At 40.3% G+C, this 57,671-nt stretch carries 48 protein-coding genes and 1 tRNA gene (1 of these 49 running past the window's edge); 27 read left to right on the top strand and 22 right to left on the bottom strand.

Features of this window, described 5'->3' with window-relative positions; genetic code table 11:
* The 3 genes from CSC79_RS06155 to CSC79_RS06145 all read right to left on the bottom strand — a co-directional run.
* Positions 1-1,403: the 5' portion of a YjbH domain-containing protein gene (locus CSC79_RS06155; RefSeq protein WP_099294959.1), read on the bottom strand. It extends 718 nt beyond the left edge of the window; only the first 1,403 of its 2,121 coding nucleotides appear in the window; it begins with the start codon at positions 1,401-1,403; the stop codon falls past the left edge of the window.
* Positions 1,404-1,552: 149 nt separating this feature from the next.
* The gene (locus tag CSC79_RS06150) at positions 1,553-3,463 is read right to left on the bottom strand and encodes a hypothetical protein (protein ID WP_099294958.1); all 1,911 of its coding nucleotides are present in this window, start codon (positions 3,461-3,463) and stop codon (positions 1,553-1,555) included.
* A 383-nt stretch (positions 3,464-3,846) separates the two neighbouring features.
* A complete protein-coding gene (locus tag CSC79_RS06145) occupies positions 3,847-4,503 on the bottom strand; it encodes a cyclic nucleotide-binding domain-containing protein (RefSeq protein WP_099294957.1) in 657 nt (218 codons plus the stop codon).
* A 276-nt stretch (positions 4,504-4,779) separates the two neighbouring features.
* Here CSC79_RS06145 and CSC79_RS06140 point away from each other — a divergent pair, with 276 nt between their 5' ends.
* Entirely contained in the window at positions 4,780-5,010 is a 231-nt protein-coding gene (locus CSC79_RS06140; RefSeq protein WP_099294956.1) for a YgjV family protein, read from the top strand.
* 2 nt (positions 5,011-5,012) lie between these two features.
* On the opposite strand, the gene CSC79_RS06135 is transcribed toward CSC79_RS06140, so the two are convergent.
* From CSC79_RS06135 to CSC79_RS06115, 5 genes are all read right to left on the bottom strand, one after another.
* Positions 5,013-6,689, bottom strand: coding sequence for an amidohydrolase (locus tag CSC79_RS06135; RefSeq protein WP_099294955.1), 1,677 nt, complete (start codon positions 6,687-6,689; stop codon positions 5,013-5,015).
* A 140-nt stretch (positions 6,690-6,829) separates the two neighbouring features.
* Positions 6,830-7,066, bottom strand: a complete 237-nt coding sequence (locus CSC79_RS06130) for a calcium-binding protein (protein ID WP_099294954.1) — start codon at positions 7,064-7,066, stop codon at positions 6,830-6,832.
* A 3-nt stretch (positions 7,067-7,069) separates the two neighbouring features.
* Entirely contained in the window at positions 7,070-7,306 is a 237-nt protein-coding gene (locus tag CSC79_RS06125; protein WP_099294953.1) for a calcium dependent protein, read from the bottom strand.
* A gap of 111 nt (positions 7,307-7,417) precedes the next feature.
* Positions 7,418-7,645 carry a hypothetical protein gene (locus CSC79_RS06120; protein ID WP_099294952.1) on the bottom strand — a complete coding sequence of 76 codons (228 nt, stop codon included), beginning with the start codon at positions 7,643-7,645 and terminating at the stop codon, positions 7,418-7,420.
* A 19-nt stretch (positions 7,646-7,664) separates the two neighbouring features.
* Positions 7,665-7,892, bottom strand: coding sequence for a cag pathogenicity island protein Cag25 (locus CSC79_RS06115; RefSeq protein ID WP_099294951.1), 228 nt, complete (start codon positions 7,890-7,892; stop codon positions 7,665-7,667).
* Positions 7,893-8,462: 570 nt separating this feature from the next.
* Between CSC79_RS06115 and CSC79_RS06110 the strand changes: the two genes are divergently transcribed.
* The 4 genes from CSC79_RS06110 (at position 8,463) to CSC79_RS06095 (ending at position 12,287) form a co-directional block, all read left to right on the top strand.
* Positions 8,463-9,911 carry a HAMP domain-containing sensor histidine kinase gene (locus CSC79_RS06110; protein WP_237113975.1) on the top strand — a complete coding sequence of 483 codons (1,449 nt, stop codon included), beginning with the start codon at positions 8,463-8,465 and terminating at the stop codon, positions 9,909-9,911.
* Positions 9,912-9,981: 70 nt separating this feature from the next.
* On the top strand, positions 9,982-10,425 hold the full coding sequence (locus CSC79_RS06105; RefSeq protein ID WP_237113972.1) for a hypothetical protein: 444 nt from the start codon (positions 9,982-9,984) through the stop codon (positions 10,423-10,425).
* A gap of 3 nt (positions 10,426-10,428) precedes the next feature.
* A complete protein-coding gene (locus CSC79_RS06100; protein ID WP_099294949.1) occupies positions 10,429-11,778 on the top strand; it encodes a sigma 54-interacting transcriptional regulator in 1,350 nt (449 codons plus the stop codon).
* Between the two features lie 8 nt (positions 11,779-11,786).
* Positions 11,787-12,287 (top strand): DUF1543 domain-containing protein, encoded by a 501-nt coding sequence (locus CSC79_RS06095; RefSeq protein ID WP_099294948.1) that lies wholly within the window; start codon positions 11,787-11,789, stop codon positions 12,285-12,287.
* Between the two features lie 19 nt (positions 12,288-12,306).
* Here CSC79_RS06095 and CSC79_RS06090 read toward each other — a convergent pair whose 3' ends face one another.
* The 4 genes from CSC79_RS06090 to pdsR all read right to left on the bottom strand — a co-directional run bounded on the left by CSC79_RS06090 (position 12,307) and on the right by pdsR (position 15,826).
* On the bottom strand, positions 12,307-12,540 hold the full coding sequence (locus CSC79_RS06090) for a hypothetical protein (protein ID WP_099294947.1): 234 nt from the start codon (positions 12,538-12,540) through the stop codon (positions 12,307-12,309).
* Between the two features lie 39 nt (positions 12,541-12,579).
* A complete protein-coding gene (locus CSC79_RS20065) occupies positions 12,580-12,744 on the bottom strand; it encodes a hypothetical protein (RefSeq protein ID WP_167850778.1) in 165 nt (54 codons plus the stop codon).
* 263 nt (positions 12,745-13,007) lie between these two features.
* Positions 13,008-15,137 carry a proteobacterial dedicated sortase system histidine kinase gene (pdsS, locus tag CSC79_RS06085; protein ID WP_099294946.1) on the bottom strand — a complete coding sequence of 710 codons (2,130 nt, stop codon included), beginning with the start codon at positions 15,135-15,137 and terminating at the stop codon, positions 13,008-13,010.
* On the bottom strand, positions 15,137-15,826 hold the full coding sequence (gene pdsR, locus CSC79_RS06080; RefSeq protein WP_099294945.1) for a proteobacterial dedicated sortase system response regulator: 690 nt from the start codon (positions 15,824-15,826) through the stop codon (positions 15,137-15,139). The genes pdsS and pdsR overlap by 1 nt, the downstream gene beginning before the upstream one ends.
* A 227-nt stretch (positions 15,827-16,053) precedes the next feature.
* Here pdsR and pdsO point away from each other — a divergent pair, with 227 nt between their 5' ends.
* Genes pdsO through CSC79_RS06065 form a run of 3 tightly spaced genes read left to right on the top strand, consistent with a single transcriptional unit; the run spans position 16,054 to position 19,412 of the window.
* Positions 16,054-16,782, top strand: coding sequence for a sortase-associated OmpA-like protein PdsO (gene pdsO, locus CSC79_RS06075; protein WP_099294944.1), 729 nt, complete (start codon positions 16,054-16,056; stop codon positions 16,780-16,782).
* Between the two features lie 54 nt (positions 16,783-16,836).
* Positions 16,837-18,837: a marine proteobacterial sortase target protein gene (locus CSC79_RS06070; protein ID WP_099294943.1), complete on the top strand. Its 2,001-nt coding sequence runs from the start codon at positions 16,837-16,839 to the stop codon at positions 18,835-18,837.
* Positions 18,834-19,412, top strand: a complete 579-nt coding sequence (locus CSC79_RS06065; protein ID WP_099294942.1) for a class GN sortase — start codon at positions 18,834-18,836, stop codon at positions 19,410-19,412. Before CSC79_RS06070 ends, CSC79_RS06065 begins: the two co-directional genes overlap by 4 nt.
* Here the strand turns inward: CSC79_RS06065 and CSC79_RS06060 are convergent.
* Positions 19,319-20,266 (bottom strand): DMT family transporter, encoded by a 948-nt coding sequence (locus CSC79_RS06060; RefSeq protein WP_099294941.1) that lies wholly within the window; start codon positions 20,264-20,266, stop codon positions 19,319-19,321. The two genes, CSC79_RS06065 and CSC79_RS06060, sit on opposite strands and share 94 nt — an antisense overlap.
* 125 nt (positions 20,267-20,391) lie before the next feature.
* On the opposite strand from CSC79_RS06060, the gene proB reads away from it, so the two are divergent.
* The 4 genes from proB (at position 20,392) to gltX (ending at position 24,524) form a co-directional block, all read left to right on the top strand.
* Positions 20,392-21,495 (top strand): glutamate 5-kinase, encoded by a 1,104-nt coding sequence (proB, locus tag CSC79_RS06055; protein ID WP_099294940.1) that lies wholly within the window; start codon positions 20,392-20,394, stop codon positions 21,493-21,495.
* 76 nt (positions 21,496-21,571) lie between these two features.
* Entirely contained in the window at positions 21,572-22,534 is a 963-nt protein-coding gene (locus CSC79_RS06050; RefSeq protein WP_099294939.1) for a GGDEF domain-containing protein, read from the top strand.
* 63 nt (positions 22,535-22,597) lie between these two features.
* Complete coding sequence (locus CSC79_RS06045; RefSeq protein WP_099294938.1) at positions 22,598-22,957, top strand: glutaredoxin; 360 nt, start codon at positions 22,598-22,600, stop codon at positions 22,955-22,957.
* Between the two features lie 82 nt (positions 22,958-23,039).
* Positions 23,040-24,524 carry a glutamate--tRNA ligase gene (gene gltX / locus CSC79_RS06040; protein WP_099294937.1) on the top strand — a complete coding sequence of 495 codons (1,485 nt, stop codon included), beginning with the start codon at positions 23,040-23,042 and terminating at the stop codon, positions 24,522-24,524.
* 61 nt (positions 24,525-24,585) lie between these two features.
* Here gltX and CSC79_RS06035 read toward each other — a convergent pair whose 3' ends face one another.
* Positions 24,586-24,972 (bottom strand): hypothetical protein, encoded by a 387-nt coding sequence (locus tag CSC79_RS06035; RefSeq protein WP_099294936.1) that lies wholly within the window; start codon positions 24,970-24,972, stop codon positions 24,586-24,588.
* A gap of 539 nt (positions 24,973-25,511) precedes the next feature.
* On the opposite strand from CSC79_RS06035, the gene CSC79_RS20320 reads away from it, so the two are divergent.
* Both CSC79_RS20320 and CSC79_RS06025 read left to right on the top strand, forming a co-directional pair.
* Positions 25,512-31,370 (top strand): S8 family serine peptidase, encoded by a 5,859-nt coding sequence (locus tag CSC79_RS20320; RefSeq protein ID WP_180270395.1) that lies wholly within the window; start codon positions 25,512-25,514, stop codon positions 31,368-31,370.
* A 264-nt stretch (positions 31,371-31,634) separates the two neighbouring features.
* A complete protein-coding gene (locus tag CSC79_RS06025; RefSeq protein WP_099294934.1) occupies positions 31,635-32,480 on the top strand; it encodes a MipA/OmpV family protein in 846 nt (281 codons plus the stop codon).
* Here CSC79_RS06025 and CSC79_RS06020 read toward each other — a convergent pair.
* The 3 genes from CSC79_RS06020 to CSC79_RS06010 are packed head-to-tail and all read right to left on the bottom strand — an operon-like array spanning position 32,464 to position 34,762.
* Complete coding sequence (locus CSC79_RS06020; protein WP_099294933.1) at positions 32,464-33,651, bottom strand: ATP-binding protein; 1,188 nt, start codon at positions 33,649-33,651, stop codon at positions 32,464-32,466. The two genes, CSC79_RS06025 and CSC79_RS06020, sit on opposite strands and share 17 nt — an antisense overlap.
* Complete coding sequence (locus CSC79_RS06015; RefSeq protein ID WP_099294932.1) at positions 33,648-34,328, bottom strand: response regulator transcription factor; 681 nt, start codon at positions 34,326-34,328, stop codon at positions 33,648-33,650. Before CSC79_RS06015 ends, CSC79_RS06020 begins: the two co-directional genes overlap by 4 nt.
* A complete protein-coding gene (locus CSC79_RS06010) occupies positions 34,328-34,762 on the bottom strand; it encodes a DUF3019 domain-containing protein (protein WP_099294931.1) in 435 nt (144 codons plus the stop codon). The genes CSC79_RS06015 and CSC79_RS06010 overlap by 1 nt, the downstream gene beginning before the upstream one ends.
* 454 nt (positions 34,763-35,216) lie before the next feature.
* Here CSC79_RS06010 and CSC79_RS06005 point away from each other — a divergent pair, with 454 nt between their 5' ends.
* The 3 genes from CSC79_RS06005 (at position 35,217) to CSC79_RS05995 (ending at position 38,288) form a co-directional block, all read left to right on the top strand.
* Positions 35,217-35,921: a DUF3581 domain-containing protein gene (locus CSC79_RS06005; RefSeq protein WP_099294930.1), complete on the top strand. Its 705-nt coding sequence runs from the start codon at positions 35,217-35,219 to the stop codon at positions 35,919-35,921.
* A 104-nt stretch (positions 35,922-36,025) separates the two neighbouring features.
* A complete protein-coding gene (locus tag CSC79_RS06000) occupies positions 36,026-37,270 on the top strand; it encodes a DEAD/DEAH box helicase (protein WP_099294929.1) in 1,245 nt (414 codons plus the stop codon).
* A gap of 43 nt (positions 37,271-37,313) precedes the next feature.
* Positions 37,314-38,288, top strand: coding sequence for a sensor domain-containing diguanylate cyclase (locus tag CSC79_RS05995; protein WP_099294928.1), 975 nt, complete (start codon positions 37,314-37,316; stop codon positions 38,286-38,288).
* 331 nt (positions 38,289-38,619) lie between these two features.
* Here the strand turns inward: CSC79_RS05995 and CSC79_RS05990 are convergent, their stop codons facing one another.
* Positions 38,620-39,576, bottom strand: coding sequence for a hypothetical protein (locus CSC79_RS05990; RefSeq protein ID WP_099294927.1), 957 nt, complete (start codon positions 39,574-39,576; stop codon positions 38,620-38,622).
* A 259-nt stretch (positions 39,577-39,835) separates the two neighbouring features.
* On the opposite strand from CSC79_RS05990, the gene CSC79_RS05985 reads away from it, so the two are divergent.
* A complete protein-coding gene (locus CSC79_RS05985) occupies positions 39,836-42,721 on the top strand; it encodes a pitrilysin family protein (RefSeq protein ID WP_099294926.1) in 2,886 nt (961 codons plus the stop codon).
* 163 nt (positions 42,722-42,884) lie between these two features.
* Here the strand turns inward: CSC79_RS05985 and CSC79_RS05980 are convergent, their stop codons facing one another.
* Positions 42,885-43,205: a helix-turn-helix transcriptional regulator gene (locus CSC79_RS05980; RefSeq protein ID WP_099294925.1), complete on the bottom strand. Its 321-nt coding sequence runs from the start codon at positions 43,203-43,205 to the stop codon at positions 42,885-42,887.
* A gap of 1 nt (position 43,206) precedes the next feature.
* Positions 43,207-43,611: a hypothetical protein gene (locus CSC79_RS05975; protein ID WP_180270397.1), complete on the bottom strand. Its 405-nt coding sequence runs from the start codon at positions 43,609-43,611 to the stop codon at positions 43,207-43,209.
* Between the two features lie 328 nt (positions 43,612-43,939).
* Between CSC79_RS05975 and cysE the strand changes: the two genes are divergently transcribed.
* Entirely contained in the window at positions 43,940-44,755 is an 816-nt protein-coding gene (gene cysE / locus CSC79_RS05970) for a serine O-acetyltransferase (protein ID WP_099294923.1), read from the top strand.
* Between the two features lie 24 nt (positions 44,756-44,779).
* Positions 44,780-45,436 (top strand): hypothetical protein, encoded by a 657-nt coding sequence (locus tag CSC79_RS05965; protein ID WP_099294922.1) that lies wholly within the window; start codon positions 44,780-44,782, stop codon positions 45,434-45,436.
* 3 nt (positions 45,437-45,439) lie between these two features.
* Here the strand turns inward: CSC79_RS05965 and xseA are convergent, their stop codons facing one another.
* A complete protein-coding gene (xseA, locus tag CSC79_RS05960; protein WP_099294921.1) occupies positions 45,440-46,774 on the bottom strand; it encodes an exodeoxyribonuclease VII large subunit in 1,335 nt (444 codons plus the stop codon).
* 135 nt (positions 46,775-46,909) lie between these two features.
* Between xseA and guaB the strand changes: the two genes are divergently transcribed.
* The 5 genes from guaB to rimI all read left to right on the top strand — a co-directional run bounded on the left by guaB (position 46,910) and on the right by rimI (position 51,131).
* Entirely contained in the window at positions 46,910-48,379 is a 1,470-nt protein-coding gene (gene guaB / locus CSC79_RS05955) for an IMP dehydrogenase (RefSeq protein WP_099294920.1), read from the top strand.
* A gap of 100 nt (positions 48,380-48,479) precedes the next feature.
* The gene (gene guaA, locus CSC79_RS05950; RefSeq protein ID WP_099294919.1) at positions 48,480-50,057 is read left to right on the top strand and encodes a glutamine-hydrolyzing GMP synthase; all 1,578 of its coding nucleotides are present in this window, start codon (positions 48,480-48,482) and stop codon (positions 50,055-50,057) included.
* 145 nt (positions 50,058-50,202) lie between these two features.
* Positions 50,203-50,279: transfer RNA gene (locus tag CSC79_RS05945), tRNA-Trp, on the top strand.
* 65 nt (positions 50,280-50,344) lie between these two features.
* The gene (locus CSC79_RS05940; RefSeq protein ID WP_099294918.1) at positions 50,345-50,683 is read left to right on the top strand and encodes a hypothetical protein; all 339 of its coding nucleotides are present in this window, start codon (positions 50,345-50,347) and stop codon (positions 50,681-50,683) included.
* Positions 50,670-51,131 (top strand): ribosomal protein S18-alanine N-acetyltransferase, encoded by a 462-nt coding sequence (gene rimI, locus CSC79_RS05935; RefSeq protein ID WP_180270394.1) that lies wholly within the window; start codon positions 50,670-50,672, stop codon positions 51,129-51,131. Before CSC79_RS05940 ends, rimI begins: the two co-directional genes overlap by 14 nt.
* Here the strand turns inward: rimI and CSC79_RS05930 are convergent.
* Positions 51,102-53,795: a hybrid sensor histidine kinase/response regulator gene (locus CSC79_RS05930; protein WP_099294917.1), complete on the bottom strand. Its 2,694-nt coding sequence runs from the start codon at positions 53,793-53,795 to the stop codon at positions 51,102-51,104. The genes rimI and CSC79_RS05930 overlap by 30 nt on opposite strands.
* A 258-nt stretch (positions 53,796-54,053) precedes the next feature.
* On the opposite strand from CSC79_RS05930, the gene prfC reads away from it, so the two are divergent.
* Both prfC and argS read left to right on the top strand, forming a co-directional pair.
* Complete coding sequence (gene prfC / locus CSC79_RS05925; protein ID WP_099294916.1) at positions 54,054-55,637, top strand: peptide chain release factor 3; 1,584 nt, start codon at positions 54,054-54,056, stop codon at positions 55,635-55,637.
* Between the two features lie 54 nt (positions 55,638-55,691).
* Complete coding sequence (gene argS, locus CSC79_RS05920; protein ID WP_099294915.1) at positions 55,692-57,434, top strand: arginine--tRNA ligase; 1,743 nt, start codon at positions 55,692-55,694, stop codon at positions 57,432-57,434.
* The last annotated feature ends 237 nt before the right edge of the window (positions 57,435-57,671 follow it).

The following is a 57,671-nucleotide window of genomic DNA, read 5'->3' as shown; positions in this document are numbered from 1 at the left end:
CCAGCACCTTGCCAAATCGGAATATTTAAGTCAGCTTGAAGTGCTAATGAATAATCGAGTACGCCAAACTCTGTTGCATGCCTAGATGATAAAGAAGGTGAAAATGTAACCCTTGGAACAAAGTAAGGACTTGTCTTTGTTGTATTTCCAGCCCATTTAATAGATTTCGTATCTTGACTAGTAAATTGAGTTTTAACGAGTAAATCAGGCGTTATATTTTCACTAATAAAGCGTCGGTAATTTTCTAGTTGCCCACTTACTTGTAATATAGGTATGTCTAATTTTGATAAACGAACAATAAAGTCGTTATTTCCTTCAGGGAAATTTTCAGTAATACGGCCTAACACAAGGCCTAAAGCATCAATTTCGTTTCGGTTAAAAACTGAATTTTCAAATTCAACTATTATTAAATCACTATCAGATAAACCCACACGCAGATTTTCAAAGCCATCATTGCTCAATGCCGATTTTAAGCCATGTATGCTTTGATTGTTAACTTGGTTAGATTGCTCTACTTTTTTAGGCTTAGATACAGTTTGCATTGAGTTTGAGTTTGCTAAAGTGCTCACCTCAAATTGTGGTTTTCTATCTTTTTTTGCTACAGAAGCTGTTTGTGTATTATCAGGTGTGGGGGCTGCTTTAGGTTCAGTGTAGCTGCTTTGTGCTTGATCGCTTAGCGGCATACTGATATTTATTCCCCAATAAGTGTCTTCATCAGCAAGCTCAGTATTAGAGTAAAAGCGGCTGTTAATTGAAACTGTTGCAATGTCGTATAACCACTCTTTTGGAATAGTCACCTTTGCACCAAGGTTAAAAGCTTCTGAGTCATGCTCTGCAAGGATAGATAGCCAAGTGAAAGGTTGATATTCAACACCTGCAAAAGCGCCGTTAAGTTGGCCTATTTGCGCGTCAGAGCTCCCCATACCCGCACTAAAACGAAAGTCCCATAATTCTTTTGAAACTACAGCATAATAGGCTTCATAGTTATTAGCTGCACCACCTATGTCTTTTGCACCAAGAGCGATAGTAAACCAGTCTTTAGGAATAAATGGGATTTGATATTTAGCATTAAATGAGAGATCGCGAATTTGCCCGTCATTTTCGTAGCTATAAAGGTTATCATGCATCGACGACGAAGTAATTCGACCGCTTACCTCTAGGCCATCGAAAAGCCCCGCAGAAAATGTGAAATTATGACCGTCAGTGTATTTATCTCTTATTTCAAGCTGGTTGCTATAGCCTATATCTACATCACCTTTATTCATTACAGCCGCTGTCGGAGTATGAAAAATTCCAGTAAAACCATTAAATGCAATGCCATGATTTAAATCATTAGCAGCAAAAGCAGAAGAGCTGGCACCAATTGCACAAAGTGTCGCGAGAGTTTTTTTATAATAAGTCACGTGATTAACCAATTTAGATTTAAATGAGGTTTTAAATTTTAAAACCCAAAGTTACTTCTACCATAATATAAATGAAGCAATAACTTAATAGTAAGATAAACAAAAGCCGCGCAAATGCGCGGCTTTAGAAGGTAATGTTTTAGTACTAATTAAGAACCAGAACCAGAACCTGTAGCTTCAACTTCTTCAACTTCACATACAGTTGGGATATCGAATGCCACTGATGTCGTATTAACTTCTAAGGCTTCATTTAACCAAGCACTATTTGCGTAATCATAATAGTAAAGTGTGTAAATTGCACCTTCATCTAAAGAAAGATTAAATGTAGCACCTTCACCGTAAACGTAGTTACTGAATCTACCATTACGTTCTAAGTAAGCAAAGGTTGGTGTTGGAACCGGTGCCGCAGCTACTTCAAAGTCTTCTGTATTGCTACAAACAAGTTGAGTCGTAACTTGTTTTGAAATCTTGGTAGATGCAGTAGTCGTGAGCTGGAGTGTTTCGCCATTTAAATCACATAGGTTATTAACACTTAACTTAGATGCATTACCATCAACGTCCGTAGATAAGCCGTCAAGAATATTCTTACCATCCCTAAGAACCTTGATGTTTACAGGGAAGCTTGGTGGGTTGTTAATGTTACCTTGAGAATAATCACCATAGTAAGTTGTTAACTTTCTGCGGAAACCATTAGTTTCAAGTAGCACAGAAACCTGATCAGCATTTGCATTACCGTTAGCGTCAACCATGTCGAATGATACTTTAGAACATTGGTTGTTATTAAAGTAATCTAAGTTCCAATAAGAAAGGTGATCAACGTCTACAGAGACGTCAAATGTAGTATAAGTACCGTCAAGAGCATCGTTTGCATTAACAGTTACTTCACCATAGCTTTCAAATGACCATTTACCTTCATCTTCATCGTAACTCCAAACAGGGAAAATATCGCCTGCTGCAAGTTTACGTGGAGTTGGATTCGCAACAGTACAAACACCTTTGCTGAAGCCATTTTCTTCTGCGAAAGTTGCAATATCTGTGTCAGCAGGAAGTGTTACAGGGCAAGGGTTAGAAGTTTTCTTGTCAACTTCCATTGCAACAGTAATTGTGTTGCCTTCACCAAATGTACTTACTTTATTGCCTTCATCATCAACAAGTTCGATAGCAACAAAACCACCTGAAGTGAATGAACCATCAACCTGAGAATCAGTACCATCTGGGTTAGCAACTGAAAGTGCTAAGCCACCAGGAAATGCATCTAACGAAGAGCTTTCTTCAGCAACGTCATCAGTCTCATTATCGTTACGTGTTGCTTCATTGGCAAAGTATGCAACAGTCATTTGTGGAGCTGAAGTTAATGCTGCACCATCCTTATCTAAAAATTGGGTGCCACTTTTGATTTTTACTGTAGTACCACCAGTCGCTTTTGATGCTTTATCGGCAGGGATGCTTTGCTTAAGTTCAACTTCAGTCTTGTCACCAGTTACAGATAAACCAGAAGCAGGGTCGTATGCTACGGTTGTACCCTCATCAGCAAGGTCTGATAAACCTTTAGTTTCTGCAACGATTGCAACATCAGAGTCAGCAAGAGTTCTTGGTGTTAATCTGATTTCTTGAGCAGATATATTGTCATCAGCAGTAACGCTAAGACTGCCAGAGTTATTCAAAAAGCCTTCAGCAGATACAACGTAATTATATGTTACGCCATCAGCAGGGATTGAACCAATAGTGAAAGAAAAGTTACTAGCTGTTGTCGACTTATCTGCATCTGACAGGGCTTCACCCGCGGCAGTTAAAAGTCCGTCTTCAGACGAAGTAAATTTTATAGTCGCAGTTACTGTGTCAGCTAAACGTTGTCCAGTCGCGTCAACTAAGTTTACACTTATCGCACCAGCTTGAACTTCAACTGCCGCTGGCGGCACAGCTACTACAACCGTTTCAGGTGGCTTAACTGGTGGTTTTTCGTATTTGTTGTCATCGTTGTCGCTGAAACAAGCCGTTAGACTTGCTGTTAGGCCAAGAGCTAGCGCTAGCTTGGTTAGCTTGAAATTATTATTTCCCATAATCGTTACCTTTCTTTCCTTTCTCTTTAAGTAAACAGACTTAATTGCAGTTAAACTAGTATCATTGGAGGTCCCTTAAAGAGGTACTTTTGCTATGATACAATAATTTTGTTAATGAAGGATAAGCGCACATTATATATACGTCAAGTGAACATTATATATACTTTCTTTAAATTTATAAGAAATTTGTAATCAGTGTTGCAAGAGTACACAAGATGAGTACAAATAATGTATTTTCAGCGCTTAACCTAAAGTTTAGATGCTAATGTAACAAGCATACCATGTAAAACTTATTAGTGTAATTTAGCATCTTTTGTATTGCTAAATTATGTATGTTTTGTTTAATTTCACTAATAATAGCATTCGTTAAAAGGATAATATAGTTAGATTTGTGAAAAGCTATCCACGTAATCACTGAGCTTATCAAGGCTAACGGCCTTCAAACCATTGTTAGACCTTTCTACTAAGCCTTTCTCTACAAGCTCTGATACGACACGACGATAGGCTCTCTCGGTTGTTGCAAACCGCTCTGCTTCGGCGTTGACCGTTGGGTAAGCACGCAGTAACGTTGGGTTATTATTTTCTGCTCGTAATAAACAGTCTTTAGCAATGTTGTAACCAAGAGGGAGTAATAGCTTATCCAAGTTTATTTTTTGATTTTCTTGAAATTTTGCAGCAATAGTTTGTGCTGTATATAAGCTCAACTCGGGCTTGTCTAATAATAAGGCTCGCCAATGTTTCAATTCGATTAAGTTATAACTCACGTCACTAAAACAAGTTACAGTATAAATACACGGATTATTGTTTAGAGCTTCAATTTCGCCAATTAGTGTATTATTACAATCAAGCTGCCCAAGCAACAGACGTCTGCCGTTACCCACATCATAACTAAATGACACCGTGCCACTACGTACTAACACAAGCTTTGTTAAAGGCTGATCTTGGTGAATTAGTACTTCTTTTTTTGATTGCTGGTATCGACTACCAGCAAATGTGAGAAGTTGCTCAACTAGATAACTCGAAAAATGATATTGAAACATCAAATATGCTCTTCGGACAATTGTCCTATTTATTACATCTTAATGGCGATAGCATTAAAACTCTAAGAATTTACACTAACTTACTAGCTTGCTTAAGCGCCTCAGCACTTATACAAGTTTGACACCTTTATATCCCGTGTAACGATTATTTAAAAGTATGCATTTAGCTTACTTTAGGTTTTAAGTAAGTTAGTTTTTTATACAGTACTACATTGTGTCGCTATTGCACCTAAATCGCAATACCCATAGTGTTAATCTTAATAGTTAGGAAAACAAATGAGTTGGGAATATTTAGGTTACATAGCTTCTGCTTTACTTGTTGCTTCTTTAACGATGAGCGATGTAGTCAAACTGCGCTGGTTAAATTTTGCTGGGTGTATAGCATTTACACTCTATGGTGTTGCAATAAGTGCATGGCCAGTCGCAATAACAAATGGGTTACTGACCTTTGTTAACTTATATCACTTAATTAAACTTGAGCGTAAAAAGTCAAAAACTGCAGAATAATATTACTCTGCAGTATCCACTTTATTAACATTTGTCTTTTGGTATTTTAGTTCACCTGCTATCCAAGTTTGTTCAACGTTAATGTTATAAATGTCTTCTACTGGTACTTTGAAATAATCTTTATCAACTAAAATAAAGTCTGCCCACTTTCCTTGTTCTAAGCTGCCTAGTTTAAACTCTTGATGCGCAGCGTATGCTCCTCCAAGAGTAAAAGCTCGCAATGCGTCTTCTCGGCTTAACGCTTCATCTGCGCGCCAGCCATTTTTGGGAAGTAGTTGATGATCCATTCTTGTAATTGCTGAGAACAAACCATGAAAAGGGTTGGCCAGCTCTACAGGAAAATCGGAACCGGCGGCAACAACAGAGCCTTGATTTAAGAAAGTTTGCCAAGCATAAGCGCCAGTGAGTTGCTCTGGCGTTAAACGTTGCTCTGCCATATGCATATCAGAAGTCGCATGGACGGGCTGCATTGATGGAATAATTTTTAATGCTTTAAAACGAGGGATATCATTCGGGGCAACGATTTGTGCGTGCTCAATTCTGTTGCGAAGTAAAATCCCACCGGTTTGTTTAAATACGTTTTCATAAGCATTAAGCACCGTTTTGTTTGCTTGATCACCGATTGCATGTGTATTCGCGCTAAACCCGTTAGAAAAGCTCAAGGTAAATAATGCCTCTAATTTTTGCTGAGTTTCTAACATTAAACCTTTGTGATTTTTTCTGTCAGCATAATCCTCAATTAACGCGGCACCTCGGCTACCCAATGCGCCATCAGCGTAAATTTTAACGCTGCGAATAGACATATAATCATTAATATCCTTAAAACGACCAGCCTTGAGCATTGTTTCAAGTGATGAATCCGTCGCGTTAAGCATCGCAACAATCCGCAAGGGTAACGTTTCTTGTTCAGCGCGCTGTTTATAGGTTTGCCATGTTTGTTTATCGATACCTGCATCGTGAGTGGAAGTTATGCCGAGGCTTAATAGGTGGTTACCTGCTTTATCGAGCGCTTGATTGATATCAGCCTCAGAAGGTGAAGGAATAAAGTGGGTAATTAACCCCTCGGCTTTATCTATAAAAATACCACTGGGCGCGCCATTTGGGGTGCGAATAATTTCTCCACCAGTAGGGGCTTTAGTTGATGCGGTTATATTTGCCAAAGCCATTGCTTTACTATTAACCCAAATTGCATGACCGTCAACGCGAGAAAGTACGACTGGTATATCTTTTATAATTTTATCTAGGTCAGCAGCGGTTGGAAACTGCTTCGAAGGCCAAAGCTCTTGGTTCCAACCTCGGCCAATTATCCAGCCCGATTTGCCTTTCGCAAAATCAGCTAACTTGGCTTGAACACTTTTTACAGATTCAATGCCGCGTAAATCCAGTTGAGATAAGTTTTGACCTAAACCAATAACATGGCCATGGGCATCTATCAGCCCTGGTAAAAGTGTTCTTTGCTTTGCATCGAGTTTTTGAGCATCAGGAAAGCTGTTTTTTAGCTCATCAGAACCCACCTTAACCACTTTACCATCTTTTATCACAAGGGTTGAAAATTGTGTCAGCTCGCCTTTGTAGGTTGGGGTGTAACCATTTGCATTGTAAATAACCTTGGTATTAGCAACTGCTATTAAAGGAAGAAAGAGGGATAATGCGAGCAAGTTTTTCATTATGAGAGTCATCTAATTGTTGTTTTTATAAACATTAACAGAGAATATCAGTGCTGCAAAATATTTGTGTTACTTTTAAGGCTCCTTGTAAAAGCATATGCTTATGTATTAATTAGTAAAACACCAGTACATATACAAAACTTTAAATGTGCTCATTTATTGGCATATACGCTGAACTCTGCAAGAGATAAACGACTGTCTTTGTCGGTATCATAGCTATTAAAACGCGACCAAAGCGCAGGATCTCTCGCTGTTTCTGCACGTGTTAATAGGCCATCTTCATTTTTATCCAATGCTTTGAACGTATCTGCCTGTGTATTGGTCATAGCAAAACCACTGAAGCTAGTCAGTAATAGCAGGGGCAATACGATGATATTTTGTTTGTTCATATTTTAATACAAGCTATTCGTTAAATAGTGTTTAAATTCAAGTAAGGATATACGGTTGTCTCTGTCTTTATCCCAGCGCTGGTAATCATTAAGTAACTGCGGTTGGGGATCAAGTTCCGATTTTATTAAAAATCCATCTTTGTCCTTATCTAAGTGATCAAAGCGCTGCTTTACATCTAGTGCCGATGCACCAAAGCTTACACTGATCATTAATCCACAAATAAGTGCTGTGTTTTTCATTATTTATTCCTTTAATGAATGTTAAAGATAAAGTATTTGCCATAATTTAAATCCCAACATTAAATCCATTTACACAATCCCTCCGGGATTATGGCAAATACTTTAATTTGCTTAACGCTTTAGTTGTTCAAATTCGCGCTCAGAAAGCATTTCGTCACCGTTTTCGTCAAGATCGCTAAATTGTTTAAACAGGTTATCGCTCTTTTTAGCTTCTAAACGTGATATTTCGCCATCAGAATTAACGTCAAATTGCGCAAATTTAACATTGAGTTGAGAGGCTAAAACGGACGCACTAATGGCCAAAAACATTAATGCAAATGCACTTATTAATTGTTTCATCTTGTTTCCTTAACATTGATTACTGAATAAATAATTTAAATTCGGCATATGAAATTTGACCACTGTGGTCTTTATCTATTTGCTCAAAATTTTTATAAAGCATGGCATCCTCATATGCCTCTCCTTCGCTTAGCATCCCATTACCATCCTTATCTAACTCGGCGAAGATGGCCTTGCTGTCTAAAGCAGTTGCACTAAAGCTTAGTATTGCACTTAGGCAAAATAGTGTGATTACACGAGTGCTCATAAACATCCTTTTTAATGATATATGTTGTATTTAATTGATAGTGATAACAAGAATAGTGCCAATAATATTATTTCTTATAAATCAGATGGTTAAATTTTCATAAAGTGTAAGGTAAGAAAAAAATACTCAGTGGCGTGTCTTTTTTGCAACAAGGTAAGGGTGTAAATAAAAAACACCTTTTAAACTAATCACTTAGCGTGTTGCAAGTTAGCTACAGCAGGACTTTAAAATGCATCTAAAAGTGTTTTATTCAGCGAGTGTCTAAGTTAGCTGCCTGATAATATACTCAGGCCACCTAGAGGTGCGAGCGTCGTTGGAATGAAAAGCGATTTAAGCAAGGCATTGGTTGCAAATAATGGTTGTTCCCTTGTTAAAATCAATAACGCAGTATAAACCGCTTTTAAGCCAACCTGCTGGGCGTTTCGCAGGCAGTTACTCTCATTGTTGTTACTTTTAAAGGGACTGCCATTGTTGCATAGTAACGCCTTGATATTAAGCCCCTGTTAAACGCTGAATTCTGCACCATGAGGTGGTTTTGGCATACAAACGACTATTTAAAAAGGAAGGGTAATACAAGTGACAATAGGCAAAAAATACAAAACTATGCTTAGGTGGCGACCGAGTCTTATCGGGCAGTTTTTGATTAGTATTTTATTGTCTTTATTGCCCCTGTCTTTGGTGGTTATTATTTTTTTAAATGCGTTAAATAAACAGCTTGCCACCACTCAAATTATTGTGGATAGCAACTACAAGGTAACCAAATCATTTAATAGCCTTAAGCAAGACCTGAATAGTTTAGAGCGAGCAACAAGGCAAAACTGGGTATTAAAAAGTGAATCACTTGATGGACTTATTAAAGATAAGTGGACCGCATCATTTGAGACAATTGATGAACTAATAGTATTAAGTAATGAACAAGGTAAGCAAAAATGGCAATCATTGTTGACCGTGCTACATAATACAAAAAAACAGCTTATTGAGGAAAATGCACAAAATGCCAAGCTGTTTATTCCAATTAGTCAGCTTATTAATGAACAAACATTGTGGTTACGAGAGAAAAATGAACAAAAAATTGCTGAAAATCAACAGCAATTAAAGGCGTTACAGAGCTCCTTTATAAATTGGTTAGTTGCACTTCTGCCGTTAACTATGTTAGTAGGCGGGGGGTTTCTATGGCGTATTAGTGGCCGTTTAAAGGGATTAACTAACGTGATAGATAAATTAGGGCAAGGACATTGGCAACAAACGATATCAGTGCAAGGATCTGCGGAGCTTGTTGAGTTAGGTAATAAATTACAATGGGTGCAGGCTCAATTACATACCTTAGAGCAGCAAAAGGACACTTTTTTGCGCCATGTAACGCATGAGCTGAAAACGCCTTTAGCCTCTATGGTTGAAGGCACTGATTTGCTGACTGATGAAATCGTAGGGCCTATAAACAAAGAGCAGCAGGCAGTGCTGGTGTTAATCACTCAAAGTATGGAACGCTTACGTACTATGATAGAGAGCTTGCTTAGTTACAATGCAATTCGTACCAGTAAAGATAATTTAAATGAAGTTGAATTCAGTCATATAATAAAAAAAATAAATAACCATTTTGAGCACCGGTTGCAAGCTCGCGAGCAAACTTTGTGTTGGCATTCTAATTTACCCGATAAGCCTCTTCCTTTGGCTGGTGAGCTAATTGAAATGTCCCTTATTCAGCTCATTTCTAATGCATTAAAATACTCAGCCAATGAAAGCTCTGTCAAAGTTGAACTCGTACTGATTGAGAGTCAGTTAATAATAACAGTCAGTGATCATGGCATTGGGATTAAAGAGCATGAAAAATCCAAAATATTCAATGCTTTTTATCAAACAAAAGCAAGCCAAATAGAAAACTCCCAAGGCAGCGGCTTAGGATTAACAATCGTAAAAGAATCAATTGAACACCTTAAAGGTACAATTACTGTTGAGGAAAATAGTCCTCAAGGTTGCTGTTTCACTATTCAAATACCGATTCAACAAGGAGTGAATTAATATGACTTGTGATTTTAAGTCAGCTTTTTTGGCCTGTTTTATCCTAATAGGATTGACAGGGTGTGAGTTAATGAGTGATACAAGTACAAAAAACACCGATTCAATGAAAGCGGTCCACCCAAACCCAAAGCCTCGCCCCAAAACGGAACCGGCTTATCCATCGGCAAGTACAGTGATTGCTTGGCATGCCTCGTCTTGTGGCGGTTTTGTACTAGCTGCTGATAAGAAACAGTATGTGGGTAAGAGAGAAATTCAATCGTATTTTAACTTCAGTTGTAAAAATAATAGCTTAGCACCTGAAAAAGTGCTGACAATGCTTTTACAGCTCGATCAAGCATATTATTGGCCTGATGATATTAAACATTACTGGTGGCTACAAAAACAGCAAATCAAACAACAAATCAATGCTAAAAAACAGCAGCAGGCATTGAGTGATAAAATGCAAAAGACCTTATCGTCTCTAGCAACCATCGAGCAGCAACTGCTGTTACGCGAAGAAACCAAGGAGCAGTAATCTATGGCAACTCAATTAACCCAAAGTGCACGTGTTTTATTGGTAGATGATGATGCAAGTTTGCTTAAGTTACTTGCTATTCGCATTGAATCTAAGGGCTACCAAGTGACAACCTGCGAAAGTGGCATAGTCGCGTTACAATTACTAAAAAGCCACGTATTTGATGCAGTAATCACCGATTTACGTATGGATGAAATGGACGGTATGACACTTCATCGCCAGTTACAAAGTCGTTATCCGGCCTTGCCAGTGATAATGATGACGGCTCATGGTTCGATCCCCGATGCTGTCGAAGCAACCAAACAGGGAATTTTTGCATTTATTACCAAGCCCGTGGATAAAGATGAGTTATTTGACAGCCTCGCTAAAGCAATTGAAATTCATGGGTTGAATGCTGATGAACAAGCTTCAAGCAGCGCTATTGTAACTCGTAGCGGCGCAATGTTGCATTTACTTGAACAAGTAAAGCTTTTAGGTCCAACCCAAGTAAACGTGCTTATTTCTGGGGCAAGTGGTACTGGTAAAGAGTTACTTGCTAATGCTATTCACCAACATAGCCATGTAAGTGATGGGCCATTTGTAGCCATTAACTGTGGTGCAGTGCCTGGGGAGCTGCTTGAGTCGGAGTTGTTTGGCCATAAAAAAGGCGCGTTTACAGGTGCTGTTAAAGATCACCAAGGGTTATTTCAACAAGCTCAAGGCGGCACGTTATTTTTAGATGAAATAGGTGATATGCCATTAAACTTACAAGTTAAGTTATTACGTGTATTACAAGAAAAAACCATCCGCCCAGTTGGTTTTCAAGAAGAGATACCAATTGATGTGCGTATTGTTTCTGCAACCCATAAAAACTTACCCGACGCCATTGCTAATCAACAGTTTAGAGAAGATTTATACTATCGCTTAAATGTTGTAAATTTAAAGCTACCGGCGTTAAAAGAGCGTCGAGAGGATATTAGCTTACTAGCACAGCATTTTAGCTCAATGATTGCTAAACGAATGGGGCAAACACAAAAGCAATTTGCTACAGATGCTATGTACGCATTAGTTCGTTATGATTGGCCAGGTAATATTCGCCAATTGCAAAATGTGGTAGAGCAGGTTGTTGCATTGACGCCAAGTGAGGTAATATCGGTACAGTTAGTACTAAGTGCACTTAATAGTAATGAGAGTAATGTTGAGCCGTTATCTTTAAACGACGCGAAAAAAGAATTTGAACGTGATTACGTGATCAATACGTTAAAAATGGCGGGCGGAAATGTGGCAGAAGGGGCGAAGCTTGCAAAACGAAATCGCTCTGATTTTTATAAGCTAATAAAGAAACACAGCATTGACGTTGATAATATTTTGTAGGGGTAAAAATGCAGTTATTTATGGTGTACTTAGGTGGCAGAATACAGGGTTGTCATATAGAAATGCACGACATACGTTTTGTGGTAGGTGAAGCAATAGAGCAATGCTATACAAAACTTAAAAGCCAATGGGTTGGTGATAAAAACAGTGTGCATATGGACAGCTTTATGGCAATCAAGCACATTGATGGTTATCAAGTTGAGGTTGTAAATCAGCCTGTTGCGCAGCCAGAAAAACTGTTTTTTGTAAATCTAGGCGCATACCGCGCTGATAGCCTAGCTGAACAACATGATTTTGCTTTGTATGTGGCAAACGACGCTGAGCAAGCGAAACAACGGGCTAAGGAGCATTTGTTAGCGGGTCTAAGTCATTTGCACAAAGATGACTTACATGATGTAGATGATTGCTTTGCCATTGATTTACTTGATAGCCAATTACATATAAAACTAACGCCAAGTGGTCAATCTCAAGGCATTAAACCAGACTGGTTTGGCTATCATATTTTATAAGTAAAATTTTAGTAAGCGACTAATCGTTGTCGCTTTGCTCTTGGCGTTCCTTATCTTCACTTTTACTTGCAATTTTAAAAGCAATAATAACAAAGCCAAACATGGCAAAAGGCAGTGCTGCGAGCAAGTATTCAGTGAGGTTACTGTCAGCGAAACTCGCTTGTAATAGAAAATGTCCTGCCACACACAGTAAGATCACGATAAGCAGAATGGGTAATAAAATAAGTTCTTTTTTGGCTGAATGACTTTTCATGGTTAAACATGGCTTTTACAAGATGCGACATTGTAAAGATCAAACCGCTTTTAGGTCAAACATGTTATTTTTAAAAGTAACAACAGATTGCGCTGCATCATGTTTTTCCGTGATAGGCTCGTTTTTATCCTGCCTTGCATTATCACTATAAGAGTCTTGGTATAAGTCAAAAATAAAATCAATTTCTTCTTGTTTTAATATCATATATCTCCCCTTTTTATCCAAACTAGCCCTCGGGCGTTTTACATAGACTTACTCTCATCGTTATTCCTTCTTAAAGGGACTGCTATTTTTGTAAACAGCACCTTGATATTAAGTCCCTGTGAAACGCAGAATGCTGCACCTTGAGGTGGCTTGTGTCTATGTGGTTAATCAAACTGAATCTTACTGTACCTGAAATAGTCTGAATTATGAGTGAATCGAATCGACCTTAAGTAACTAATAAGAATGATGATCCAAAGATTAGCTTACATCGATATAGGGAGTCTTATGGTGAATATAACGCCGTCTTGCTGTGGTGTATTTTCTGCAATAACACTACCGTCGTGGTAATCACAGACTAAACGCACAATGTACAAACCTAACCCTAAATGTGGTTGTTGCTGAAGTTGCTGGCTGCGGATTGATACCATCGAATCAAAAATATGCTCTGAGATCCCTTCAGGTAATAAAGGCCCCTTATTTGTGACGGTGAGTACAGCCTCATTGTCGTGCTTAGCTAAACTGACACTGATGCAGCTGTCTATTAAGCTAAACTCTAGCGCATTGTTAATAAGCTTATCGAGTAGCTGCGCGATGAATTCAGGCGCACCCATCATAGGAATTGGGCTGTCACAAATTGTTAGCTTAAATGTGTGGTGTGGGTAAGTCAGCTGGTAACCTTGCATACATCCATTGATGATTTTTTGTAGTTCAAATGGCTCAGGCTCGTTGCTTTGTATACTTTGTTCAAGCCGAGTGGCTTCACTCATGGTTGTAATTATTTTGCCTAAGCGCTCAACCCCTTCACTGGCCCGATCTAAGTATTTTTGACTGAGCTCTGATTGTGGCTGCATTTGAAGATTTTCCAAAGAGCTACGCACTACAGCAACAGGGGTTCTTAACTCATGAGATAGTCGTGATGACATGGTTTCTAAATAGTTAGTGTAGCCGCCAAGGCGACTGACAATATTTGCAAAACTACGTGATAGGTCGCCAATTTCATCATTTGAATCTGAATAGTTAATTGTTCCAGTAACTCGCCCTTGCGCATCGATTGCTTGCTCAGCGGTATCACGTAAACGCCTGACTCGGTTTGATATACGTGAAGCGAAAAAGAATAAAGTAACAGTGCCAATTAGCATTACCGCTAAAATGACATTAAATAGCTTCTCAAGTGATTTATTTCTCAGGGTGCGAACACCATTCGTTGTTTCTTCAGCGATAACTGCACCAATAACTTTATCATTGATCCAAATAGGGTAAGCAGCCGATAATATCACTGCTTTGTTATCCGGTGTCAGTCGCCATGATGACGCTGGTGTGCCATTGAGTGCCTTGCCAATATGGCTGCCTTGCATAGATGCTACATCGTGCAATGTGTCTAAAAATTCGTCTTCTGGACGAGTAAGTACTTTATAATAAAGCGGGTGTAAGTAATTTTTTTCAAAGCGTTGCCACCATGTTTTGGCGGGTTTATCGGCAAGGCCATCAGCCCAGACGCCATCCGCATGGTGAATTGAGCCTGATTGTGCTAATACGCGGTGATGATTATCAACCACCCAAATACGGCTGCCGCTGTGGCCCATGCCTTTTAAAATGCGGTTAATTTCAGGGGAGGGGACAAGCACTGAGCCAATATCATTAGGGTTAAGTATGTTCGACGTTGACATTAACTGTGGTTCTACTTTTTCTGCATCCCAATCTTCGATAGCAAAGCCAAGCTTATTACCCAGCATACTTAACGGAAATCGTAGTTCGATATTATAGCCTACGGCTGTACTGGTAAAATAACCCTGAATTTTAGTAAAAGGTTTATTGGTTTGGGCATCAAATGCATTGACCCAGCCATCTTGGCGAGCCGCGACATTATAATGTTTAAACTCACCCTGTGGTGTTTTTAACATGATTTGAAGGTGATCATTGCGGGTAAGGCTCAAACTATTTTTGGCACGGTAAACGAGTGATTCATCGGTTACATTAAAAACCGCATATAAAAATTCGCCGTATTTTCCCACCATGTGATCAAAAGACAGATCAGTGCTTTGATGATTGGTCTTATTACCTTGTAAATAACGCTCATCATAATGCCAAATTAAATTTTGATAAGGCTGCCAATCAGATAATTTGCCATCCAGTTGAATTGGGTTACTGAGGTTATAGGCATAAAGGTCTCGGCCTTTAACTACTTGATCTAAAAAGTTACTTTGTGAATCAAATAAAGCAGGGCGTTCATGCAACGCAGTGGCGAGTGCGCGCGTTGTGCCAACGAGTGTTTTTTCTTGGCCTTGACGTAAAAACTTCTCCATTTCCCATACGTATTCGTACCCTAGCCAGGGTAATAAAAGTAAAAAGCATGACAAGAAGATAAATTTACTGCGAAGGCCAAAACGAAGCATTAAAGTTGCTCCCAGCGATAGCCCATACCGTAAACAGTGTCTATACAGTCAAATTCAGCATCTAGGGCAATAAACTTTTTGCGAATACGTTTTACATGCGAGGTAATTGTTGAGTCATCAACATATATTTTGGCGTCACTCATTAATTCATTGCGGCTTTTAACATGCCCAGGGCGCTGTGCTAAAGAATGCAGCATCCAAAATTCGGTCACCGTTAAATCAACTAATTGTTGCTGCCAAAATACTTGCATACGTTTGGTATCCAACGTGAGTTGGTCACGATTAATTAATGCGGCTTCATCAGCAGGCTGCTCTAATGCTTCCATGCGTCTAAATAAAGCGCCAATCCGCGCGGCTAAGTGCGCCATACTAATGTCTTTTGTAAGGTAATCATCAGCCCCCATACGAAGGCCACACACGGTATCAATTTCGCTATCGCGAGCGGTTAAAAAAATAATCGGTAAGGTTTTTGAAAGTGAGCGTAAGGTTTGGCAAAGCAAAAAACCGCCGTCTATTTCATGGCCTAGGCCAATATCAACAATGGCTAAGTCAGGTAGTGCGTCTTGAAAAGCATGCTCAGCTGTTGCTCTATCGCAGAAACCATTGACTTGATATCCCTGTGCACTGAGCATTTCCATGTAGTTTTCGCGGATTGCCGTTTCATCTTCAATAATGGCTATTTTTTTCATCTTTATACCTTCTTACTTATCTAGTTGCACTATACCTAATTTTTTACCTTGGGTACTGGCAAAAAAGCAATTGCCTTTTTTTTGCCACAATTGCTCAGCAGTTTGCCTTTATTCATCCCTTTTGTTGCCACTTGCCAGTGTTTTAATAACACCATCCCAATTACAGCAGACGGCAACCAACGCCTGCTGAACAAATGAATAAACAGTTAAGTACAAAGGAATAAATCATGAAAAAACTTATTATCACATGCACCATCGCTACTTTATTCGCGGCGCCTAACTTTGCCCATGCAAGCAATGAAGAGAAAAAAGAAACGCACAAAGAAACAGTTATTGGCCTCAGCACAGGGGCTATTTTAGGCGGTATCGTCGGCGGCCCCGTCGGTGCATTTGTAGGTGCTTTTGCTGGTGGCCTAATTGGCGATAAGGAAGTTGCTGAAGATAAAATTGCTGAGCAAAAACGTGCTCTGGTTGTGATGCAAGATAAAACAGACGACTACCAACATGTATTAGCTCATAACGCTAAGCTCACCGAACAATTAGATGTTTTAGAGCAGCACAATGAGCGCCTTACACTCTCACAAATGAGAAACTTGATGGCAATGACAGTGCAGTTTAAAACGGGGTCAAGCGAGATTGTTCCCCACTTTGCTAAGCAACTTGATCAGCTTGTTATTTTGTTAAAAAGTCAACCAAAGCTATTACTTGATTTAAATGGATTTGCTGACCAACGAGGTGATGAAGAGGCTAACTTACGGCTATCAAAGAAGCGAGTTTCGGCGGTGCAAAGTTACTTAATTAAGCATGGCGTTAGCCATACTCGGTTGACGGCTAACGCATTTGGTGAGCAACACACGCTTGCTAATAGTGACACTTATGAAGAGAACGTATTTGATCGTCGAGTAACGCTGACTACTCGTCCGAGTAACGTCTCACAAACAGCCAGTAATGACTAATCCGTTTTGGGTGCGCTAAAGAGCACCCACATAATTATTTTAGGCGTGAATTTTATGTTGAGTAGACTAAGCAAAGTGCTTACCCAGTCTTATGTAAAGGTGTGGGTAAGCCTTTTTATATTAGTTTGTAGTTTTACACCATGCTTAGTGACGGCAAGTGCTGTTGAGCTGCAAATGTATGACAGTCAAGGCGCAGCCGTTGCACCGGGTGTTATTTTGCAAAGTGATGCAAAAATGAAGGTAACGGGTCTGATAAATCACGTTATCGTGACTCAGCATTACCGTAACGAAAACCCGTTTTCAGTGAATGCGCGTTATGTATTTCCACTGCCTGATGAAAGTGCTGTACATGCAATGACTATGCGTATTGGTGAGCGTGTCATTAAAGGCCAAATAGATAAGACAGAGCAAGCAGAGCAGCGTTTTCAACAAGCTAAAAAAGCAGGTAAACAAGCGGCCATCGTCAGGCAGCAACGGGCAAATATATTCACTACAAATGTAGCCAATATAAACCCTGGTGAAACCGTTATTATCGAGCTTGAGTATCAAGAAGTGATTGATTATCGCAGTGGTACTTTTGCGCTTAGATTTCCGATGACGATAACACCGCGTTATCATCCACTTAATGGCGAGTTATCAGCTGCAAACGCTCAAGATAATAAAGCGATTAACACGCCTTTAGTTGCTAATGGTTGGATCAGCCCTGTTTATCAAACTTCGGCTGGCGCGCCTTCTGATAGTGGAACGTTTAGTTTAACTATTAATATCGATGTTGGATTGGAATTGGTTGATATTGAATCTAAATATCACCAAATTGCAGTAACCAATCCACAGTTTGGACATTATCAAATTGCACTTGATGAAGGCAACGCTGTTAACCGCGACTTTTTACTGGAGTTTAAACCACTGCAAAAAGAGCAAGCGCAAGCTGCGTATTTTACTGAGCAGTTGGAAAATGGTGAGCGTTACGGTTTATTAATGCTAATGCCACCAGATGATCACTTTACTCAAACGCAAAGACTGCCGCGTGAAATGGTTTTTGTAATTGATACCTCGGGCTCAATGCATGGTCAATCAATGGAGCAGGCAAAAAGTGCGTTGTACTATGCATTATCTTTACTTGATGCAAACGACAGCTTTAATATTATTGGGTTTGACGACCAAGTAGCCCCTATGAGCGAGCATCCGGTTGCAGCTAATGACTTTAATCTGCGCCGAGCCGAGCGTTTTGTTTACAACCTACAAGCGGATGGCGGCACTAATATTGAAGATGCGTTAGATGCGGTGCTTAATAACAGCGAGCAAGAGGGGTTTGTGCGCCAAGTGGTATTTTTAACGGATGGCAGTGTTAGTAATGAAGCTGAACTATTTACACATATTCGCATGCAATTAGGTGATACGCGTTTATTTACGGTAGGAATAGGCAGTGCACCAAATAGTTACTTTATGCGACGCGCTGCTGATGTGGGTCGGGGAACATTTACTTTTATAGGTAGTACGAAAGATGTACAACCGAAAATGCAGCAATTATTCAATAAATTGGCTCATCCTGCCATTACTCAATTAACCTTGCAAAGTAATGATAAGCAGCTCGAGTATTGGCCATCACCGTTACCTGATTTATATTTTTCAGAGCCTGTTATGGTGGCCATTAAATTAACAAACAATGATGGAGTAAGTCTTCTCGGTCAAACAGCGCAAGGGCCACTTAATTTAAAACTTAATGCACAGCAAGGCCAAAATGCAATGGGCATAAGCCGATTATGGGCACGGCAAAAAATTAAGTCGTTATTACTTTATAACGATAAACAACTAGTAAAAGAGCAAGTTCAAAACCTAGCATTAGAGCATCAATTACTAAGCCCATTTACTGCATTTTTCGCGATTGAGCAAACAGCAATAAACACGCCAGCTGAACACGATGTACAAGTGGCAAATCAACCCGTGCAAGGACTCACCATGCGATTGCCGCAAACTGATGGGCAAAGTAGGTTACACATGTTTTTGGGTTGCATTTTAATCACTGGGTTCGTTTTTTTAAGAGTCAAAAAATGAAATTCTGGTTTAGTGTTTTCGCCCTTGTGTTGGGTGTGGGTTTATTTTCACATGGCAGTTATATACAAGCAAAGGCATGGCTTGCTCAGCACTTAATTGAGCAAGCATGGCAAAAAGCGTTACTTACTCCTAATGAGCAAGTAAAACCTTGGTTCTACGCGGATAGCTATGTAACAGCGCAGCTTAACTGGCCAAGCCAAGGGAAAACGTTATCGATATTGGCAGGGGCTAGTGGCCGTAATTTAGCGTTTGCGCCAAGCCATTATTTACCAAGCGGTGAGCTTGGTTCTGAACACGGCGCTTTAATTGCGGGGCACAACGACACCCACTTTGCCTTTCTACAAAACGTTAAAGTAGGCGAGCAGTTTAGCTTACAAACACAAAGTGGTGCTGTGGTGTATTATCAAGTGCGCGAGATTGACGTCGTTCATCAATCCCAAAGTGATTTTTTAGCGCACAGTGGTTTGTATTTACTAACTTGCTATCCTTTTGACTCAGTCGTGGAAGGGACCGAATTTAGGTTGTTAGTCTCTGCTGATAAGGTGTCGTCAACAACATCAACGACTAATTCTTGATGGCGTTGACTGATCATGACACCTACAAACACCACGGTAATACTAAGCCATTGGCCTAAAGTGAGTATTTCACCCAGCATAATGGCAGATAAAATTAAGGTGAATATTGGAATTAAATTAGAGTATGCAGCGGCAGTAAGCACCGAGACCTTGCTAATCGCATAGTTATACAAACCATACCCACCCAAAGTAACGCAAGAGCCCAAGTATAAAATACTCATTAATGCAGTTAAATCATGTTGGTTTTCACTGGGTAAATCAATAAACAGTAAAAATGGCGCAAAAAATAAACTGCCACTAAAACCTTGTAATGCAATAAGGGTTAATGGGGAATAGCGCGCGGCTAAGTGTTTTACCGCTACGGTGTAAAACGCCGCACACACCATTGCCATGAGCTCTAAAAAGTTTCCTAACAGCGGGTTAGGTGCTTGATCTGAAGTAGGAGAGAGCAGCGTCAGTAAAATACTGCCGCCAATACAAAAGGTAAAGCCAATAACTATGGCCTTACTGATGTACTCTTTAAGCATAAAAAACGCGAGAAAAGCAACAATGATAGGTAAACAAGAGACGATCACACCCGCTTGTGAGGCTGAGGTGTATTCCATAGCGTGCCCTTCAAATAGGAAGTATAAGCACGGCTCCGCTAGTGACATCCCCACAAGATACTTCCAATCCCCCTTACGGTAGTCAAAACGAATAACGTAGCGCCATAAACATGCAGCAATGACTAGTGTTGTTAGCATACGTAAAAAAATCACCAGCGCGGGGTCATAAATAGCAATCGCATACTTGAGTGCAATAAATGAGCTACCCCATAAAAAGGTGGCAATAATTAAACATAAACTGGCAGGCATAATGAGCTCTTACTTAAAATTCAGATGAATAACTTAAAATGCGATCCTAGCATGAATATTTTTAACTTGTTCAAAAAGCGATAACTGGTATAAATAAATTATTCATATTTTGTGTAGTAAGTAGCATGCATAAGGCACAGGTAATAGTCGTTAAGCTGGGAACAAGTGTACTTACCGGCGGCACCGATAAACTCGACAAAGCACACATGGTTGAACTTGTTCGCCAGTGTAGCGAATTGAAAAAGCAGGGCCATCAAGTTGTTATGGTATCAAGTGGGGCTGTTGCTGCCGGCCGAGAGCAATTAATTAAACCCTGTGGTCGCTCTATTATTGATAAACAAATGCTCGCAGCCATTGGTCAGGGTCAGCTTATTCATATCTGGCAAAGCCTGTTTGCGTTATATGGCATTAATGTTGGTCAAATGCTATTAACCCGTGCTGATCTAGACGACAGAGATCGTTACCTCAATGCTCGAGACACATTAACGGCTTTACTTAGTTATGATGTTGTGCCGATTATTAACGAAAATGATGCCGTTGCGACCAGTGAAATAAAGGTCGGTGATAATGATAACTTATCAGCACTCGCCGCTATTTTAGCCAATGCTGACAAGTTACTATTATTGACAGATCAAGAAGGGTTATTCACCAGCGATCCTCGTACTGATGCTAATGCACAATTGATTGAACAAGTGAGTCATATTGATGATGAGCTACGTCAGCTTGCTGGTGGTAGTGGGACAAATTTAGGTACGGGCGGTATGGCAACAAAGCTGGAGGCGGCAGACATTGCACGCCGAGCGGGTATTGAAGTCATCATTGCCAAAGGCTCAGGTCAAAATGTCATTGTGAATTGTGTGAGTGAGCAATTAACTGGTACCCGCTTTTTAAAACTGAGAGCGCCCAAGGATGGTCGTAAAAAGTGGCTGCTCGCAGGGCCAAAAAGTAGTGGTCAAATTGTTATAGATGAGGGTGCAACAAACGCTATTAAGCAACATGGCGCGAGTTTATTAGCCAAAGGTGTACGTGCAGCAAATGGACTATTTAACAGGGGAGACTTGGTTGATATAGTGGATTTAAATAATCAGTTTGTAGCGCGTGGAATTATTCGATTTAACCACCAAGAAGTTGAGCAAATTAAAGGCTGCCACTCCAAAGAAATCATCAGTGTATTAGGCTTTGATTGTGGTTCAGCAGTTATCCATCGTGATGATTTAGTCTTACTCTAAAATTTAGTCAAATAATTTAGTAATTAAAGGGTGTTGTTCTAGACTTAAGCTTATGTATTCATAAGGTAGATATTAAATGGCGAACCCTTGCGGACATGAGTGGGTTGTATCCATAACCCAACAAGAAGAAGAGCCCGGTTTAGATCAGGCTTTGCTAAGGGCGATTTCGGAGCTTGCAGAAATTGATGCTTTTGCGATTTATGTTAATAAGCACTTTAATGATGATGTAGCGCCTATATTACTGAACAAAGACTCCCCTTTGGGAGCATTAGAGAACCATGAAATATCATCAATCTTGCAAAAGGTATCAAAAAATAAGATACGCATAAGTGCAGCCTTTGGCTCCTACACAAGTTACATTCCTATGTATTATTTAGGCCGTGTCATTGGCATGTTACTGGTTGAGACGGATCATGAGTTAGCTGAGCGTACAACTATGCTCAGCATTCATATTTTAAATGTGTATGCGAATCAACTTGCCCTTATTCATCGTTCACGGTTAGACCCCCTCACAGAGCTTTTAAATCGACAAACCTTTGATACCAAAGTGATAGAGATTGTATCAGATGATGAATTTTCTTTATCAAATGACGCGCAAAGTTGGTTTTTAGCCATCGTCGATATTGATCATTTTAAACGGGTTAATGACAATTTTGGCCACGTGATTGGTGATGAGGTCATTTTGTTACTGGCGAGGCTACTCAAAAATAATTTTAAAGTTGATGACTTTGTGTTTCGTTATGGTGGTGAAGAATTTGCTGTACTCTTTAATGCTAAAAGTGATTCTGAGGCACTTCATATTCTTGAGTGCTTTAGAAATAACGTAGCAGAATATCCTTTCCCTCAAGTGGGTCAGTTAACCGTGAGCATAGGTTATTTAAAGCTGACAGAGGTTGATATGGTGGCCTCACTTGTCAATAAAGCAGATTTAGCCCTATACCACTCAAAAAATAATGGCCGCGACCAGGTTACTTCGTACCTTGATCTTAACCTTGTTGAAAAAGTTCAAAATGACGATGATGGCATTGAGCTTTTTTAATGCTATTTTGATGGCTGTTATGCTAAAATCCGTGCCCTTAATTTGTTGTCGATAGGGTAGAAAATGAAATTAGTTCGTTGGATTTTAGGGTCTTTAATCTTATTTTTTGATTTTATATTTACACCGCGTAGTAAAAAGCGTGCGCCAGAGGACCAAGCAAAGCTCGATCAGCAAACTCGTGATTTTAAACTCTATCAATTTAAAGCATGCCCATTTTGCGTAAAGGTGCGCCGCGCGATTAAACGTGAAGGCTTAAAAGTAGAAACCCGCGACGCAAAAAACAATGAACAATATCGCCAAGAGCTGTTAGAGCAAGGTGGCAGAGTTAAGGTTCCTTGCCTGCGTATTGAAAAAGATAACCAAGTAACTTGGTTATACGAATCAAACGATATCATTGCCTATTTAGATAAAGTCGCAGCCTAAGGCGAGTGACCACTTCGAAAATTGCCCTTGCTATGCTAGCATCAGGGCAACTTTTATAGTCCTTTTTTAAAGAGAATATACTATGACAATCCGTACTCGTGTTGCTCCGTCACCAACAGGTGACCCGCATCTTGGCACTGCTTATATTGCCTTATTTAATTACTGTTTTGCTAAACAGCAAGGTGGTGAGTTTGTACTTCGTATTGAAGACACAGACCAAGTACGTAGCACGCCAGAATCTGAACAAGCGATTATGGATAGCCTACGTTGGTTAGGGCTTGAGTGGGATCATGGTCCTGATGTCGGCGGCGAGTTTGGCCCGTATCGTCAATCTGAGCGTAGTGATTTATATAAGAAATACGCACATCAGCTCGTTGATGAAGGCAAAGCGTTTTACTGTTTTGCAACCAGCGAAGAACTTGACCAAATGCGTGAAGAGCAAATGGCAGAAGGTTTACGTCCAAAATACGATGGTCGTGGTTTAAAATTATCGGAAGAAGAAATTAAAGCGAACTTAGCAGCTGGCAAGCCGTACGTTATTCGTATGAACATCCCATCTGAGGGCACATTTAAATTTAACGATTACCTGCGTGATGAGATTGAGATCCCGTGGGAAAACGTGGACATGCAAGTGCTACTTAAAGCCGATGGTTTCCCAACGTACTTTTTAGCTAACGTGGTTGATGATCACCACATGCAAATCAGCCATATTTTCCGTGGTGAAGAGTGGATTAACTCTGCACCTAAGTTATTAAAGCTATACGAAGATTTTGGCTGGAAAGCGCCTGTACTTGGTCACTTACCATTGCTACGTAACCCTGATAAATCAAAGCTATCAAAGCGTAAAAACCCAACCTCTATTAATTACTATAAAGAAATGGGTTACTTGCCTGAAGCGGTACTTAACTACTTAGGTCGCATGGGTTGGTCAATGCCTGATGAGCGTGAAAAATTCACCCTTAATGAAATGATAGAACATTTTGACATGAAGCGAGTGTCACTGGGTGGTCCGGTGTTTGACGTAGATAAGCTAAGCTGGTTAAACGGGATGTGGATCCGTGAAAACCTAACAGATGCAGAATTGATGCAACGTTTTGTGGATTGGAAGTTTAACGGCGATATGCTGGCTAAAGTATTACCAGAAGCGAAAACGCGTATAAATACACTTTCTGACATGGTTGATTTAGCAGGACATTTTGTAGGTGGTATCCCGACTTACGAGCCAGCACTTTTAACAGCCGGTAAAGCTGACGAAGATGTCATTCGCCAAGCTTTACAGTTCTTTATCTGGCAGTTAGAGGGCGTGCGTAGTTGGGAGAAACCTGAAATATTCGCTATTGCTAAAGCGGTAGCGACCTTCCATGAGTTAAAAATCAAAGATTTCCTAGAGCCAATATTTGTGGCTATTACTGGCAAAACATCGTCTACCTCGGTTTTAGATGCAATGGAAATTTTAGGGTCTGACCTATCGCGTGCACGTTTACGAGTCGCGCTTGCCCATTTAGGTATTTCTAAAAAGCAGGCTAAAAAGATAGAGCGTGCTTATCGCGAATATCCAAACGGTTAAAATACTTATCAATTAGCCCTATAAAAAACCGAGCTATATGCTCGGTTTTTTATAGCTATCTTTAATAGATATAAGACTGACCAGTACATAGGTAAGCTTTTTCACACTCATACTTAGCATATGTCACAGCTTTACATTGCTCAATGGTATAAGCGTTCGCTCCTCGGTTTACATCGTCTTGTTTTAATAAAGATTGGGCTTCGGCTTTTAAGTTCTTTTTATTAACAGTCCCTTTGCGACCCTCTTTATAGTTTGTACAGCTGAGCCCCTCTATCTGGCCCATCATCGTTGCACCCATTTCGATTGCATGTTGGTGGTTTCGAAACTTATATAAATCATGTTTAGCAATTTGATTTGCAATCATGTATTCACTGATATTTGTAGACAGAGTGATAGAGCTACAGCCACTACACAATAATAAAAGCAATAAAAAAAATTCTTTATTCATTTTGGCTCCGTTGACCTCTCAAGGTTAAATTTACAGTAGTCTGTTTTGTATTTAGGCAAGGCAACGACTATATGGTGTGGTTTTTACCCATAAATAGGCGGTAATGCAGCATCAATGCCAAACAAGCGCCTCCTTTAAATGGCCCCTAGTTTGAACGAATTTTAATCCGTAAAGGTCAACAGACCCTCGTTACTGCTTTTTATTATTATTCATTTTATTAGTATAACCTTTCGTTTAAATTTAACTTGTTAAAAATTGTAAATTTTGCAAATGTAAAATTAAAAAAGGAGCCTTTTTTTGTTGATGGTAATGTTTTTGTAAATATGTAAAAACAACTTTTTATAAATTAAATGCATGAAAACAAAGAGCTATTTATTTTGTTGGTTTGTTTTGATGTTTATTTTGTTAATGCGGTGTACAAAATGCTACACGTTTTAGCGTCACTTTTAACCCTGCTTATGGTTGAATTGTTTGTACAAGCTTTGAATTACTATTCATATTGCTTGAATAAATATAATCTAATTATCCAGGGGACACTTATGCAAGTGAAGACAATTTCAATTGCTGTTGCTGCTGCAATATACAGCGCGAGTGCAGCTCATGCTGCTGACATTGAGAGTTATACAAAAGAGAATGTACTAAAAGCGCCTAATTTCACTTTAGAGCAAGTTCAGGCATTACAGAAAGAAATAAACTCGGTTGAACAACCAATCACTGAAGTAGCTGATCTTAACGTTCAAGTTAACGCACGTGGTGCGAAGTTCGTAGAAGAGAACTTAGGGGGTGAGCATATCTACATTGTTCGGTTACGAGATGCATCAGTGAGTGTTGCTGCCAATACCCCGAACTCTCCACTAACTCGTGCGCTAACTGCTCCAAATTCAAAGTTATTTGAACGAGGCCAAGCAACAAGTCGAGCGGTTATAACATATGAGAATGAACTCAAACAAAAACAACAACAGGTTTTTTCTGAAGTAAGCTCAGTTACTGGACGCACTGAGATACGGCGTCAATTTACTAAAGCCATCAATGGTTTTTCTGTCAAAATGACAGAAAGTGAGGCCGCGCGCGTTGCAAACCTAGGCAGTGTTGCCTCTGTAATGCGTTCAAAGCATTACGATTTATTATCAGATGAAGGCCCAAAACAGATCAAAGCCGATGAGGTTTGGTCTGGTGCTGCCTCAAGTGCAGGCTTGAAGCTCAAAGGTGAAGGGCAAATTATTGGTATCATTGATTCAGGTGTTAATACTGATCACCCATCATTTGCCGATATCGGTGGCGATGAATACGATCACGAAAATCCATGGGGTAATGGCCAATATGTGGGGGATTGTGTTGAAGAACCTGAGCATGTTCAGTGTAATGATAAATTAATTGGTGTTCGTTCGTACGATGTAATTACTGATTCATATTCGGCAATGATCCCTGGTTGGCCTGCAATAGGCGAAGATTACGGTGGTCATGGTTCACATGTCGCATCAACGGCAGCGGGTAACGTTATTAATAATGTGCCGTATATGGTTGCCGGCACTGGTGAAGAAATGGATGGTAAGGTGATCAAAGCAGATCTATTTCCTGAAATTTCGGGTGTTGCCCCTCATGCGAATATTATTTCATATCAAGTATGTCATTCAACAAATGAAAGTGATTACAGAGGGTGTCCTGGTGAAGCACTGGTTGCTGGGATTGAGGATGCCATTGGTGATGGGGTTGATGTTATTAACTTCTCAATTGGTGGTGCAGACTCAAATGTATGGGCTGATCCTGTGCAGTTAGCATTTTTATCGGCGCGCGAAGCGGGTATTAATGTCGCGGCGGCTGCAGGTAACTCTGGCGCTGATGTTTGCGGTGCAGCAGAATGTTTGGGTTATTTAGATAATTCATCACCTTGGCTTAGCCAAGTTGCAGCAACCACTCATGCTCGAAGTGTTGCAGTAGAAACGGCTGTTGAATATGCTGGTTTTGCGAATGATGAGTTTGGATCAGAGATACCTACTTGGTCGGACGCAGGCCTTGTAGGCGGTTCTATTAATGATCAAGAAATCACCGGCGTAGTGGTTTGGGCAAAAGATTACGAAGATTCAAATGGCGAGAAAGATTACAATGGATACTGCGTCAATGAATTCCCGGCCGGCACGTTTGATTTTTATAAAGATGGTACTGCAATCGATGGAGCTGCTGAAGGAGATACGAAAGTCCTGGTTGTTTGTCAGCGACATGCACCCAATGATCCTAACGGTAATGCCCGTACAGCGAAGTCTGATAACATAAAGTCGGGTGGTGCAGATGGTTTCATCATGTTTAACCGTGATTCAGATCAAGGGACAGTTGCAGAGAGTTACTCTTTACCAAGTGTGCATTTTACATATGACCAATGGAATGGTGTGTGGCCAGAAGAAGGGCTAGCTGATTGGGTTGATAGCTACTCAGAAAAAGGCCATATGATCACAATAAAGCCAACCGTTATTGAACGCCGTATTAATGAAGAAGATGCTGATTGGTTGGCTACATTCTCTTCGCGTGGACCTTCTTATTCAAATATTGAAGTACTTGCACCAACACTTTCAGCACCTGGCGTGAGTATATATGCAGCATACTCAGACGAACACCCGTTTGTATCTACTCCTTATGGTGCAGATTACTCAATGAGCAGTGGTACATCGATGGCTTCACCTCATGTCGCTGGTGCTATGGCACTGATCCGTCAAGCACACCCTGAGTGGTCTGCCGCTGAAGTTCAATCGGCCCTCACAATGACTGCTGATAATGATGTTCAATATTATCGTTTAAATCAAGTTGGCGGTGATTCAGATAAAGCACAGATTTATCGTGCGGGTGCAGGACGAATTAATGTTGCTAATGCCGTTCAATCTGGCTTGGTAATGGATGAAAGTGCAGAAAACTTCTTAGCAGCAGATCCATATAATGGTGGTACGCCACATAAGCTTAACTTACCAAACTTAGTTAACTTTTCATGTGCACCTGAGTGTCAATGGGTGCGTACGGTTAAAGCAACCAAAGATGGCACTTGGACAGTAAGTCACGAAGATGTGGTTAACTGGAGCTTTGATATGCGTAATCAAGCTGCGCAAAATGGTGTAAATATAGAGATCACGCCGAAGAGCTTTTCTCTGAAAGCAGGTGAGACTCAGACGATTGTTGTTAAAGCTTCTGTGATGGATACGCAAGATTGGTTTAGCAATTCAGAGGTTGAACTACACAGTAACTTAATCTTTGAAGCACAAGAAGTGGGTACTCCAAATGCGCATTGGCCAATTGCATTTAAGTATGATCGTGGTGATCTTCCTTCAAGGTTAAATGCAGTAGCGCATGCTGACAATGACTCAATGATTGTAAAAGGCATAACAATACCTGCACTAGATGCGCCTGCTGCAAAGGCTTATAAGCCTGTTAAAGCAGAGCGTAAATCAGTGACACTTGAAAAAGATGACGACCGGGTATTCCCATGGGCACTTAATAGAAATGATGAAGTAGCGGCTGAAGAAATTATTGATGAAGCTGTACACTCAGGTTTTGTAACCGTTGAAGCGGGTGCTAAGCGGCTAATTGTCGAAGTGTTAGATGTTATCGAGTCAGAACTTGAAGGAAAGATTAATATCGGCAACCCTGGTGTGTATATCGGAAAAGACTACAATGGTGATGGTATTATTCAGCCTCAGGATGAAATTTTATGTGTTTCAACTCATACCATTTATGCCAACTTCTGTAATATCAATAACCCTGAAGAGGGTGAGTATTGGTATATGATTCACAATAATTACGAATCAAACTTAGCGGGTGTAGAAGAAACGTTTGAGTATGCGGTTGGGGTTGTAGGATCTGAAACTGCTGAGACGATAGACATTGCTCTTCCTGCAAGTGATGGTATTAATACTGTGAACATGAATATCACGTGGGATATGAAAATGGACCAAGGTGATGTTTACTACAGTATAATCGATGTAGGTACATCAGCTGTTAACGTTGGTAATTTAGGTTCTATTGCGTTTAAGCTCGAGCGCGATGTTAACCGAGTTCATCTTGATGTGCCGCAAACAAAAGCGAGTATGGGCGATAAAGTACCCTATACTTTTGAAGTATTGGCCAATACTTCGGGCATAGATCGTAACTTCACCTTTACTGCAGATATTCCAGATGGCTTAACAATTAATGCTGAAAATGTGATGAGCTCACGTAAAGATTTGGACATTGAGGTTTCAGATGGGCAACTTATTATCTCTGGAGTGCAAGAAAATACAGCGGATGTAGCACCTGATTATATTGTAACAAACAACATTACAGATGAGATGTGTCGTACACCTGATTTTGGTGGAGGTTCATCTGGGGGTTATGTAGATTTAAGCCAGTTTGGCTTATCGCCTATTCTGTCTGGTTTTGATGAACAAAATAATGTGACTTATCAGCGAGGTTATGCACTTCCAGTAGGAGCGTTATTTAGCGGAGTTGATCAAATTAGTTTGTATAACAATGCAGATGCAAAAAATCTTAAGTATGGCATGTTAACCATTCGCGGTAACGGTAAAGTAGACTTCTCAGTCGGTAAGCACTTTTTCCCATTCCATGATAAATTTCCATACGATAATCAACCATACGAAGGCATTGGTGCACTTTGGCGTGGATGGTTCCCAGATTTTAGCAATGACTTCATGAGTGTTGGTTTAAGCAGCAATGAAGGGATTACGCTTGCAACAACAGGAACAGGTTGGGGGATTGTTGAATGGGATAATGCTGCAGATTACGGTGATCCAATTCGCAATCGTCAGACAGGTCAATATGAATGGACAAAACGTGATAACTCATTTGATTTTGAAGTTATTTTCAATGCTAACACCCGCTTTGGAGATAATGAACATGAAATCTATTTGGCTTACGACAATATAGATTTCGGTTCGACTGATACGCGCGGGAGTGTCGGTATTCAAGGCTTCAAAGGGCAACTATATTCATATGGTCCATTAGAAGGTTATTTAGGTCGTTCAATCGCATTTAATGATGTTGATAGCGTAGTCAAAGACGGGATGGTAATTTGCATGGATTACGTCGGTCCTGAGTCATCACAGTTTGAGGTCACTGCATGGGCTGATGTAACTGCTAAATCGGCAGGTAAAGACTTAACCTTCAGTGCAAACATAGATGTTGAAGGCATGGAAACAATGCAATTGAAGCATACATTATCAGTACCAAGTAATATCACTGTTGTTGAAATTGAAAATATGGCTACAACCGAAGAAACGGCAGTTTCATTTGACGTCCACCACATTGATGAAATGAATTCGAAGAATGAAATTTCAATTATCTCCGCTGATGTAACGTATGAAGTTGACGGTAACACAGTGACAATCACGCCAATCGATAATTTCTTTGGTGAGACTGAAATTGAGGTTGTGGTATCAGATATCGAAAACCCAGCAGATAAAGCCAGCACCACGTTTATATTAACAGTGACAGGTGTGAGCGATGCACCGGTGGCAGAAGTCGCTACAACGGATGTGGTTATCACTGAGGGTGAAACAGTAACACTGGATGCATCAAGTTCACGTGATGCCGATGGCGATGAAATAACCTTTGCGTGGTCAGGTGCAGGTGTAATTGCTGATGCAACGGCTGCAATGACGACAGTATCTAGCTTAACAGCAGGTGATCATGTGTTTACGGTAACAGTGTCAGACGGTGAGCTTGAAGCAACAGCCATGGTCAATGTGAAAGTTGTCACAGTGGCAGAGCGCTTAAGCATCAGCGATATCAGTGCACTCACAGTGGATGAAGATAACACCGCAGAAGTTGCCGTTAACTTTGATAACCAACTTGGTAAAGAAACCGTTATTTCAGCGATGGCAGATAATGCAAGCGTTGAAGTGATGGGCCATGAAACTGGTTCAATGCTGAAGCTAACACCGGATACGAACTTTAATGGCGACATTGAAGTAACGGTGATGGTTGCCTATGCCGATGAGCCAACAGCGGTTGCACAAACCACATTTACATTAACAGTGAATGCTGTGAATGATGCACCTGTGGTAGAGTTAAGCGAGACGCATATCTATGTTCGTGAAGACCAAGTACCCACGTTAACAGCGTCAGCGACAGACCTTGATGGGGATGAGTTAAGCTTTACATGGCAAGGTCCGGGTAACATTGCAACGCCAAATGCTGCAAGTACACAAATCTCAGGTTTAGTACCGGGTGATTATGTGTATACAGTGACAGTAAGCGATGGCAGCGAGAATGTATCGCAAAGCATGCAAGTGTCAGTGACAGCAGCCCCTGAAGTTGATGATTCAGATGAAGATAACAACGACAGTGGTTCATTAGCCTGGTTAACCGTGTTAATGGCGGGCTTTGCAGGTCTAAGGCGCCGAGCTGCAAAACGTAAATAAACACCTCCTAAAGTATGTTATGAACCAACGGGCCCTTAGAGGCCCTTTTTTATTGCTATTACTGCGCAACGTATGTAGCAAAATGTACCCTAAATTCCCTTTTTTAACTGGTGTGTTACATTAAAAGGAGAATAGACTAGGTGACGTAGCTAAATTATTTACATTCTTTTTTAGCTAAGGGTACTTTCAAAGAGTATTATGTTGGTAGTTACAGATATAAGCATCAGCTGTAGATACACTGAAAAATAGGTGATTTGAAATTTTATGTTAAAGCTTTTTGGCTTAATGTGTCTAGTCTCAATGGGAGCCAATGCGACTGTTCAAGATACGTTAAAGCAACAACAGTTAATAAAAAAATCGACATTACACGCCAGTATAACTGTGGGGGTTGGTGGTATTCAAAATCCAGTCTTAAATTCAAAAAACTTCATATCCCCTATTTTGCCTAATTTTTCATATTATGATGATAATTGGTTTATCGATAATTTTGCTGTTGGTTATAGCCTCTTTGAAAAAAATAACTTCTACTTTGATGTGGCTGGACGATTTAATGAGGATGGCTTTTTCTTTAAGTTAGACGGAATTGAAAAGCTGTTTGCCGCTGGGTCAGTTTCAGGTGGTTTTAAAGACAAAGCAAAGCCGTTAGTACCTGAAGAGCTATTAACGCCTATTGACCGTGATTTATCATATTTAGTGGGATTGTCGTCAGGCTATGTTCTCTCTAATGGGTTGTTAGTTGAGCTTTCCTTGATGCATGACATTACAAATGTGCACAATGGGTATGAAGGACAGCTCAATATGTTCAAAACCTTTAGATTTGGTGAGTCATTATTTGGCCTCGAATTAGGTGTTACGTATAAAAGTCTTGATTTAATTGAATATTATTACACCGTAGGGCGCACTGAAGGATTGGTTAGAATACCTGACTATCATTCAGAAAAAGCTGTAAATTATCATTTAAAAGCCAGTTATACATACCCTTTATCGGATAGTTTTAGCGTTGATATTAATGTAAAGCATACCTGGCTAGATAGTGATTTAGTGCTCAAGCCAATGATCACAGATAATGCTTATTTTTCTGGTTTTGCAGGTATTACTTATCACTTTTAGGCCAGCGAATGGCAATATCAGCTCCCCCGGTTTCGACACTATTATCAAGTGAAATAAAGCCGCCATGCCAGCTAATTATTTGTTTTACAATGTATAGCCCCAATCCGTAACCGCTAGCAAGATTGTCTCTCTCACCTTGTTGAAATGGCTCAATCAAGGCCCTTGCATTGTTGGGTAAGCCTGAACCATCATCAATAACATGTATAGTATAAAACTCATCGCAGGCACTAGTTGCGACTATAATTTCAGATTTTGCATACTTTGTTGCATTGATAAGCAGGTTCTGCATTGCAATAGCCATAAAGCTTGCTTCACAATTAACCATGGCTAAATTGTTTCTTAAAATAAAATTTAGCCCATAAAGATCAAACTTATTAACTTCAGTCTCAATTAATTGGTTGAGATTAGTTGTGTATTGACTAAATACGCTGTGTTGATGCTCTAAGCGCGCAAATGAGAGGTACTGCTCTAAACGCAACTCAATTTCTTCAATATCTCGTTCTAACTGATCACGCTCTTCATCATTGTAATTTGAAATTGAAAGCGCGAATTGCATTCTAGTTAAAGGTGTACGAATTTCATGAGAAATAATGCGGGATAAATCACTATGTAATTGAATAAAGTTTTCGATTCGCTCAGACATTTCGGTGAATGTGCCTGCAAGTGGTGCAATAGACGAGCTGGGCTTAATGGGTAGATTAAATTTTTCAGGTTTCTTACTAAAACGCTTGGCAGCATTTTGTAAGATACTTAAATCACGGAAAACTGGGCGTATGAACAATAGAATAAGCCCACCTAGTAACAAGTAAAAGGTAATAAAGGCGAGCCAGTTTGTTGTTTGCGTAGGCGTTAAATTTATAGGGCCGATGCGGAAGTTTTTTTGTTTATCACCCTTTAAGTAAACATATTGCTGCTGCTCTAGCGTAACCGTTAATATACCTTCATTCTCAAATTTTTCCCTCAAGTTACCCGAAAGGAATAGCTGAGAATCATTTAATTCTTCTATTTTTTCTTCCTTATGCTCAATAAGCAACCTCAATTCTTTAACGCTCAACTGCACACTAAGAGGGGGGAATGAGAATAGATGGTTATAAAGTTGTCCAAATGCTAACACGAGGGCTATTAAGCTAATTGTAATGACAATATAGAGTTTTAAAAACTGTCTATTCATAGCTCAGTTATGTCCAAGCTATACCCTTTGCCACGAACTGACTTAATATCTAAGGATGCGTGTTGGTTTTCAAATAGCTCTTTAAGCTTTTTGCGTAACCGGCTTATTTTTAAATCAATGGCTCTGTCTAGACCATTATATTCACGACCAATTACATGTTTAAATAATACTTCTCTCGATACCGGTTGAGGGCTATTTTTTACTAAAAATGAAATGATTTCAAACTCGTTTTCATTTAGCTTCAGTGGGGTATTTAGAAATACGGCGTCGCGCTTTTTGGCATCAATATATAAATTTTGTGAGTCTTTATTAAACTCTTGTTGTTGGCTGATAATATTTTTCACTTTTGCCAACAATAGTTCTGGTCGGATAGGTTTAACTAGGTAGTCATACGCGCCTAATTCTAGTCCCTTAATTTGTGATTGAATGGAATCCAGTGCGGTTAAAAATATCACCGGGCAATGATGATTTTTTCTCAAATCTTCAATTAGTGCAAAGCCATTACCGTCAGGGAGCATTACATCGCAGATAATTAAAGTGGGGTTAAACATAATGTCATGGTCATTGTAGCTTTGTGCGGTATTAAATACATCAACCGTATATTTTTGTTTTAATAAAAATTTTTTTATTAAAGTGGCAAGCTTTAAGTCATCTTCAATAACAAATATATGGTGCATTATAAACTCCAGCCAAATCGGCGCTTGATGCGATAATCACTTGCTTTGTAACGAGCAATTGATAACTCTTGCTCTTTAACAACTTTGTTGGTCAGAGGATCAATAAGTTGTATTTTTATAGAGTGAGAGGTTTGTAATTTTAAGTGCTCTTTAATTACCCCTTTTTTAGTGTAGCACTGTGTGTATTGTGGAAGGTTTGTTATTTCAAGACATAGTTCTTTAAAGGGCGCCAAAGTAAAATTAATTTTTATGTTGAATTGGCAAATTTTTTGTTCTGATTCGGTCACACATACTGATGGAGAAACCTCTAAATAAGGTTTATCAACAGGCTTTGCCAAAGCGTACATGCTACAAAATACACTACATAATACTGTAATGTAGTAGATTGACTTTTTAATTTTATCGAAGATTTTAAAACCCTTAGGGTAATTCAAAACTGATACACCTAAATAATTGGCAGCAGAGTTTCTAATAATGGACTTGCTGCCTACGTCTCTTTCTATTATTTATTCTTAACGTATTATCAAATAATGCTAGTTAATCCGACTTAAATATCCGAAGGAAAAATACTTTTCCTATTTTTCACACGTGTATTCAAGCTAGCGAACTTATTGTACTTCCACCAATAGGCTTATATTACGCAACTTGAATAGAGAACCAGTGTCACCTATTTTCCGCGAGTTGTTAACTACTTGTACAAAAAGCTACATTTTATTATACGCAGTACTAATTAATAATATTTATTTTAGACGTTGGCCATACTGTATTTTAAGTTATGCAAGGAAGTGACTGTAAGGTCATAAACAAAACTTTAACAGATTCGACCTCTATTGTATTTTTATCTGGTAGTATAGTCAGGTTATAAGCAGTTTAAGTAGTGAACAAACAATGTTAAGTCCTTATTATCAGCAACATGCTGACTATGTCTCTATTTCTCGCGAGCAAGGTTGCCGCTTTGCTAAGTGTGTAGCTGATGATTACAACCCGCTTCATGATAAAGACGCAAAGAAATTTTGTGTACCCGGAGATCTATTGTTTTCGTTGGTATTAAGTAAGTATGGTATCAGTGAAAGAATGGAGTTCACCTTTGCAGGTATGGTGGATGAAAATTCAAAACTTCATTTCCCAGCCGGAGCAAATGAGTTTGATATTACAAGCGGTGAAAAAGTCATGCTTAAAGTTAAGCGTGAAGGGAAAACAAGCCAGTGTGAAACACTTACTAACAGTTTGATAAAAAATTATGTAGAGTTTTCTGGTACTACGTTTCCACATGTCATCATTCCACTTATGGGTAAGCAAGATGTTATGATAAACCCGGCTAGGCCGATGGTTATTTATGAGTCTATGTTGATAAACCTCGATACATTGGATATCACAGCACCAACATTAGAATTTGCTGAACCTGATTTCGAATGTGCTGGTAAGCGAGGTAAAATAACCTTGCGATTTAATTTGCTTGAAAATGGCAGTAAGGTGGGATCAGGAGAAAAACATATGGTCGTATCAGGCATAAGAGAGTATTGCCAAGCGACCGTTGACGATTTGATTGCATTTTACAACGAGCGTAAAGAAACGCTTAAGCCCGTAGCTTAAAACCGCAGTTATTTAAACATCTCTAAGAAGGCGCGCAAGCGCCTTTTTTGTTGCACGTTTTGCGCGTACAATAATGCTAATATTTGTCATTCCAAGTCTATCTTATGTCTGCTGCAACCTTTACTGATCTTCATCTAGACCCTTTATTACTCAAAAGCCTTGAGCTAACTGAATACCAAACTCCTACAGCAATTCAGCTACAAACAATCCCACTCATTTTGGCAGGTCATGATGTCATGGGAAGTGCGCAAACAGGTACCGGTAAAACAGCTGCCTTTGTATTGCCTTTATTACATAAATTAATCACAAGTGATAAAAAAGATGAGCAAGGCACTGTAAGAGTTTTAATTTTAACGCCAACCCGAGAGCTTGCTCAGCAGGTATTTGCTAGTTTCGAAAAATATGCACAAGGGTGTGATATCAAAGGTGCCCTAGCATATGGCGGAGCCAGTATTGGCCCTCAAGTCAAAGCGATGAAAGAGGCGCAAGTGGTGGTTGCAACCCCTGGGCGGTTACTTGATCACATTATCAAAGGCAGCATTACATTATCAAGCGTAGACTCGCTGGTATTTGACGAAGCTGATCGCATGCTCGATATGGGCTTTATTGACGAGATTAAACGTATTTTGCGCCATGTGCCACGTGACCGTCAGACTTTATTATTTTCAGCCACCTTTGATGATAGCGTGTTTGAATTGAGTAAAAAATTACTCAAGGACCCTAAGCTTGTTGAAGTTGATAAACGCAACTCCGCTGCCGTAGAAGTGGAACAAGTGATTTATGCCGTTGATGAAGATCGTAAGCGAGAGCTGGTCTCCCACATGATAGGTATGAAAAACTGGCGCCAAGTACTTATTTTTACGCGTACAAAACAAATGGCAGACAAGTTAGCCAAAGAAATGTGTAAAGACGGGCTTAAAACGGAGTCTATCCACGGCGATAAATCACAAGGTGCGCGTGATAGAGCACTGCAAAACTTTAAAGAGGGGACCACTCGTGTGCTTGTTGCAACGGATGTTGCTGCGCGAGGATTAGATATTGTCTCATTAAAGTATGTGATCAATTTCGAGCTCCCTTATATAGCTGAAGATTACGTTCACCGAATTGGTCGAACGGGCCGAGCGGGTGAGCAGGGCCTTGCAATGTCATTAGTAAGTCTTGATGAGCAGTGGCTTCTTGAAGAGATTGAAGTCCTTTTAGATACTCGCCTAACGCCACAATGGCTGGCAGGCTATGAACCTGACCCAAACAAAAAGCCTAAAGATAACCGTAAAAATACGAATAAATCGCGAAAAGACCGTGATAAAAAACGAATTTTAGGTAAAAAAAGTTCAAACCGCCGCCGATAAGTCTTTTATACTTAATTTTAAGTAGTCAGCGCGGGTGCCCAGTATGTTTAAAGCTAATCAGTGGATGTTCTCAGAAAAAGATAATCATATATCTTTACAAAAGTGGCAGAAAACAGTCGATTTAATGACTGAGCTGTTTTCTGCTCCTGCGGGTTTTATTGTGCAGTCTGTTGATAAAGGTTATCGGGTAGTGATTGCCAGCGAACAGCAAGAAAACCCCTATGATGCAGGCACCTTTATACCCAATGATGTAAATATATTTTGTAAAAAAGTGGTCACAGACAATAGTGCGCTCTATGAGAAGCATGCTAGCAAAGAAACGCATTGGCTTGATAACCCCGAAGTCGTTAAAGATGGTTTTGAGTCATACCTCGGTTTGCCCATCCATTGGCCCGATGGTGAGGTGTTTGGCACATTATGTGTAATGGATTTCGAACCGACAGATTATCAACGCAACTATTTAGAGTTAATCAAGCAACTAAGAGACATGGTCGAAGATGACTTAGAGATGGTTAATAGTTTCGTGCAAATGCGTGAAATTGCCATGCTAGACCCGTTGACGAATATTTATAACCGCCGTGCATTGAGTTTACTGGCTCAACAAAAGATTAACTTGGCTAGGCGGTTGGGCTTTGATGTATGTTGCTTGTTCATAGACATTAATGACTTTAAAAAACTAAACGATCGTTTTGGTCATGAAGTGGGTGATAATGCACTGATTACATTGGCTGAAACATTGCGAATGCGTTTAAGGGATGCCGATATCATTGGCCGTTTAGGTGGTGACGAGTTTATCGCGGTGATTCAGATTACCGACAAATCACTTATTGACAATGTGCTTAATAAAATATGCGACGGCTATAAAACTGCATTAGCTGAAAAAGACTTACCACGTTTAAGTTTAAGTATTGGCTATAGCTTTAGCTCTGTGCAAACAGAGCCCTTTGAGGTATTGCTAGATAAAGCAGATCAAGACATGTATAAAAACAAACAAGCACTGAAACTCTCAAATGAGTGAGTAATGCTTGCTGCATTGTTAGGGTCTGTTGACCTTTCAAGGTTAAATTTACAGCAGTCTGTTTGGTGTTTAGGCAAGGCAGCACCTATGTGGTGTGGTTGTTCCCCATAAGTAGGTGATAACGCAGCATCAATGCCAAACAGGCGCTGCCTTTCGGGTTCTGCCTAGGGGCGATTTACTCTTTGTTACCTACATGGATGTAGGTAAGGGGCGTTAGCAGGACGCGCAAGCTTTGCTCGGTTTTGACTTAGTCCACTAGGTTACAAGCCTCGCGCCGCGATTACATCGCTCCTAGTTTGAACAAATTTCAATCCGTAAAGGTCAATAGACCCTAAGCTATTTGCTTTTCGGCTAGATTTAATTCCATCGTTGCTTTTAACAAGCGATAAAGGTTAATTGATGCGTCAATTTCTTCTTTACGGTTTGTTAAACTTTCAATATTTAATCCAAGTGGTACATCCAAATGAGCGCAGCTTTGTAAAATCAAATCTAAGTTTTCACGACAAATACGCACCGACTCACTCAACGGGTTATGTGAATCCAGCATGCGCCATTTTGTGGCCTCAGGTACAGAAATCCCTAACCACTGCATAAAATCTAACGTTTTTTCACTGCCACATGGGGTAAAAGTCAGTATGATTCGTTGTGGCTTTATAACTTGTGCTTTGCAGCTGCGTGCATAACTGGTGATTAAATCAATAGTGGCTTGGGCATTGTAAACAGCTTGAGAGATAAAAAATTTGCACCCTTGTGCGGTTTTTTCAAGTAAGCGCTCGTGTTCGTTGCGTTTACTGGCGTGGCGCTCAGCAATAGTCACGCCACCTAAAAAGAAGTCATCCGATTGTTGCTCTAAAACTTTATAGGCATTTGGTAAGCTTAGCTTGATATCACCTTCAGATGAAGGGCTGCCTACCAGTACTAAGTTTTTTAAATCAAACTGGGTCTTAGTTTCATGTAACCAGGCTTTAAATTCTTCCTCGCCACGCTGTGCAACACTTTTATAAGTGATCACATCTTGAGCGGATAAATTACGCAATAAGTGGCTGTATTCTCTTGGATCCACAGTCTGTTTAAATGGAAAAGGACGAGGCTTATCAGTACGGCTGCTTTCATCTTGAATATCATAAATAATCACACCGTCGTATTCAATTTCATGCAAACGACCTAATAGCTTTTGAGCAATGGTTTCAAGCTGGGCTTTATCGGTACCAATGCGCGGTGGTGTGGTGCCAATTAAGTAAACACCCTGATTGGTGTCTTCAATTTTCTCTTGTAATGATAAAGCCATAATCCTCATTCCAGCCAATTAACTTTCTATATCAGATAATATAGCAGCCATTTAGACGTCTAGATAGATTTTTTTAATGAAACTTTCTCAATGTGTATGAATTTATCTCATGTTTCTTCTGGTTTTAGGTACGGGAAATACACAACTGTTTACATAAATCATTGGCCAAGGGGTCTTATATTTCCTCACTTTGTTGCATAATCGAAGTGATGTAGACATATTTATAACTAAAAAAATATTCAACTAACAAGGGATAACAATGAAATTTAAATTATTAGCAACGAGCCTAGCCGTTACGCTAGCACTGAGCGGGTGTGCTAGCAATGAAAGTACAACCATGGTTAAAGAAGTTGAAATAGAGCAAAACTCTGTAAACACAGCAAACGACCGTGTTTTTTCACAAGACTACGTACTAGAAGAATTAGATAACGGTTTACGTGTGATGATTGTTAAAACCGATTATCCAGATGTTGTTTCATTGCAAATCCCTGTATCAGTCGGTTCACGCAATGAAGTAGAAGCGGGTAAAACAGGTTTTGCGCACTTTTTTGAACACATGATGTTTAAAGGATCTGAAAAGTTCCCTCAAGACGTGTATTCAGATATTTTAAAAAATTCAGGCGTTGATAACCGCGCTTATACAACTAATGATTACACTAACTATCACCTAAACTTCTCGAAACAGCACCTTGATAAAGTACTCGAAATTGAAGCCGATATTTTCCAAAACTTAAAATATTCAGAAGAGCAATTTCGTACTGAAGCATTAACCGTTAAAGGTGAATACCTTAAAAATAATGCCAGCCCTATCCGTAAGTTACTTTCAGCTGTGCGTAATGAAGCATTTGAAAAACACACATACAAACACACTACAATGGGCTTTTTCGAAGACATTGAAGCCATGCCAGATCAAATGGCGTATGGTAAAGAGTTCTTTGAGAAGTTTTACAAACCTGAATATGTTTCATTAGTTATTGTGGGTGATGTTGATACAAAAGAAACCATGGCAATGGTTAAAAAACACTGGGGTAACTGGCAAAAAGGCGACTATGTTGCTGATATTCCAAAAGAGCCAAAGCAACAAGCGGCTAAGTACATCCATGAGAAAAATGAAGGGTTACCTGGGCATTGGTTACTTGTATCTTACAAGGGCACAGCTTGGCAGCCAGAAATAAAAGACCGCGCAGCATTGGATTTACTCTCGCAGCTTTATTTTTCAAATAACTCAGCGCTATACCAAGAGTTAGTAGTTGATAAACAAATTGCCAGCCAATTGTTTACTTATAACCCAGATACAAAAGATCCGGGCTTACTACATGTATTTGTAAAAGTAGAAAACGAAGAAGACTTAGCTAAAGCGCGTGATGCAATTAATGATACGTATGCAAAAGCGCGTACTGAGCTTGTAGATAGCCAAAAGCTTGCTGATTTGAAATCTAACTTAAAGTACAGCTTTATTAATGGCCTTGATTCATCTCAGTCGATTGCATCAACACTTGCAAGCTATATGCACTTTGAGCGCGATCCAGAAGTGATTAACCAACTTTATGCAACCGCGGATAGTATTACTGCCAAAGATATTCAAGATATTGCTAACAAGTACTTTGTTGACAGTGGCCGCACAACGGTAACCATGTCGGCACTTGATAAGATAGCCGGTTTTGAAAAAGAAGTTGACCTAAATACGCTAGTTGCAAGCAAGCAAACAGTCAAAGAGCGCCACTTTAATGTGCTTGATAAGACCAATAGCTCACCATTGATTGACGTTAATTGGCTATTCCACACAGGTGCAGCAGCTGATCCTAAAGGTCAAAAAGGAGTTGCTGCACTCACAGCTGCAATGCTTGCACAAGGTGGCTCTGAGTCTAAAAGTTATAATGATATCAAAAAAGCACTGTATCCATTAGCCGGCAGCTTTGGTTATCAAATAGATAAAGAAATGATTTCATTGCAAGGGCGTGTCCATAAAGATAATGCCGCTCAGTGGTACGCATTGGTGAGTGAGCAATTACTTAATCCTGGTTTTAGAGAGGATGACTTTAAACGTTTAAAGAAAGAGTTGATTGACGGTATTAAATCGGGCCTAAAAGCTTCAAACGATGAAGAGCTTGGTAAAGAAGTGCTTTATCATAAGCTTTATCAAGATCACCCATATGAAAGTTACAACTATGGTGACTTGTCAGATCTAGAAGCATTAACACTTGATGACGTAAAAGCGTTTTATGCCAAAGAGTTCACTCAGGCTAAATTAACTGTTGGTCTAATTGGCGCTGTACCTGAGTCTCTAAAAACCACCATGTTTGCTGATTTAAGCGATTTACCGAAAGGGGAGGAGAGTCGTTTATCAATTCCTGATGCACCAGAACTTAAAGGGCATCATGCCACTATTGTTGAAAAGTCAGCGCAATCAACAGCTGTTTCATTTGGTTTCCCAATTGATACTATTCGCAGCAGCGAAGACTGGACCGCACTTTGGTTAGTACGTTCGTACTTTGGTGAGCACCGTAGCTCTAACTCATATTTGTATGAACGTATTCGTCAAACACGTGGTATGAACTATGGTGATTATGCGTATATCGAGTACTTCCCACGAGGTATGTTCCAAACAAAACCGGATGCTAATTTAGGTCGTTCAGAGCAGATATTCCAAGTTTGGTTACGCCCATTACGTTCAAATAACGATGCACACTTCGCAACACGTACGGCTTTATTTGAACTTGATAAACTGATCAAAAATGGCATGACTGAAAAAGATTTTGAGGCAACGCGCAATTTCTTAATTAACTTTGTGCCGCAAATGGTTGCAAGTCAAAACCGCCAGTTAGGGTATGCGCTTGATAGTGAGTTTTATAACACTGAAACGTTTGTTAAATACGTAACCAGCCAGCTTGAAAAGCTAAGCCTTGCTGATGTAAATCGCGTAATAAAAGAAAACTTACAAACAGACGATATTCAATATGTATTTATCACAGGCGATGGTAAAGATATGAAAAAACGCTTAGCGTCTGAGCAAACATCACCTATGGTGTATAACGCAGAAAAACCAGCAGAGCTTGTTGCTGAAGATAAAGTAATCGCTGATTACACGTTATCTATTCCTGCGAAAAACATTGAAGTGTTGGCTGTAGACAAGGTATTTGAATAACAAATATTTAGATAACTAAGATGTTTAATTAAATGCCCCAAATTTGGGGCATTTTTATAGCATTGCGCCAACCTTTATGCCTAACCCAAACAGTATGATAGCGCTGACGATAATTACTAAAGTGATATGACCTCGCGTTTGTTTTGTCATGACTTAAACTCCTTTATTTCATAATTAAGAATACGGTGATCATGCCAAGTGCAAAGCTTGCAAAAGATGAGATTGCTATCACCGCCGTTATCTTTTGTTTATTAATAACCTGTGTTTTAGAGTCAGGTGCTGCGACCTCTTCAAGTCGTATCAATTCACCTTGGCGAACCTCCAATACAGCACACAAGGCCATGGTGGTTTCTTTCGACGCTGCGCCTTCTTTTTCTACCCGTTGAATAGTTCGTAAACTCACGTCACAGGCATCTGCGAGCTGTTGTTGAGTCCAATCTAGCTTTTGCCTTAATGTTCTCACTGTTGTGGGATTAAGTTGCATACTAAAATTTCCCCAGTAAAAACTCTAAAATTGTAATGAGTAAGTAGCCGCCAATGAGTCCACCCAAAAAGCAGCCCGCAAGAACTTTTAGCGACGTTTTTGGATTGTTAAATAGTGATGATTGTTCGTAGCTTTTTACGAGCTTTTTATTTTTAAATAGTGAGCACTGAAGTTTTCCGGTCAAGATATTCAGCATTTCAAATTTAACACTAAATGTATTACCTGATAGCTCAAATTGGTGTTTACTTGCTACATTAATGTTTCGTTTTTCACTAACAAGCTCATCATTGATATAGACTTCTTCTTTACCTGTGAAGTAGCTACCAAAACAGGCTATTTGATCATCGCCATCTTGAAAGTAAAATTTATAACCCAGTTTTTTAGTATTTAGTATGTCGTTATTCATCATCATTTATCCTTGTTGAGTTGATGATGCTAATTTAGCGATTATTTTTATTATTTACGCCGTCAGTTATATGCCAATGGCTATATTGTCATATGACATTACGACTGTCATGTGCTGTTAACTCCTGAATTAAATGGAATTTTATTTTTTTAATACTTAATTTGCTTTTTATTGTTTGTCATAGGGTGCTGATAAGTTTGTTCATAAGTAATGGGATTAACTTTGTTATATCTAATAGCCAGAACAAATAATGACAGTATTAACACATCAGTCATTAAATCCGTTAAACTTACCTAAAGCACATTTATATTTTATTTAAGGCCGTCCTATGCGTCATGAAATTTGGCAACAACTTCGTTCTGAAGCAAATGAAGTTGTCACGCGTGAACCTTTATTAGCAAGCCATGTTTACTCATGTATTTTGAACCACGAATGTTTAGGTTCGGCGTTAAGCTTTATTGTGGCTAATAAATTAGCTGATGCGGTTGTATCAGCATTCACCATTAGAGAACTATTTGACCAAGCCTTTGTTGATTGTGACCGAATGTTGACCCACGTTGCAAATGACATAAAAGCAGTTAAAGATCGTGACCCAGCTGCCGATACTTACTTAACAGTCATTTTAAATTTAAAGGGTTTTCATGCAATACAAGCACATAGACTTGCCCATTGCCTCTGGCGTCAAAACCGCAAAGAACTCGCGCGGTTTATTCAAAGCCGTACCTCAGAAGTATTTGGCGTTGATATCCATCCTGCTTGTAAAGTCGGTCATGGTATTATGTTTGACCATGCAACTGGCATAGTAATAGGGGAAACGGCGGTAATCGAAGACAACGTATCCATTCTGCAATCTGTCACGCTGGGTGGTACTGGTAACGAAAAAGGTGACCGCCACCCCAAAATTCGCGCTGGCGTTTTAATTGGTGCTGGAGCAAAAGTACTTGGCAACATAGAAGTCGGTGAAGGGGCTAGAATTGGTGCAGGCTCAGTTGTACTAAGCCCGGTACCGCCGCATACCACTGCTGTCGGGGTTCCTGCTAAAATAGTTGGTCAGCCAAACTGTCCCTGTCCAGCAGAAAGCATGAATCAAAACTTTTTAGAAGCAGAGCCTGTGAACGAATCGCACACTAGTGCTATGTTATAAATGCCGTAAAGGAATTACCGCGTAATGATAAAAAATAGCCCGTTGCCTTTATTACTCGCCTTTATTACGGGTATTATTATAGCTTCAGGCTATTTTTTGCTTACCGCTCCTTTTGAACAAAGCATTGAGAAAAAACATATTCAATCAATTTCAAAAGCATCATTAAATAGGTCAGAACCCACCCAAACAGTTGCGTTGGCTGATACTGAAAAATCTGTACAGCAAACTGAAATTAATAGTAATAATGATAATGCTAACGTTACAGAGCAATTACAGCTGCAAGTTGTTGCTTTAAAGCGTGAGCTTGCAACACAAAAAGCTGCAGTGAAAAGTTATCAAAAACAACTACAAGGCCCTTCTGATTTTGAGCAAATGCTGCTTGATAAATTTGACCAGCAAAAACGTGATGAGGAATGGGCTTACCGCACTGAAGTTGCCTTACAGGATTTTTTGATAACAGCCGACTTAACTATTGCCCCTGAATTAGTCAGTGCTGAGTGTAAAACCTCAGTGTGCAAGTTTGAACTTGTCGCGCCGCAAGGCAATGAAGAGTTTGATCACAGGCAATGGCGAGAATTAAACGATAAGTTAGTGAAGCAAGCGTTTTGGCAACAATTTAAAACCAGCACTTCTACATCGAGTGACGATGATTTTAAATTGTTGCTCAGCACAGAGCAGTAATTTTTAGTTAGTCTGAGACTCAATGGTGCCATCGGCCAGCTCTGTAATTAAAATATCACCAGAGTTAACCTGTGTTACCGACTTAATCACTTTACCTTGTTTTGATTTAGTAATGCTATACCCGCGCGCGAGCACATTTAAGGGGCTGACTGAGTCTAATCGACCAGCTTGCATCGCAAGGTTATTTTTAGCACTCCCCAGCTGCTGTTGCATTGCTTGTTGTAATCGCGCTTGCAGCTGTTGCAATTGATGATCCGCTTGCGAAAGCTTTCTATCGGGGGAGCGCTGTAACAAACGAGGCTTTAAGTTAGCTAAACGGCGCTCTTGCTGATAAAGGCGTTGCTGCATGGCATTTTGCAGTGCAAGAGTGAGCTCATCTAAGCGTTGCGCTTGCTGAGTAAGTTGGTTGCGAGGGTGGCAAAGTGTGAGTTTATGCTCCAGCTGCACAGCAAGTCTACGTTTATCAGCCACTTGGTGTTTAAATGCATTCGCTAAGCGATTAAGCATTTGCTGAACTTGATTTGTTAACTCAGCACTGTTTGGGCTAACAAGCTCTGCGGCTGCACTGGGGGTTGCTGCACGTATATCGGCAACGTAATCACTGATTGTGGTGTCGATTTCATGGCCGACGGCACTAATAATTGGCAGTTCGCTTGCAAAAATGGCGTGCGCAAGCTGCTCGTGATTAAAGCACCATAAATCTTCTAATGAGCCGCCGCCACGGCCAACTATGAGTACATCGACTTCATTACGAATATTCGCGAGGGTTATTTTATCAATTAACTGTAAATGCGCGTCTTTACCTTGCACCATGGCAGGGTAAATTACCACCTCAAGTTGTGGAGCGCGGCGCTTGAGTACCGTCAATATATCTTTGATTGCAGCCCCAGTAGCGGAGGTTACCACTCCCACCCGATGCACAACATTAGGTAACGGTTTTTTATGCACAGAGCTAAACAGCCCTTGTGCTGCAAGGCGCATTTTTAATTCATCAAATTCTTGTTTTAACTGACCTTCACCAGCGGCTTCCATATGCTCAACAATTAATTGATAATCACCACGGGGCTCGTACAAAGAGACCCGTGCTCGCACAGTCACTTGTGCGCCATTTCCAGGACGATAACGTTGGTTACGATTATTACCGCGCCACATCGCGGCTTTTACTTGAGCACGGTCATCTTTTAAAGTGAAATACCAATGACCTGATGCGGGAGTTATAAAATTTGAGATCTCCCCCGTTAAAATTAACGACGCAAATCCTTGCTCGAGCACTGTTCTTATTTCTCGATTTAGCCTGGAGACGGTATAAATCGTTTGCTGCTTTGAAGTTATGGCCATAAAACGAACCTTAAAAACGCTGATAGGGGTATTTTATCATAAATATTTGCTAAATCTTATTTACTCATGCCGATAACGCTGATAAAATTTGGCCGCAATTCCTTATACAAGATCCACATGTGAGAAGTTGCCAAAATGCTTAGAATTGCTAAAGAAGCTCTTACCTTTGATGACGTACTTTTAGTACCAGGTCATTCTACTGTTTTGCCACACACGGCAAATATTTCAACTCGCTTAACGCGTGGTATCAAACTTAACTTGCCGCTAGTTTCAGCATCTATGGATACTGTTACAGAAGCTCGCTTAGCGATTGCTTTAGCGCAAGAGGGCGGTTTAGGTTTTATCCACAAAAACATGACAATTGAAGAACAAGCTAAAAACGTACGTAAAGTTAAAACGTACGAAGCGGGCATTGTTTCTTATCCTGTTACTGTTACAGCGGATTTAACCATTGCGGATGCAGTTGCACTTTCTGAAGAAAAAGGTTTTTCAGGTTTTCCGGTAACGGATGCTGATAATGGCCTTGTTGGTATCGTAACCAGCCGTGATATGCGGTTCGAGACGAAACTTGAGCAACCAGTTTCAACTGTTATGACTAAAAAAGACAAGCTTGTTACCGTAAAAGAAGGTGCAGCACGCGAAGAAATTTTAGGCTTAATGCACGAACACCGTATCGAAAAAATTCTTGTTGTTGATGATGCCTTTAAGCTAAAAGGTATGATCACAGTAAAAGATTACCAAAAAGCACAAGACAAGCCAGATGCATGTAAAGACGAGCAAGGCCGTCTGCGTGTTGGTGCAGCTGTTGGTGTTGGCGCCGGAACTGATGAGCGTATTGCTGCATTAGTTGAAGCAGGCGTAGATGTATTGCTCATTGATACTTCACACGGCCACTCTCAAGGTGTTATTGACCGCGTAGCGGCAACACGCCAAGCATTCCCAGATTTACAAATTGTTGCAGGTAACGTAGCAACAGCTGAAGGTGCGATTGCCCTTGCTGATGCGGGTGTTGATGCAGTTAAAGTAGGTATCGGCCCAGGCTCAATCTGTACGACACGTATCGTAACCGGTTGTGGTGTACCACAAATTACGGCTATTTCTGATGCTGTTGAAGGCCTTAAAGGTCGCGACATTCCAGTTATTGCCGATGGCGGTATTCGTTTCTCAGGTGATATCGTAAAAGCATTAGTTGCTGGTGCATCATGTGTCATGGTTGGCTCTATGCTAGCGGGTACTGAAGAGGCACCTGGCGAAGTTGAGCTTTACCAAGGTCGTTACTACAAATCATACCGTGGTATGGGCAGCTTAGGTGCGATGGATCAAAAAGAAGGTTCATCAGATCGTTACTTCCAAAAATCTAATCAAGCTGACAAGCTAGTTCCTGAAGGGATTGAAGGTCGAGTGGCTTATAAAGGCCCAATCGCAACCATCATTCACCAACAAGTGGGCGGCCTGCGCAGTGCAATGGGATTAACCGGTTGTGCCACAATTAATGAGCTAAACACTAAACCACAGTTTGTACGCGTTACTTCGGCGGGTATGGGTGAATCGCACGTTCATGATGTGCAAATCACTAAAGAAGCGCCTAACTACCGCTTAGGTTAATCTACCTAACGTATTGAAATTACCGGGCCAGCATTTGCTGGCCCTTATTTATAGTCATTCAGGTTACCTGAATGCCAGTTCTTGACTAACGAGACCCTCAATGAGCAAAGACATTCACGATTCACGAATTCTTATTTTAGACTTTGGTTCGCAATACACGCAATTGATCGCCCGCCGTGTGCGAGAAATTGGTGTTTACTGTGAACTGTGGGCATGGGATGTCACGGAAGAGCAAATCCGTGAATTCAACCCACAAGGTATCATTCTTTCTGGTGGCCCTGAGTCAACAACCCTAGAAAACAGCCCGCGTGCTCCTGAGTATGTATTTAATGCTGGTGTGCCAGTGTTAGGTATTTGCTACGGTATGCAAACAATGGCAACACAACTGGGTGGTCGTGTACACAGCTCTGACAAAAAAGAGTTTGGCTACGCCCAAGTTGAAAAAGTAGGTGACTGTGCATTATTTGATGCCATTGAAGATCACATTACTGATGGCGGTAATGGCGTACTCGACGTATGGATGAGCCACGGTGATAAAGTAATGGAAATTCCAGATACGTTCACTACTACAGCTAAAACATCTACATGCCCGCATGCGGCAATGTCTAACGAAGAAAAGCGTTTTTATGGCGTTCAGTTCCACCCAGAAGTAACACACACACATCAAGGTCAGCGTTTATTAGAACGTTTTGCAATTGATATCTGTGGCTGTGAGAAACTGTGGACGCCAGCAAAAATCATTGATGACGCCATCGAGCGTATCAAAGAAACTGTTGGCGATGACGAAGTTATCTTAGGCTTATCAGGCGGTGTTGATTCATCGGTTGTGGCGATGCTTATTCACCGCGCAATAGGCGATCGCCTAACGTGTGTGTTTGTTGATAACGGTTTACTTCGTTTAAACGAAGGTCAGCAAGTTATGGACATGTTTGGTAATAAGTTTGGCCTTAATATTGTTAAAGTAGATGCTGAAGACCAGTTCTTAGCGGATCTTGCGGGCAAATCTGACCCTGAAGATAAGCGTAAAGCAATTGGTCACACATTTATTAACGTATTTGATGAGCAATCTAAAAAGCTTAAAAATGCGAAGTGGTTGGGTCAAGGAACTATCTACCCGGACGTAATCGAGTCTGCTGCATCTGCGACAGGTAAAGCGCACGTGATCAAGTCTCACCACAATGTGGGTGGCTTACCCGATGATATGGCGATGGGCTTAGTTGAGCCACTACGTGAATTGTTTAAAGACGAAGTACGTAAAATTGGTTTAGAGTTAGGCTTACCGTACGACATGCTTTACCGTCACCCGTTCCCAGGACCTGGTTTAGGCGTGCGTGTACTGGGTGAAATCAAGAAAGAGTATTGTGATTTACTTCGCCGCGCAGACGCTATCTTCATTGAAGAGCTTCACAAAGCAGAGCTATACCACAAAGTAAGCCAAGCGTTTACTGTATTCTTACCGGTTAAGTCGGTAGGGGTTATGGGTGATGCACGTAAGTACGATTGGGTTGTTTCACTTCGTTGTGTAGAAACCATCGACTTTATGACAGCGCGTTGGTCACATTTGCCGTATGAATTCTTAGGTGTGGTTTCAAACCGTATCATTAATGAAATCGACGGTATCTCACGTGTTGTTTACGATATTTCAGGTAAACCACCTGCAACTATCGAGTGGGAATAACAGCTAAGCGGTTTTCCTAATTGATTAAAAAACGGCGAATTAGCGTGCTTATTCGCCGTTTTGTTTATTTAAAAAGCAAACAAACCAAAAAGTTGATTTTTTACTTTACCTTTAGCGAAAGGTCTCTATAATTCATCGTCATTGCAGGGGCGTAGTTCCAATTGGTAGAACAGCGGTCTCCAAAACCGACGGTTGGGAGTTCGAATCTCTCCGCCCCTGCCATTTCTTCTTTACATCGTTTTTATTACTTCTTATATTGTTCCAGTGTTTAAATCTACTGAGTTGTTATGCATACACGTTACGCAGCTATTTTTGGTATAGAAAACCTCGAACTGAATCAGTATTTTCGTAGTGAAACTGCGCAATATGATAGTGCGGATACTCACCAAGAACAATCAGCCGAAAAAAGCCCAGTGGCAGAGTCGAAAAGTAACATACTTGAACTTAACGCTGTGTTGTTGGCCGATCTAAATCGAGCCGTTTCGCCACACACGATTAATCATGTGATCCAAGCAGAAGCTATAAACTGGCTTAACGGCACGTTGAGCTTACCTTCAGCACAGCTTAAATCTGAACATAAACGTGCGCTGTGGGCGCTGATGAGCGATAAACTTGATAATCTTTAAAACTGTTACTGAAGCTTCAATCGATGCGCTGATGGAAATCGAGAGTGCATGTCATAGCCATCCATGGACACTAAGCACCATGAAATCCTGTTTATCGGGGCGTTATTTTAATTTAGCAGCTTTCATCGGTCCTGATATGGTGGGGTTTTACATTGGTGAAAAGGCAGGGCCTGATTTTACCCTGATGGATATTTGTGTGATGCCTAAATATCAAGGGCGGGGCATAGCAAAGCAATTGCTTGAGAAGTTTGTCGATTACAGTGAGCAACACAGTGCTGAAAATCTGTTTTTAGAAGTCCGAGAAACAAATACACGTGCGATTAAGCTTTATGAGCGAGCAGGGTTTAGTGAAATGTCTGTACGTAAAAACTATTACCCTAGTGATGACCCTACAAAAAATGGCCATGAAGACGCCATCCTAATGGGAATGACTTTGCTTTTTGGATAGTGAGTCGTGGTTTATTGTGTATTTTATTGCTTCAATTAAGCTTAGAGCCAAATAATCTCGGCGGTTATGATCCGTATCTCTGCCCCGTAAATTATCTTCAAGCTCTGCTGCAGCATGGTGAATATTGCTAAACCCAAAGCAGCCGGCACTGCCTTTTAAATTATGAGCCAGTGCTCTTAGCACCTCCCACTCTCCAGCTTGGTATAACTCATTAACTTGCGCTAAATGTTCAGGTAGTTTTGAGCGATAATTTTCATTTATCTGTTGAAACTTTTCACTATTTAGTAAGCTATCCCATTTGTTTTGACTGTCTTTTTCGATATGTAAGTATTTAACAAGAACATTCTCTAGTGCATCTTTATCAATCGGTTTGGCTAATGCTTCGTTGCAACCGGCTTTTAAATAAGTATCAATATCATGTTTCATCACATTCGCGGTGAGTGCAATAATAGGGCCGTCGTAGGCTGCGTGGCGAAGCATTTGAGTTGCCTCTAAACCGCCCATAACAGGCATTTGCATATCCATAATGATGACCTGATAATCGTTAACTAACGCCATTTCTACAGCTTCAGCGCCGTTGTTAGCTATATCAGGGTCTAACCCCCAGGTTTGCAGTAGTAATGTGATAAGCACTTGGTTATCAGGGTTGTCTTCAGCGACCAGTATATTTGCGTCAAAGCTATTTGATGCGAATGAAAGTAGAGTGTCTTTTTCTGGCTTTAACTGACTGAGCTCCGTCAGCATTGGGGGTTGGCTTTGTTCAGGCAAGTTACACGCTATTTTTACATTAAAACAACTGCCCATCCCCGGTGTACTTTGTACGTATACGTCTCCGCCTAGTAATTGCGCTAAATTTTTAGAAATACACAGTCCCAGTCCTGTGCCACCAAAGCGGCGAGTGGTTGTGGCATCAGCTTGTTCAAAAGGCTTAAAAACACGTTCTACTTCATGCTCCGACATGCCTATACCACTGTCTTTAATGGCAAATTCAATTAATTGCGAATTTGGTTCATAAGTAATATCTAGTTTTATTAAACCTTGCTCGGTAAATTTAACCGCGTTGCTGGCAATATTAATCAATATTTGCTTTAACCGCGTTGTATCAGAATTAATTATTTTGGGTAAAGGCAAATGGTAGTTGATTTCGCATTTGAGGTTTTTTTCTTGCGAAAGGGGGCGAATAATCGAATCAATGTCGTGCACTAGCTGCACAATATCTAATGGCTCTTTTTCAACAGCAAGTTTCTCTGCTTCTATTTTCGAAAGATCCAATATATTGTTAATTAACTCTAATAGATGCTTAGAGTTACGTAAAATCGTGGCTAAATGTAGCTCGTCAGAGCTCGCTTCTTTACTGTGTAAAAGCTGCTCTGTAAAACCCATAATTGCTGTTAAAGGTGTGCGAATCTCGTGGCTCATATTCGCCAAAAAGCGACTCTTAAGTTGGTTTGCTTGTTCAGCTTGCGCAATGGCAGACTCAAGCTGGCTATTCATTGTTTCGAGTGCTCGGGTTCGGCTTTCTACTTTATCCTCAAGGTGATGCTTGTATTCTTCAAGTTCGTCTTGATAATGACGTATTTGGTTTACCATGTGGTTAAAGTCGTTAAACAACACACCCACTTCATCGTTATTATGAGCGGGTAAATACACAGATAAATCACCATCGCCAACTCGATGGCTGGCAGCTCCTAATGATTCAATCGGGTTGAGTAATAGATTACGAACAACAATAAAAATCAGCATAGGTAAAGTGATAACAGAAATGATAACTATCAGAGCAGTAATCAAACTGATTGCTTTACCTGATTGATAAAGCAAAGCCTTCGGAATGGTTGAGACATAATAATAACCGCCGCTCATTTGTACGGCGTAAATCATACGCTCTATTTTATCTATGCTGGATAACTCGATGGTAGAAAGTTTACCTAAGTCAGCAAGATTATGAATTTGCTTAAGCTCATACTCACTAATAAATTGGCCACGCTTATTGTAGTCAGAACTAAATAAAATTTTACCGTCTTCTGTTAACAGCAGGTTGAGCGTGTTGTTATACGGTGCTTCTAGAATGCTTGTATTCAAAATAGAAGGTTCAACATGCAATATAATAAACCCTAATTGTTGGGGCCGTTTTAAATAATAATCAGCACTGTAAACGCGCTGTATGAAATACAGGCTGGTTGTACCATCGTGTTTTTGCACCATAAATTGTTGCTGGCGCAGGTTGCTTTGTAATACACGCGAGAAAAATGGGTAGTCTGTAGGGGGGGTATTTAAATTACTTGAGTAGTACGCTTTACTCTTTCCATTTGGAGAAACAAGATTAACGCTAATTATATCTGGGTAAGCTTCAGAGTAGCTGGCGAACACATCCATCAGGTCACCAAGTTGAGACGTATAGTTCCCATTGCTAAGCATGTCATCAGCAAGAAAATCACTCAATACTGGTGAGGTAGATAAGAGCTTTGAAGTTGAATGAAATGAATCAATGTAGTTAAACATTTTTTGTTGTTGTTGTTCAACAAATCGACTCACTATAAGCTCAGCTTGTTTTTGGGTTGAGTTGGTTACATTTGTTAATGTAAAGCCCCCTAAAAATAGCAATGGCAAGATCACAAGTGGAGTGATATACCATAATAATCTTATACTTAGCTTACTGGTTTTCATGCCCAAACAAAATATCCTCCATGTAATCTTACAATAGTATGCCGTAGGGAAAAATTACACAAGTTTAGTGCTGATCGTACCTATTTTGTTGAGGTTAAGTAAATTCTCAAATGTCGTTAATTACTTGCAATCGTTGCTTTTTTGGCTTGCACAAACAAGGTATAATGTTAGTAATTCTATTTTATACCTACAATGCACAACAAACGCCTTCGTTTTGGCATGTTTAGCTGTGCCTTGTTATGACTTAAAGCGGCTTACATGTCTAATTTATCTAGTGAAATTAATAAACGACGCACCTTTGCGATCATCTCTCACCCGGATGCGGGTAAAACCACCATTACTGAAAAAGTACTTCTATTCGGACAGGCAATTCAAAAAGCCGGTACGGTAAAAGGTCGTGGCTCTAATCAACATGCTAAATCTGACTGGATGGACATGGAAAAAGAGCGTGGTATTTCAGTAACCACTTCTGTAATGCAATTTCCATATAATGAGCGCTTAGTTAATTTACTTGATACGCCAGGGCACGAAGACTTCTCAGAAGATACTTATCGTACATTGACTGCGGTAGATTCATGTTTAATGGTTATCGACGCTGCAAAAGGTGTCGAAGACCGTACTCGTAAATTAATGGAAGTAACGCGTTTGCGTACGACGCCGATCGTTACTTTTATGAATAAATGTGACCGTGACATTCGTGATCCAATGGAATTATTGGACGAGGTTGAAACAGAGCTTAACATTGCCTGTGCGCCAATCACCTGGCCTATTGGTTGTGGTAAAGAGTTTAAAGGTATTTACCACATTCACCGTGGCGAGACTATTTTGTATAAAACAGGCCAAGGCCATACAATCCAAGAAGTACGCAGCATTAAAGGGCTTGATAACCCAGAGTTAGATGAAGCCATTGGCGGCGAACTTGCAGAGCAATTGCGTGAAGAGCTTGAGCTGGTAATTGGTGCATCACATCAATTTGACCTAGATCTGTTCTTAGCGGGCGAGTTATCGCCTGTGTATTTTGGTACAGCACTAGGTAACTTTGGTGTTGACCACGTATTAGATGGTTTGACGGAGTGGGCACCTACGCCATTACCTCGTGAAACTGAAGATCGTCAAGTAATTGCAGATGAAGATAATTTCTCAGGTTTTGTTTTTAAAATACAAGCTAACATGGATCCAAAGCACCGTGACCGTATTGCTTTCATGCGTATCGTATCGGGTAAATATAGCCAAGGCATGAAAATGAATCATGTGCGTATTGGTAAGCAGGTGAGTATTTCTGACGCAGTGACCTTTATGGCGGGCGATCGTGAACGAGCCGCTGATGCGTACGCGGGTGATATAATAGGTTTGCACAACCATGGCACGATTCAAATTGGTGATACCTTTACCCAAGGCGAAAAGCTGAAATTTAGCGGTATCCCTAACTTTGCCCCTGAGTTATTCCGTCGTATCCGTTTAAAAGATCCACTTAAACAAAAGCAATTACTCAAAGGTTTAGTGCAGCTTTCAGAAGAAGGTGCAGTGCAAGTATTTAGACCGCTAATTAACAATGATTTGATTGTTGGTGCAGTAGGTGTATTGCAGTTTGATGTGGTTGTTGCTCGCTTAAAAGCTGAATACAACGTAGATGCGATTTACGAAGGCGTGAATGTAAATACCGCTCGCTGGGTAAGCTCAACAGATGTTAAAAAGTTTGAAGACTTCAAGCGTAAGTGTGAAAGTAACTTAGCGTTGGATGGCGGTGATAATTTAACTTACATCGCCCCAAGCCGTGTAAATCTTAACTTATCAATTGAGCGTTACCCTGAAGTGACGTTTAACCACACGCGTGAAAACTAAACTCAAAATTTAAATAATGCCCGCAATAGTGGGCTGATAAAGGTAACAAATTACATGAACATTCGTACTTTATTAATTGATAAAGCCATTGCGGCAATGACTGCAGCGGGCTTACCGGCTGATACTAATCCTGCGGTTACGCAAAGCACACGCCCACAATTTGGTGATTACCAAATTAATGGCGCGATGGGTGCAGCGAAAAAAATGAAAAGCAATCCTCGTGAGCTTGCACAAAAAATTATTGATAATTTAGATGTCAGTGACATCGCCGATAAAACAGAAATCGCAGGCCCGGGTTTTATTAATATTCATTTAAAGCCTGAGTTTTTAGCAAGCAGTGTTGAAGCCGCTAATCAAGATGCAAAACTAGCTGTTGCAGAACACGCGCAGCCAAAAACCGTTGTAGTTGATTACTCATCACCAAATCTAGCCAAAGAAATGCACGTAGGTCATTTACGTTCAACAATTATTGGTGACTCTGTAGTACGTGCACTTGAGTTTCGTGGTGACAAGGTTATTCGTCAAAATCACATGGGTGATTGGGGCACGCAATTTGGTATGTTGATTGCTCACTTAGAAGATCAAATAAACCAAGGTGTTGACTTAGATAGCGTAGCACTTGCTGATTTAGAGACCTTTTACCGTGACGCGAAAAAGCGTTTTGACGATGAAGAAGGTTTTGCTGATAAAGCCCGTGATTATGTTGTTAAATTACAAGGTGGCGATGCACATTGTGAAAAACTATGGAAGCTGTTTATTGCCACGTCAGTTAAGCACTCTGAAGAAGTATACAAACGCTTAAATGTAACACTTACGGCCGATGACATCATGGCTGAAAGTGCCTACAACGCTGAGCTAAACGATATTATTGCATTGCTGAAAAATAAAGAAATTGCAGTTGAATCCCAAGGCGCACAAGTTGTATTTTTAGATGAGCTGGCAAATAAAGATGGCGAACCATCGGCGTTTATCGTGCAAAAATCAGGTGGCGGTTTCTTATACGCAACCACGGATTTAGCAGCGTGTGACTATCGCTCAAACAAGTTAGGCGCCGAGCGTATCTTAATCTTTGTTGATGCGCGCCAAAGTCTTCATTTTAATCAAGTAGAGCTAACTGCCCGTAAAGCAGGCTTATTGCGTGATGAAACCAGCTATGAGTTTTGTCCGTTCGGCACCATGATGGGTGAAGATGGCAAGCCATTTAAAACACGTACTGGCGGCACAGTAAAATTAGCTGATTTACTTGAAGAATCAATCACTCGTGCAAGTGCAAAATTAGCTGAGCGGATCTCTGACTTTAGTGAGCAGGAGCGTAGCGAAATTGCTCGCAAAGTAGGTATTGGCGCGGTTAAATATGCAGACTTATCTAAAAACCGCACCAGTGATTATATTTTCAATTGGGACAGCATGCTTAGCTTTGAAGGGGCAACCGCACCTTACTTGCAATATGCTTACACCCGCGTACGCAGTATATTTCGTAAGTCAGGTGTAGATTCAGCGAGCCTAAGCGCAGATGTTGCTATCATTGAACCACAAGAAAAAGCACTTGCTCTTAAACTTCTTCAGTTAGAAGAAGTCCTTGATCAAATGATCAGTGAAGCAACACCACACGTATTGTGTAGTTACTTATACGAATTAGCTAGCTTATACATGACCTTCTACGAAGCGTGTCCAGTACTTAAAGAAGGCGTAGAGCCAACTATACGTGACAGCCGTTTAGTGTTGTGTAATTTAGTGGCTGATACATTGCGCACAGGCTTAGATCTGTTAGGTATCGAAGTCATGGAGCAAATGTAATCTGCTGCGCGTAGTTCGCTTTAGCTGCGTTAATGAGTTTATTTAGCCTAAGTCACATACCAGATACGTATGCTCCTTGGCATAAATAAACTCATTGCCTTGCTAGTGCTCCTACACTTGCAGATATGTAGTTTGGCATTGAGTTACTAACCCTAATTACATACACCACGTATGCTCATAGGGCTCATTCGAGTGTCCGCCTTGTCGTAGGTTGGGTTGAGAGCAACGAAACCCAAC

This window comes from Pseudoalteromonas sp. 3D05, from assembly GCF_002723455.1.
GTDB lineage: Bacteria > Pseudomonadota > Gammaproteobacteria > Enterobacterales > Alteromonadaceae > Pseudoalteromonas.
Note: the sequence above shows the minus strand (reverse complement) of the source record. Positions and strands in the feature narration are given on the sequence as shown.

Coding starts and splice junctions, on each gene's coding strand:
- CSC79_RS06150 (WP_099294958.1), bottom strand. CDS start 3,463: ATGGGAAATAATAATTTCAAGCTAACCAAGCTAGCGCTAGCTCTTGGC.
- CSC79_RS06145 (WP_099294957.1), bottom strand. CDS start 4,503: ATGTTTCAATATCATTTTTCGAGTTATCTAGTTGAGCAACTTCTCACA.
- CSC79_RS06140 (WP_099294956.1), top strand. CDS start 4,780: ATGAGTTGGGAATATTTAGGTTACATAGCTTCTGCTTTACTTGTTGCT.
- CSC79_RS06135 (WP_099294955.1), bottom strand. CDS start 6,689: ATGACTCTCATAATGAAAAACTTGCTCGCATTATCCCTCTTTCTTCCT.
- CSC79_RS06130 (WP_099294954.1), bottom strand. CDS start 7,066: ATGAACAAACAAAATATCATCGTATTGCCCCTGCTATTACTGACTAGC.
- CSC79_RS06125 (WP_099294953.1), bottom strand. CDS start 7,306: ATGAAAAACACAGCACTTATTTGTGGATTAATGATCAGTGTAAGCTTT.
- CSC79_RS06120 (WP_099294952.1), bottom strand. CDS start 7,645: ATGAAACAATTAATAAGTGCATTTGCATTAATGTTTTTGGCCATTAGT.
- CSC79_RS06115 (WP_099294951.1), bottom strand. CDS start 7,892: ATGAGCACTCGTGTAATCACACTATTTTGCCTAAGTGCAATACTAAGC.
- CSC79_RS06105 (WP_237113972.1), top strand. CDS start 9,982: ATGAGTGATACAAGTACAAAAAACACCGATTCAATGAAAGCGGTCCAC.
- CSC79_RS06100 (WP_099294949.1), top strand. CDS start 10,429: ATGGCAACTCAATTAACCCAAAGTGCACGTGTTTTATTGGTAGATGAT.
- CSC79_RS06095 (WP_099294948.1), top strand. CDS start 11,787: ATGCAGTTATTTATGGTGTACTTAGGTGGCAGAATACAGGGTTGTCAT.
- CSC79_RS06090 (WP_099294947.1), bottom strand. CDS start 12,540: ATGAAAAGTCATTCAGCCAAAAAAGAACTTATTTTATTACCCATTCTG.
- CSC79_RS20065 (WP_167850778.1), bottom strand. CDS start 12,744: ATGATATTAAAACAAGAAGAAATTGATTTTATTTTTGACTTATACCAA.
- pdsS (WP_099294946.1), bottom strand. CDS start 15,137: ATGCTTCGTTTTGGCCTTCGCAGTAAATTTATCTTCTTGTCATGCTTT.
- pdsR (WP_099294945.1), bottom strand. CDS start 15,826: ATGAAAAAAATAGCCATTATTGAAGATGAAACGGCAATCCGCGAAAAC.
- pdsO (WP_099294944.1), top strand. CDS start 16,054: ATGAAAAAACTTATTATCACATGCACCATCGCTACTTTATTCGCGGCG.
- CSC79_RS06070 (WP_099294943.1), top strand. CDS start 16,837: ATGTTGAGTAGACTAAGCAAAGTGCTTACCCAGTCTTATGTAAAGGTG.
- CSC79_RS06065 (WP_099294942.1), top strand. CDS start 18,834: ATGAAATTCTGGTTTAGTGTTTTCGCCCTTGTGTTGGGTGTGGGTTTA.
- CSC79_RS06060 (WP_099294941.1), bottom strand. CDS start 20,266: ATGCCTGCCAGTTTATGTTTAATTATTGCCACCTTTTTATGGGGTAGC.
- proB (WP_099294940.1), top strand. CDS start 20,392: ATGCATAAGGCACAGGTAATAGTCGTTAAGCTGGGAACAAGTGTACTT.
- CSC79_RS06050 (WP_099294939.1), top strand. CDS start 21,572: ATGGCGAACCCTTGCGGACATGAGTGGGTTGTATCCATAACCCAACAA.
- CSC79_RS06045 (WP_099294938.1), top strand. CDS start 22,598: ATGAAATTAGTTCGTTGGATTTTAGGGTCTTTAATCTTATTTTTTGAT.
- gltX (WP_099294937.1), top strand. CDS start 23,040: ATGACAATCCGTACTCGTGTTGCTCCGTCACCAACAGGTGACCCGCAT.
- CSC79_RS06035 (WP_099294936.1), bottom strand. CDS start 24,972: ATGAATAAAGAATTTTTTTTATTGCTTTTATTATTGTGTAGTGGCTGT.
- CSC79_RS20320 (WP_180270395.1), top strand. CDS start 25,512: ATGCAAGTGAAGACAATTTCAATTGCTGTTGCTGCTGCAATATACAGC.
- CSC79_RS06025 (WP_099294934.1), top strand. CDS start 31,635: ATGTTAAAGCTTTTTGGCTTAATGTGTCTAGTCTCAATGGGAGCCAAT.
- CSC79_RS06020 (WP_099294933.1), bottom strand. CDS start 33,651: ATGAATAGACAGTTTTTAAAACTCTATATTGTCATTACAATTAGCTTA.
- CSC79_RS06015 (WP_099294932.1), bottom strand. CDS start 34,328: ATGCACCATATATTTGTTATTGAAGATGACTTAAAGCTTGCCACTTTA.
- CSC79_RS06005 (WP_099294930.1), top strand. CDS start 35,217: ATGTTAAGTCCTTATTATCAGCAACATGCTGACTATGTCTCTATTTCT.
- CSC79_RS06000 (WP_099294929.1), top strand. CDS start 36,026: ATGTCTGCTGCAACCTTTACTGATCTTCATCTAGACCCTTTATTACTC.
- CSC79_RS05995 (WP_099294928.1), top strand. CDS start 37,314: ATGTTTAAAGCTAATCAGTGGATGTTCTCAGAAAAAGATAATCATATA.
- CSC79_RS05990 (WP_099294927.1), bottom strand. CDS start 39,576: ATGGCTTTATCATTACAAGAGAAAATTGAAGACACCAATCAGGGTGTT.
- CSC79_RS05985 (WP_099294926.1), top strand. CDS start 39,836: ATGAAATTTAAATTATTAGCAACGAGCCTAGCCGTTACGCTAGCACTG.
- CSC79_RS05980 (WP_099294925.1), bottom strand. CDS start 43,205: ATGCAACTTAATCCCACAACAGTGAGAACATTAAGGCAAAAGCTAGAT.
- CSC79_RS05975 (WP_180270397.1), bottom strand. CDS start 43,611: ATGAATAACGACATACTAAATACTAAAAAACTGGGTTATAAATTTTAC.
- cysE (WP_099294923.1), top strand. CDS start 43,940: ATGCGTCATGAAATTTGGCAACAACTTCGTTCTGAAGCAAATGAAGTT.
- CSC79_RS05965 (WP_099294922.1), top strand. CDS start 44,780: ATGATAAAAAATAGCCCGTTGCCTTTATTACTCGCCTTTATTACGGGT.
- xseA (WP_099294921.1), bottom strand. CDS start 46,774: ATGGCCATAACTTCAAAGCAGCAAACGATTTATACCGTCTCCAGGCTA.
- guaB (WP_099294920.1), top strand. CDS start 46,910: ATGCTTAGAATTGCTAAAGAAGCTCTTACCTTTGATGACGTACTTTTA.
- guaA (WP_099294919.1), top strand. CDS start 48,480: ATGAGCAAAGACATTCACGATTCACGAATTCTTATTTTAGACTTTGGT.
- CSC79_RS05940 (WP_099294918.1), top strand. CDS start 50,345: ATGCATACACGTTACGCAGCTATTTTTGGTATAGAAAACCTCGAACTG.
- CSC79_RS05930 (WP_099294917.1), bottom strand. CDS start 53,795: ATGAAAACCAGTAAGCTAAGTATAAGATTATTATGGTATATCACTCCA.
- prfC (WP_099294916.1), top strand. CDS start 54,054: ATGTCTAATTTATCTAGTGAAATTAATAAACGACGCACCTTTGCGATC.
- argS (WP_099294915.1), top strand. CDS start 55,692: ATGAACATTCGTACTTTATTAATTGATAAAGCCATTGCGGCAATGACT.